At 63.7% G+C, this 57153-nt stretch carries 51 protein-coding genes (1 of these 51 only partly in view); 42 read left to right on the top strand and 9 right to left on the bottom strand.

All coding sequences use genetic code 11. The features are described from left to right. A protein-coding gene (locus AC1DYJ_RS16850; protein ID WP_477286789.1) for a nucleotidyltransferase family protein crosses the window boundary here: on the top strand, positions 1–529 show its end. Its footprint begins 647 nt before the window's first position; only the last 529 of its 1176 coding nucleotides appear in the window; the start codon falls outside the window, past its left edge; the stop codon is at positions 527–529. A gap of 5 nt (positions 530–534) precedes the next feature. Continuing rightward, complete coding sequence (locus AC1DYJ_RS16845; protein WP_477286787.1) at positions 535–1419, top strand: hypothetical protein; 885 nt, start codon at positions 535–537, stop codon at positions 1417–1419. Between the two features lie 366 nt (positions 1420–1785). On the opposite strand, the gene AC1DYJ_RS16840 is transcribed toward AC1DYJ_RS16845, so the two are convergent. Next, on the bottom strand, positions 1786–2367 hold the full coding sequence (locus AC1DYJ_RS16840) for a TetR/AcrR family transcriptional regulator (RefSeq protein ID WP_477286785.1): 582 nt from the start codon (positions 2365–2367) through the stop codon (positions 1786–1788). Positions 2368–2609: 242 nt separating this feature from the next. On the opposite strand from AC1DYJ_RS16840, the gene AC1DYJ_RS16835 reads away from it, so the two are divergent. From AC1DYJ_RS16835 to AC1DYJ_RS16825, 3 genes are read left to right on the top strand one after another with little or no spacing between them, the layout of a single operon-like run. Then, the gene (locus AC1DYJ_RS16835) at positions 2610–2870 is read left to right on the top strand and encodes a hypothetical protein (RefSeq protein WP_477286783.1); all 261 of its coding nucleotides are present in this window, start codon (positions 2610–2612) and stop codon (positions 2868–2870) included. Further along, entirely contained in the window at positions 2864–6064 is a 3201-nt protein-coding gene (locus AC1DYJ_RS16830) for an efflux RND transporter permease subunit (protein WP_477426161.1), read from the top strand. The genes AC1DYJ_RS16835 and AC1DYJ_RS16830 overlap by 7 nt, the downstream gene beginning before the upstream one ends. Before the next feature lie 14 nt (positions 6065–6078). Continuing rightward, on the top strand, positions 6079–7233 hold the full coding sequence (locus AC1DYJ_RS16825) for an efflux RND transporter periplasmic adaptor subunit (protein WP_477286778.1): 1155 nt from the start codon (positions 6079–6081) through the stop codon (positions 7231–7233). A 61-nt stretch (positions 7234–7294) separates the two neighbouring features. Here the strand turns inward: AC1DYJ_RS16825 and AC1DYJ_RS16820 are convergent, their stop codons facing one another. Continuing rightward, a complete protein-coding gene (locus AC1DYJ_RS16820; protein WP_477286776.1) occupies positions 7295–8191 on the bottom strand; it encodes a LysR substrate-binding domain-containing protein in 897 nt (298 codons plus the stop codon). A gap of 101 nt (positions 8192–8292) precedes the next feature. Here AC1DYJ_RS16820 and AC1DYJ_RS16815 point away from each other — a divergent pair, with 101 nt between their 5' ends. From AC1DYJ_RS16815 to AC1DYJ_RS16780, 8 genes are all read left to right on the top strand, one after another. Next, positions 8293–9081, top strand: a complete 789-nt coding sequence (locus tag AC1DYJ_RS16815) for a HalD/BesD family halogenase (RefSeq protein ID WP_477426159.1) — start codon at positions 8293–8295, stop codon at positions 9079–9081. Between the two features lie 107 nt (positions 9082–9188). Then, the gene (locus tag AC1DYJ_RS16810; RefSeq protein WP_477237159.1) at positions 9189–9878 is read left to right on the top strand and encodes a GntR family transcriptional regulator; all 690 of its coding nucleotides are present in this window, start codon (positions 9189–9191) and stop codon (positions 9876–9878) included. Between the two features lie 36 nt (positions 9879–9914). After that, the gene (locus tag AC1DYJ_RS16805) at positions 9915–11018 is read left to right on the top strand and encodes a mandelate racemase/muconate lactonizing enzyme family protein (protein WP_477286773.1); all 1104 of its coding nucleotides are present in this window, start codon (positions 9915–9917) and stop codon (positions 11016–11018) included. Between the two features lies 1 nt (position 11019). Next, positions 11020–12204, top strand: a complete 1185-nt coding sequence (locus AC1DYJ_RS16800) for a mandelate racemase/muconate lactonizing enzyme family protein (RefSeq protein WP_477286771.1) — start codon at positions 11020–11022, stop codon at positions 12202–12204. Positions 12205–12514: 310 nt separating this feature from the next. Continuing rightward, positions 12515–14179: an ABC transporter substrate-binding protein gene (locus AC1DYJ_RS16795; RefSeq protein ID WP_477286769.1), complete on the top strand. Its 1665-nt coding sequence runs from the start codon at positions 12515–12517 to the stop codon at positions 14177–14179. A 71-nt stretch (positions 14180–14250) separates the two neighbouring features. Continuing rightward, positions 14251–15204 carry an ABC transporter permease gene (locus tag AC1DYJ_RS16790; protein ID WP_477286952.1) on the top strand — a complete coding sequence of 318 codons (954 nt, stop codon included), beginning with the start codon at positions 14251–14253 and terminating at the stop codon, positions 15202–15204. Next, positions 15201–16076, top strand: a complete 876-nt coding sequence (locus AC1DYJ_RS16785; protein ID WP_477286767.1) for an ABC transporter permease — start codon at positions 15201–15203, stop codon at positions 16074–16076. The genes AC1DYJ_RS16790 and AC1DYJ_RS16785 overlap by 4 nt, the downstream gene beginning before the upstream one ends. Next, positions 16069–18105 (top strand): dipeptide ABC transporter ATP-binding protein, encoded by a 2037-nt coding sequence (locus tag AC1DYJ_RS16780; RefSeq protein ID WP_477286765.1) that lies wholly within the window; start codon positions 16069–16071, stop codon positions 18103–18105. The genes AC1DYJ_RS16785 and AC1DYJ_RS16780 overlap by 8 nt, the downstream gene beginning before the upstream one ends. Here AC1DYJ_RS16780 and AC1DYJ_RS16775 read toward each other — a convergent pair. Next, the gene (locus AC1DYJ_RS16775; RefSeq protein WP_477286763.1) at positions 18102–19010 is read right to left on the bottom strand and encodes a LysR family transcriptional regulator; all 909 of its coding nucleotides are present in this window, start codon (positions 19008–19010) and stop codon (positions 18102–18104) included. The two genes, AC1DYJ_RS16780 and AC1DYJ_RS16775, sit on opposite strands and share 4 nt — an antisense overlap. A gap of 114 nt (positions 19011–19124) precedes the next feature. Here AC1DYJ_RS16775 and AC1DYJ_RS16770 point away from each other — a divergent pair, with 114 nt between their 5' ends. The 5 genes from AC1DYJ_RS16770 (at position 19125) to AC1DYJ_RS16750 (ending at position 25575) form a co-directional block, all read left to right on the top strand. Further along, a complete protein-coding gene (locus AC1DYJ_RS16770) occupies positions 19125–20780 on the top strand; it encodes an ABC transporter substrate-binding protein (RefSeq protein ID WP_477286761.1) in 1656 nt (551 codons plus the stop codon). 101 nt (positions 20781–20881) lie between these two features. Next, positions 20882–21766, top strand: a complete 885-nt coding sequence (locus AC1DYJ_RS16765) for a DUF427 domain-containing protein (protein WP_477286759.1) — start codon at positions 20882–20884, stop codon at positions 21764–21766. 309 nt (positions 21767–22075) lie between these two features. Continuing rightward, positions 22076–23398 carry an NAD(P)H-dependent oxidoreductase gene (locus AC1DYJ_RS16760; RefSeq protein ID WP_477286757.1) on the top strand — a complete coding sequence of 441 codons (1323 nt, stop codon included), beginning with the start codon at positions 22076–22078 and terminating at the stop codon, positions 23396–23398. A 16-nt stretch (positions 23399–23414) separates the two neighbouring features. Continuing rightward, complete coding sequence (locus tag AC1DYJ_RS16755) at positions 23415–24902, top strand: xylulokinase (protein ID WP_477286755.1); 1488 nt, start codon at positions 23415–23417, stop codon at positions 24900–24902. A gap of 139 nt (positions 24903–25041) precedes the next feature. After that, positions 25042–25575: a hypothetical protein gene (locus AC1DYJ_RS16750; RefSeq protein ID WP_477286753.1), complete on the top strand. Its 534-nt coding sequence runs from the start codon at positions 25042–25044 to the stop codon at positions 25573–25575. Positions 25576–25590: 15 nt separating this feature from the next. Here the strand turns inward: AC1DYJ_RS16750 and AC1DYJ_RS16745 are convergent, their stop codons facing one another. Further along, the gene (locus AC1DYJ_RS16745) at positions 25591–26553 is read right to left on the bottom strand and encodes a sugar-binding transcriptional regulator (RefSeq protein ID WP_477286751.1); all 963 of its coding nucleotides are present in this window, start codon (positions 26551–26553) and stop codon (positions 25591–25593) included. A gap of 238 nt (positions 26554–26791) precedes the next feature. Here AC1DYJ_RS16745 and AC1DYJ_RS16740 point away from each other — a divergent pair, with 238 nt between their 5' ends. From AC1DYJ_RS16740 to AC1DYJ_RS16700, 9 genes are all read left to right on the top strand, one after another. Beyond that, positions 26792–27775 carry an ABC transporter permease gene (locus AC1DYJ_RS16740; protein WP_477286950.1) on the top strand — a complete coding sequence of 328 codons (984 nt, stop codon included), beginning with the start codon at positions 26792–26794 and terminating at the stop codon, positions 27773–27775. 127 nt (positions 27776–27902) lie between these two features. After that, positions 27903–28841 carry a substrate-binding domain-containing protein gene (locus tag AC1DYJ_RS16735; protein WP_477286749.1) on the top strand — a complete coding sequence of 313 codons (939 nt, stop codon included), beginning with the start codon at positions 27903–27905 and terminating at the stop codon, positions 28839–28841. Positions 28842–28882: 41 nt separating this feature from the next. Continuing rightward, positions 28883–30391, top strand: a complete 1509-nt coding sequence (locus AC1DYJ_RS16730) for a sugar ABC transporter ATP-binding protein (protein WP_477286747.1) — start codon at positions 28883–28885, stop codon at positions 30389–30391. A 131-nt stretch (positions 30392–30522) separates the two neighbouring features. Next, a complete protein-coding gene (locus AC1DYJ_RS16725; protein ID WP_477286745.1) occupies positions 30523–31287 on the top strand; it encodes an SDR family oxidoreductase in 765 nt (254 codons plus the stop codon). 8 nt (positions 31288–31295) lie between these two features. Beyond that, on the top strand, positions 31296–32081 hold the full coding sequence (locus AC1DYJ_RS16720) for an SDR family oxidoreductase (RefSeq protein ID WP_477286743.1): 786 nt from the start codon (positions 31296–31298) through the stop codon (positions 32079–32081). A gap of 419 nt (positions 32082–32500) precedes the next feature. Further along, positions 32501–33475 (top strand): ABC transporter substrate-binding protein, encoded by a 975-nt coding sequence (locus AC1DYJ_RS16715; RefSeq protein WP_477286741.1) that lies wholly within the window; start codon positions 32501–32503, stop codon positions 33473–33475. Positions 33476–33547: 72 nt separating this feature from the next. Further along, positions 33548–34627, top strand: coding sequence for a quaternary amine ABC transporter ATP-binding protein (locus AC1DYJ_RS16710; protein ID WP_477286739.1), 1080 nt, complete (start codon positions 33548–33550; stop codon positions 34625–34627). After that, entirely contained in the window at positions 34624–36603 is a 1980-nt protein-coding gene (locus AC1DYJ_RS16705) for an ABC transporter permease (protein WP_477286737.1), read from the top strand. The genes AC1DYJ_RS16710 and AC1DYJ_RS16705 overlap by 4 nt, the downstream gene beginning before the upstream one ends. Before the next feature lie 7 nt (positions 36604–36610). Next, positions 36611–37411, top strand: a complete 801-nt coding sequence (locus AC1DYJ_RS16700) for a hypothetical protein (RefSeq protein ID WP_477286735.1) — start codon at positions 36611–36613, stop codon at positions 37409–37411. A 6-nt stretch (positions 37412–37417) separates the two neighbouring features. Here AC1DYJ_RS16700 and AC1DYJ_RS16695 read toward each other — a convergent pair whose 3' ends face one another. Then, positions 37418–38776: an NAD(P)-binding domain-containing protein gene (locus tag AC1DYJ_RS16695; RefSeq protein WP_477286733.1), complete on the bottom strand. Its 1359-nt coding sequence runs from the start codon at positions 38774–38776 to the stop codon at positions 37418–37420. A 308-nt stretch (positions 38777–39084) separates the two neighbouring features. On the opposite strand from AC1DYJ_RS16695, the gene AC1DYJ_RS16690 reads away from it, so the two are divergent. Next, positions 39085–39798 carry a helix-turn-helix domain-containing protein gene (locus AC1DYJ_RS16690; protein ID WP_477286731.1) on the top strand — a complete coding sequence of 238 codons (714 nt, stop codon included), beginning with the start codon at positions 39085–39087 and terminating at the stop codon, positions 39796–39798. A 195-nt stretch (positions 39799–39993) separates the two neighbouring features. Here AC1DYJ_RS16690 and AC1DYJ_RS16685 read toward each other — a convergent pair whose 3' ends face one another. From AC1DYJ_RS16685 to AC1DYJ_RS16670, 4 genes are read right to left on the bottom strand one after another with little or no spacing between them, the layout of a single operon-like run. Next, entirely contained in the window at positions 39994–41034 is a 1041-nt protein-coding gene (locus AC1DYJ_RS16685) for a heme-dependent oxidative N-demethylase family protein (RefSeq protein WP_477286729.1), read from the bottom strand. A gap of 9 nt (positions 41035–41043) precedes the next feature. Further along, positions 41044–42009 (bottom strand): PDR/VanB family oxidoreductase, encoded by a 966-nt coding sequence (locus AC1DYJ_RS16680; protein WP_477286727.1) that lies wholly within the window; start codon positions 42007–42009, stop codon positions 41044–41046. Then, entirely contained in the window at positions 42006–42602 is a 597-nt protein-coding gene (locus tag AC1DYJ_RS16675; RefSeq protein ID WP_477286724.1) for a dimethylamine monooxygenase subunit DmmA family protein, read from the bottom strand. The genes AC1DYJ_RS16680 and AC1DYJ_RS16675 overlap by 4 nt, the downstream gene beginning before the upstream one ends. Before the next feature lie 42 nt (positions 42603–42644). Beyond that, positions 42645–43778 carry an aminomethyl transferase family protein gene (locus tag AC1DYJ_RS16670; protein ID WP_027041338.1) on the bottom strand — a complete coding sequence of 378 codons (1134 nt, stop codon included), beginning with the start codon at positions 43776–43778 and terminating at the stop codon, positions 42645–42647. Between the two features lie 286 nt (positions 43779–44064). Here AC1DYJ_RS16670 and AC1DYJ_RS16665 point away from each other — a divergent pair, with 286 nt between their 5' ends. The 14 genes from AC1DYJ_RS16665 to AC1DYJ_RS16600 all read left to right on the top strand — a co-directional run bounded on the left by AC1DYJ_RS16665 (position 44065) and on the right by AC1DYJ_RS16600 (position 56977). Beyond that, positions 44065–44352 (top strand): hypothetical protein, encoded by a 288-nt coding sequence (locus AC1DYJ_RS16665; protein WP_477286722.1) that lies wholly within the window; start codon positions 44065–44067, stop codon positions 44350–44352. A 28-nt stretch (positions 44353–44380) separates the two neighbouring features. Next, the gene (locus AC1DYJ_RS16660) at positions 44381–44758 is read left to right on the top strand and encodes a hypothetical protein (protein WP_477286720.1); all 378 of its coding nucleotides are present in this window, start codon (positions 44381–44383) and stop codon (positions 44756–44758) included. 30 nt (positions 44759–44788) lie between these two features. Continuing rightward, entirely contained in the window at positions 44789–44944 is a 156-nt protein-coding gene (locus tag AC1DYJ_RS16655) for a hypothetical protein (protein ID WP_162712379.1), read from the top strand. Positions 44945–44953: 9 nt separating this feature from the next. Continuing rightward, positions 44954–46357, top strand: coding sequence for an APC family permease (locus tag AC1DYJ_RS16650; protein WP_477286718.1), 1404 nt, complete (start codon positions 44954–44956; stop codon positions 46355–46357). Between the two features lie 42 nt (positions 46358–46399). Then, positions 46400–47086 carry a hypothetical protein gene (locus AC1DYJ_RS16645; RefSeq protein WP_477286716.1) on the top strand — a complete coding sequence of 229 codons (687 nt, stop codon included), beginning with the start codon at positions 46400–46402 and terminating at the stop codon, positions 47084–47086. Further along, complete coding sequence (locus AC1DYJ_RS16640) at positions 47083–47400, top strand: hypothetical protein (RefSeq protein ID WP_477286714.1); 318 nt, start codon at positions 47083–47085, stop codon at positions 47398–47400. The genes AC1DYJ_RS16645 and AC1DYJ_RS16640 overlap by 4 nt, the downstream gene beginning before the upstream one ends. Positions 47401–47485: 85 nt before the next feature. Further along, positions 47486–48382, top strand: a complete 897-nt coding sequence (locus tag AC1DYJ_RS16635; protein WP_477286712.1) for a class II glutamine amidotransferase — start codon at positions 47486–47488, stop codon at positions 48380–48382. A gap of 4 nt (positions 48383–48386) precedes the next feature. After that, complete coding sequence (locus AC1DYJ_RS16630) at positions 48387–49115, top strand: GltB/FmdC/FwdC-like GXGXG domain-containing protein (RefSeq protein ID WP_477286710.1); 729 nt, start codon at positions 48387–48389, stop codon at positions 49113–49115. 6 nt (positions 49116–49121) lie between these two features. Continuing rightward, entirely contained in the window at positions 49122–50450 is a 1329-nt protein-coding gene (locus tag AC1DYJ_RS16625) for an FMN-binding glutamate synthase family protein (RefSeq protein ID WP_477286708.1), read from the top strand. 36 nt (positions 50451–50486) lie between these two features. Next, entirely contained in the window at positions 50487–51794 is a 1308-nt protein-coding gene (gene glnT, locus AC1DYJ_RS16620; RefSeq protein ID WP_477286706.1) for a type III glutamate--ammonia ligase, read from the top strand. 37 nt (positions 51795–51831) lie between these two features. After that, on the top strand, positions 51832–53085 hold the full coding sequence (locus tag AC1DYJ_RS16615; protein ID WP_477286704.1) for a sarcosine oxidase subunit beta family protein: 1254 nt from the start codon (positions 51832–51834) through the stop codon (positions 53083–53085). 16 nt (positions 53086–53101) lie between these two features. Then, positions 53102–53377 carry a sarcosine oxidase subunit delta gene (locus tag AC1DYJ_RS16610; RefSeq protein WP_477286702.1) on the top strand — a complete coding sequence of 92 codons (276 nt, stop codon included), beginning with the start codon at positions 53102–53104 and terminating at the stop codon, positions 53375–53377. Next, complete coding sequence (locus tag AC1DYJ_RS16605) at positions 53377–56358, top strand: sarcosine oxidase subunit alpha (protein WP_477286700.1); 2982 nt, start codon at positions 53377–53379, stop codon at positions 56356–56358. Before AC1DYJ_RS16610 ends, AC1DYJ_RS16605 begins: the two co-directional genes overlap by 1 nt. After that, positions 56351–56977, top strand: a complete 627-nt coding sequence (locus tag AC1DYJ_RS16600) for a sarcosine oxidase subunit gamma (protein WP_477286698.1) — start codon at positions 56351–56353, stop codon at positions 56975–56977. The genes AC1DYJ_RS16605 and AC1DYJ_RS16600 overlap by 8 nt, the downstream gene beginning before the upstream one ends. Positions 56978–57153: the final 176 nt, after the last annotated feature.

Here is a 57153-nt window from a genome sequence, read left to right as displayed (position 1 = left end):
GGAGGATCATTTGCGCCTGGCCATCCTGCATTTTCTGCGGCATGGCGGCTGGCGGCCGCTGTGGCTCACCGACATAGCGGCGATGCTGGAGAGCGCGGCCGGCGATTTCGACTGGGATCTGTGCCTGGGCGAGGAGCCGCATGTGAGGCGGTGGATCGCCTGCATCCTGCAGCTTGCAAGCGATCTGCTTGGCGCCCGTATCGAGCATGTCCCGGCCTCATGCCGCGTTGATGATATGCCGCGCTGGATCGCGAAGACCGTACTCAACGAGTGGCGGGCGCCATTCGCCGCGCGACAGGCGGTGCGGCCGCTCGGCGAAGCGATTGCCGATCCGAGGCTTTTTCCTGGCGAGCTTGTTCAGCGCTGGCCGAACGCGATCCGGGCGACCGCCGACCGCGACGGCCCGTTCGACGCGTCGACGCGCCTGCCCTATCAACTGGCAAGTTTCACAGCGTCGGCCTGGGGGCGCGTTGCGCGAACCTTTGCCGGCGGCACCGCAGCCAGACTGGTGGAAGATGACAAGGTGTAACGTTCATGTCTGATGTCTCGACCTTGCCGCGGCTCGCCAGCCAGGCGCTGACGCCATGCTGGGACAATCTCAACAAATTGACCTGGGTCGACGGCTTCGCCTTCACCAGCTACGGCGTCACGCTCGGCGTGCGCGTCAGCGATCCGGCGTTGATACCCGCGTTGCGCGGCCGCCTGCCACGCGACGCCGAGCCATCCGATGCCGAGGTCGTCGAGCGCTATTTCTCGGTGATCCTGGGAGGAAAAACACCGGGATCGCGTACCCGCGCCTTCAACATGCTCTATCTCGACCATTCGCAGGCCGCCCGCTCGCATGAGCTTGGCGATGTGCTCGATGCTTTCGAATCGTGGAGCCGGCTGTCGGTCGCCGAGTTCGCGCCGAAGCGCATCTTCGTGCATGCCGGCGTCGTTGGTTGGAAAGGCCGCGCGATCCTCATCCCCGGCAAGACCCAAAGCGGCAAATCGAGCCTGGTCGCCGCGCTGGTCAAGGCTGGCGCCAGCTACTATTCCGACGAGTTCGCTGTCCTGGACGAGGCCGGACGCGTCCATCCGTTCGACAAGCCGCTGTCGATGCGCGCCAGCCCGACGGCTCGCCAGCACGACGTCGCGGTCGAGGATATCGGCGGACGCGCCGGCGTGGAGCCGCTGCCCGTCGGCCTTGTCGTGATGAGCCAGCACAAGGCCGGCGCCAGATGGAGGCCGCAGACATTGTCGCCGGGCCTTGGAGTGCTGGAGCTGCTGGCCAACACCATATCGGCCCGGCGCGCCGCGGAGCGTGCACTGGTGACGCTGGAAGGGGTCGTCTCACATGCGCCCGTCATCAAGTCCGAGCGGGGTGAGGCAAAGATTGCAGCCGCACGGATTTTGCAGAGGATGGAAGCTGGAACCTAAGGGCCAGGAAAGCCTTGGCGTAGAGCTCGTTTCATCTCGGTGTTTGAGCATGAGCTACCCCGATTTGTAGGACAAGTCGGGGTAGCTGCCGCAAATCTGCACAGCAGCTATGCATCTTTTATGGTTGCCGACTCATTAAGCAACTCGTACGTATTGGTGGTCGGCCATCTACTCCTCCCAGATGCGATGCCGGCCTTGAGTGCGGTACACCTCCTCCCGTGCCGTATTCGAAATCAAGCCCGCTGCCACCTCCTCCCGGCAGCGGGCTTTTTCTTTTCCAGGCGAATTTGAAGCTGATAGGCAGGGCTTGGCAAACAGCCGCAGCCCCCGCCGGGTGACGAGGGATTCCAGCTCGGAAGCGATCGCTCAGCGCGCCCTGAAAGAGCTGATCAGGCCTTCGGCCATGCGCACAAACTGGGTGCTGGGGCCTTGGCAGCCCATGGTCTGCACGCTGACGCGCGCACCTTCGAACAGCAGCGACAGCGTATCGGCGAGAAGCTCGGCTTGACCTATGCCGGCATCGCGGCACAGCGTAACGAGGCGATCGCGCTGGGCGCTCTTGAGCTCCTTGATCACGCTCCTCGCCGGATGGTTCGGCTCGGTCAGTTCGACGGCGGCGTTGGCCATGTCACAGCCGCGACCGTCGGCGGCGAGCATGTCGGCGACCTTGCGGACCCAGGCATGCAATTGCGCCAGCTTGTCGCCGGGGTGCTCCGCCTCGAACTCATCCCATATTGCGGCGCCCTTGGCCGCCGAAGCGCGCAGGCACTGGATGATGAGTTCGTCCTTGGACTCGAAATGACGGTATAGCGTCATCTTGTTGGTGCCGGCGGCTTCCGTGATGGCGTCGACGCCGACGCCCTTGATGCCATGCTTGTGAAACATGTCCTGCGCCGTCTCCAGGATGCGATCCCGGGGACGCACGCGATCCGTAATGCCGTCTGCCATCGCAGTCTCCTTGTCTCCCTAAATTTTCGGTCCACCTCTTGACTAGGGTGTTACCGGTCTGTAACTATCCGAATGTTACTTACTGGTAACACCTATGTAGCCTTCCGTCAATAACAAGGCCGTGAACTGGTCCTGCCAGATCACAAAGGACGAAAATTGCGGTTCATGCGGCTCCGGCCGGTGAAGAGATGAAAACCGGTTCGCGATCATCCGATGCGATCCGCAGGAATGGAGACGCTTCAATGTCGCAGCGCAAGGATTTGACCATCGATGAAGCCATCCGGGATCCGATGATCCGGCTGGTGATGAAGGCGGATCGCGTCAACCCGCGCGCCTTCGAAGCGATGCTGAGGACCGTGGCCGATGAGCAAGGCCTCAGCGGCGTGGCGCCGTCTTCCTATTTTTTGCAGGACCCGGGTTCGGCGCGCAGCAGGCGGCTGTCCCGGTCTGCCCATTCTTTTAAAGAGGCCCATTCGTTTAAAGAGGCATGCGTGTCGTGGTAAATTTTTTCATCCATCGTCCGATCTTCGCCTCGGCGATCGCCATCATCATGGTGCTCGCCGGGACGATTTGTTATTTCCTTTTGCCGGTCTCGCAGTTTCCCGACATCACGCCGCCCCAGGTGGTGGTCAGCGCGCACTATCCGGGCGCCAGCGCGCAGGTGGTCGCCGATACGGTGACGACGCCGCTGGAGCAGCAGATCAACGGCGTCGAAGGCATGACCTACATGTCGTCGTCGAGCTCCAATGACGGCTCCTCGACCATCACCATCACCTTCGATGTCGGTTATCCTCTCAGCACCGCCGCCGTCGACGTCCAGAACCGCGTCAGCCAAGCCGCCTCGTCGCTGCCGGCGATCGTCAACCAGGGCGGCGTGACGATCAAGAAGCAGAACCCGAATTTCGTTCTCATCGTCAACCTGACCTCGCCCGACAGTTCGGTCGACCCGGTGGCGCTGTCGAACCTTGCCTATCTGCAGATCGTCGATCCGTTGAAGCGCCTGCAAGGCGTCGGCGACGTGCAGATCTTCKGCGAACGGCGCTATTCGATGCGCGTCTGGCTCGACCCGGACAAGCTCGCCAATCTCGGCATCACCGCCGTCGACGTCCAGAACGCAATCTCGGAACAGAACGTCCAGGTGGCGGCCGGCAAGATCGGCCAGTCGCCGGCGCCCGCCGGCACCGCCTTCGAAATGCAAGTCAACGCCGTCGGCCGCTTGAGCGACCCGAAGGAGTTCGGCGATATCGTCGTGCGCGCCAACACCGACACCGGCTCGCTGGTGCGGCTGCGTGACGTCGCCCGCATCGAACTCGGCGCGCTGCAATATTCGTCGTCGGCCTTCTTCGGCAAGGACCCGACCGTGGTGCTCGCCGTCTACCAGATGCCGGGTTCCAACGCGCTCGATCTGCAGCAGCGCGTCAAGGACAAGATGCAGGAGCTGTCGGCGCGTTTCCCCAAGGGCGTCTCCTATGCCATGCACTACGACACGACGCGCTTCGTGTCGGCGTCGATGCATGACGTGCTGATCACGCTCGGCGAAGCGCTGGTGCTGGTCGTGGCCGTGGTGTTCATCTTCCTGCAGAGCTGGCGCACCACGATCATCCCGACCATCGCCATTCCGGTTTCGCTGGTGGCGACAATGGTGGTCATGGAGATGATGGGCTTCTCGCTCAACATGCTCTCGCTGCTCGGCATGGTGCTGGCCATCGGCCTCGTCGTCGACGACGCCATCGTGGTGGTGGAAAATGTCGAGCGACAATTGGAGGCCGGGCTGAAACCGCTGGCGGCGACCAAGGCCGCCATGGCTGAAGTCACCGGGCCGATCATCGCCACGACGGCGGTGCTGATGGCCGTGTTCGTGCCAGTCGCCTTCATTCCCGGCGTCTCCGGCAAACTCTACAACCAGTTCGCGCTGACGGTGGCGATTTCGGTCGGCATCTCGGCCTTCAACTCGCTGACGCTCAGCCCGGCGCTGAGTGCCGCGTTCCTCCGCCATCGCGGCGAGACGCAGTTCGCGCCGTTCCGCTGGTTCAACACCGGCTTCGACAGGCTGTCGCATGCCTATGCCCATGGCGTGCGCATCCTGATTAGGCTGCGCTGGATCATGCTCGGCCTGTTTGCGGCCGGACTGGTGGCCACCTACTTCGTCTGGCAGAAGCTGCCCTCGACCTTCCTTCCCGTCGAGGACCAGGGCTACTTCTTCGTCGTCATCCAGCTGCCTGACGGCGCTTCGCTGGAGCGCACCGACGCGGTGGCGCAAAAGGCGCGCGACATCTTGCAGGCGACGCCCGGCGTCGACATCGTCGGCTCGATCAGCGGCCTGAACTTCCTGACCAGTGCGGCGCAGTCGAACTCGGCGGTCGAGTTCGCCATCCTCAAGCCTTGGGAGGAACGCGGTCCCGACCAGAGCGCCTCCAAACTCGTCAACGATGTGCGCGGCAAGCTGATGCAGATTCCGGAAGCCTTCGCGCTGTCCTTCGATCCGCCTTCGATCCCGGGTATCGGCACCACGGGCGGCTTTGAATTCGTCGTCGAGGATCTCACCGGGCGCGGCAGCGTGGCTCTCAACGATGCGACGCAAGCCGTCATCGCCGAGGCGCGCAAGCAGCCGGAAATCAATCCGCAGCAGTTGTTCTCGCCGTTCTCGACCTCGACGCCGCAGTTCAACTACGACCTCGACCGCAGCAAGGCCAAACTGCTCGGCCTCAACCTGCCCGATGTCTTCAACACGCTGCAGATCTATCTCGGCTCGCTCTACGTCAACGACTTCAACCTGTTCGGCCGCACCTTCCGGGTGACCATCCAGGCTGACAAGGATGCACGTGCGGGTGCCGCCGACATTTCGCGGCTCTATGTACGCAATGCGTCCGGCGGCATGGTGCCGCTGTCTACGCTGGGCAAGCTGGTGCCGTTCGTCGGCCCCGAAACCGTGCCGCACTACAACAACAACGCCTCGGCCACGATCAATGGCGGCGCTGCCCCCGGCTTCTCGTCGGGCCAGGCGGTCGCCGCGATGGAGCGGGCCGCTGCCACCGCTCTGCCCAGGGATTTCGGTTTCGAATGGACCGGCATCACCTTCCAGGAGCTCAAGGCAGGATCGATCGCGTCGGTCGTCTTCGGCCTCGCCATCGTCTTCGTCTTCCTGATCCTGGCGATGCAGTATGAGAGCTGGGCGATGCCGTTCATGGTGCTGCTGGCGGTGCCACTGGCCCTGTTCGGCGCCTTCGCAGCCCTCTTCCTGCGCGGCATGCAGATCGACGTCTACTCGCAGATCGGCTTCGTCATGTTGATTGGCCTCGCCGCCAAGAACGCGATCCTGATCGTCGAGTTCGCAAGGCGGCGGCGCGAGGAAGGCCTGAGCATCGTCGACGCGGCGATGGAAGCCGCACGGCTCAGGCTGCGGCCGATCCTGATGACGGCCTTCGCCTTTATCCTCGGCGTGCTGCCGCTGATGTTTGCGACGGGTGCAGGTGCGGCAAGCCGGCAGTCGATCGGCACCACCGTCTTCGGCGGCATGGTCGCCGCGACCATCCTGTCGCTGGTGTTCGTGCCGGTCTTTTACGCGGTGATCGAACAGCTGCGCGAAGGCCGCGAGCGCAGCGAACCCGCCGCCCATGACCAGGACCACAGTGACCAGGACAACAATGAACCGACTGCCGACCCAGCGCTCGTGCGACTGGCCGAAGCAGCCGAATAGAATTGGAGACCAAAATGCGTAAATGGAAAATTGCTTTAGGAACGGCCGTCGCCCTTGGGGCGATCTCGGTGGCAAGCGTTCACTTCCTCGACATGGGCAATCTCAGCCTCAATGCCGGCACGGCGGCAGCGACGCCGGCGCCAGCGGCATTCGTGATGCCGGTGCCGGTGGCGAGCGTGGTCAAGAAGACGATCCCGATCTATCTCGACTATGCCGCCCGCATCGAGGCGATCCGCAGCGTCACCCTGCAGGCTCGCGTGCCGGGTTATCTCGAGCAGCAGACGGCTGAGGACGGCGCAGATGTGCGCCAGGGCGACCTGCTCTACAAGATCTCGCCTGACGACTTCCAGGCGGCTCTCGACCAGGCCAAGGCCGAGGTACAGCGCGACCAGGCGAGCCTGGACTATGCGCGCTCCAATCTCGGCCGCGGCGCCGACCTCGCCAAGAGCGGGTATCTGGCCAAGGACGGGTTCGACCAGCGCACCAGCACCTTGCGCCAGGCCGAGGCGTCGCTGGCCGTCAACCAGGCGGCGGTTCGCACGGCCGAGCTCAATCTGGGCTATGCCGAAATCCACGCTCCGTTCGCCGGCCGTGTTGGCCGCAACCAGGCTTCGGTCGGCACGCTGGTCAGCGTCGCCGGCACGGTGCTGAACACGCTGGTGCAGCTCGACCCGATCTACGTCACCTTCAATCCGAGCGAGACGGACCTTGCCGAAATCGAGCAAGCCCGCGCGGCCGGCCCGATCGAGGTCGAGGTGCTGCTGCCCGGCGAGACCGAAGCCAGCCAGAAGGGCGAACTCACCTTCATCGACAACACGGTCGACCACTCGACCGGCACCATCACGGCGCGCGCCACCATCGGCAATGCGAAGTTCTCGCTGCTGCCGGGCCAGTATGTCCGCGTGCGGCTGCACATCAAGCAGCTGCCCGACGCGCTGATGGTGCCGCAGGTGGCGCTGGGTTCGAGCCAGCTCGGCAAATATGTCTATGTCGTGGGCAAGGGCAACACGGTCGACCAGCGCATCGTCACGCTTGGCGCCAACAGCGGCGATCTGGTGGCCGTGCTGAGCGGCGTTGCCGAAGGCGACCAGGTGATAACGGGCAATCTGCAGAAGATCGGACCTGGAATGCCGATCTCGCCCTTGCCCCAGGAAAAACCGGCCAGCTGATAACCCCCATCAGCCCCGGTTTCTGTGGCGCCCTCGGCACCCACGCCGAGGGCGCCGTTTTTTATGGGCCGGGACGCATAGCGAGCAGTGCGACAAGCCCGGCAATATCGGCGCGCTCAGCCTTTGCCGGCAGCATGAAGGCGCAATAGGGCTGACCGAGCCGTACCGAGATCTGGGAGAGCGCGGTCAGGCGGCCAGCTTCGAGATCGGCATTGGCCATCGTCCTTTGGCCAAGCGCGACCCCCAATCCCAGCCTTGCCGCCGATATCGCCAGGCTGGACAGGCCGACGCGGCGGCCGTGCGAAGGATCCGGCGCGCGATTGCCGCCGGCGGCCGCGAACCAGTCCGCCCAGCTCGGATGCGAGGCATAGTTCGGCCCCCAGTTGGTGTGGATGAACTGGCTCTCATGCATTTCCGCCAGGATGTTGCCGTGGCGCTTCAGGAAATCGGGCGATGCAACCGGCAGCACCTCATCATGCACCAGCCGCACCATGCGCAGCGCCGGATAATGATAGTCGCCATAGGAGATACGCAGGTCGATGCTTTGGCGCACGACGTCGACCGGATCGTCCTCGACCCGGATGTCGATCGCCATTTGCGGGAAGCCGTCGAGCAGTTCCGCCAGCCGTGGCGCCAGCCACAATTCGGCCAGCGAGAACGGCACGCTGACGACAAGACGCGGCCGCACGCCGCCCTCCAGCATGCGCCGGCCAACCGCCGCTATGTCGCCGAGGGCGCGGGCCGTCTGCGGGTAGATGGCATGGCCGGCATCGGTCAGTGTGATGCGGTTGCCGTTGCGCACGAAAAGCTGCTTGCCGAACCAGCTTTCGAGATTGCGTATCTGCTGGCTGACCGCGGCGGAGGAGACGCCAAGTTCGGTGGCGGCGAGCGTGAATGAGCCGGCGCGAGCGGCGACCTCGAAAGCCCGCACGGCGTTTAAGGGCGGCAGCTTCTCCATATCGCTTCCCCAATATTTTCTTGGGCAACCCTAATTATTTTCCGCGTTGAGAGAAAGATTTTTTTGTCGTCTTCTGCTTTCGAAACCCGGAGCAATTGACCATGAAAAACATTCTCGATCTCGACCGCTATCCGCTCGACCGCGAAGGCAGCCCTGAATGGCAGCGTCTGGTGGACGCCTCCATTGCTGCGCTCGAAGCCGACGGCATGTTCAATCTCGAAGGGTTTTTGCGCCCTGGCGTCGCCGAGAAGGCGGTCGGCGAGATACAGCCGGTGATGGCGGCGCGCTCGCATGTGCACAAGCGCATGCACAACATCTACTTCAAGCCGGACCTTCCCGAACTCGCTCCGGATCATCCTGCGCTGCGCAAGGTCGAGACCATCAGCCATACGGTCTGCGCCGACCAGATTCCCGGCAGCACCGTGCTTGCCATCTACGAATACGAGCCGCTGCTGCGCTTCCTGGCGACGGCGATGGGCAAGAGCCGGCTGCATGTCATGCAGGATCCTCTGGCGCGCACCAATGTCATGGCCTACCGCGCCGGCGAAGCGCTGAACTGGCATTTCGACCGTTCGGAATTCACCACCACGCTTCTGCTGCAGGCGCCTGAACGCGGCGGCGATTTCGAATACCGCACCGATCTGCGGTCCGACGACAATCCCAACTATGATGGCGTCGCAAAGCTGCTCGAAGGGCGCGATCCCGAGGCCAAGATCCTGCGCCTAAAGCCCGGCACGCTGAACGTCTTCCGCGGCAAGAACACCGCGCATCGCGTTACCACGGTGCAGGGCGAGCGCGAGCGGATGATCGCGGTGTTTTCCTACTATGAGAGGCCGGGCGTGATGTTCAGCCCGGAGGAGCGCGTCGGCTTCTACGGACGGGCGGCATGAGGCCGAAAGGCTGACACGCCACCCGGCCACAAGAATCCGGAAATGGCCTCTTGTAGGATTGTCGACAATCTGCTTGTCTTGTTTCCGGCTCTCACTGGAGTGGCGACATGGCCAAGCTGGATTTCAGTCCGATCGCGGATACGACACGGCGGGCCGAGATCGTCGCGCTGCTCAGGCGCGCGATCCTGACCGGCCAGCTGGAACCCGGGCAAAAACTCAACGAGCTGAGGATCGCCGAGCAGATGCGGGTCAGCCGCGCGCCGCTACGCGAGGCGATGCGCGAGCTGGTGCAGGAAGGCATCCTGACCAGCATTCCTTATGCCGGCACGTTCGTCATCGATGTCACCGCCAAGGACATCGACGACGCCTATTCGCTGAACAAGGTGCTCGATGAATTTGCCATCGAGCGGACCTGGAAGTTGCGCGACCAGCGCTTCTTCGACGAACTCGACAGCCGCCACGAGGCGGTGAAGCAGGCGACGCGCGCGCTCGACACCACCCGCCAGATCGAAACCGCGCTGCAACTGCACGGGCTGATTTATGAGTGGGCCGACAATTCGGTGTTGCTCGAAACCTGGCAGCGGCTGACCAGCCGGCTGCAAATGTATTTTGCCCTGCATCAGCGGGCGCGCAACGAGCCGGTGCCGGCGGAAGACGTCCACGAGACCTATGTGCGGCTCCTAAAGGGCGCCGACATGCGCGCTGCCCAGCGTCATGCGCGCGAGCATATCGACCTCGATTTCGAAGAGCTGCTTGCCTATGCGCGTGGCCTCGAACAGCGAACGTCGAAGGGCTGATCCTCCTCAACACCAAGCGACAACGGACGTACACAAGTGCAGATCAAAACCATCAAGGCCTATCGTGTCGTGCAGCCCTTCGTGGACGGGCCCTACCGCATGTCGAAAGGGCGGGAGGCCGACTGCTTCGACGCGGTGATCGTCGCCATCACCTCCGACAGCGGCGTGACCGGCTGGGGCGAGATGGCGCCGCTCGGCAATTTCTACTCGGCCGCTTTTCCGGCGGGAACGCGCGCGGGCGTGGTCGAAATAGCGCCGCATCTGATCGGCCAGGACCCGCGCGGGCTGGCCGGCATCGGCCGGCTGATGGACACGGTGTTCAAGGGCCATCCCTACATCAAGTCGGCGCTCGACATGGCCTGCTGGGACCTGGCGGCGCGCGCCGCCGACGTGCCGCTGGTGACCATGCTCGGCGGCCGCGAAAGCGACATGGCGGAGACCTACCGCGTCGTCACCCATGGCACGCTCGACCAGATGGCGGCGCTGGCCAAGAGGATCATCGCCGAGGGATGTCGGCGCCTGCAGGTCAAGGTCGGCGGCAATGTGCATGACGACATCGAGCGCGTCACGACCGTCGCCTCGGCCGTGCCGAAAGGCACTGTCATTTTCTGTGACGCCAATGCCGGCTGGACGCCCTACCAGGCGCGCCAGTTCGCCGACGCCACGCGCGGCATCGACTACACGTTCGAGCAGCCCTGCACCTCGATCGAGGAAAACATGTCGGTGCGCCGCATGCTCGACAAGCCGATGGTGCTCGACGAGAGCGTCATCTCGCTCGAGGCAATGCTGGAAATCCACCGCCTCGGCGCAGCCGACGGGCTGACGCTGAAAATCTCGCGGCTGGGCGGCGTAACCAAGACGCGGCAGATCCGCGACGTCGCCGTCGATCTCGGCTTCATGATCACGGTAGAGGACACGGGCGGCGCCGAGATCGACACTGCAGCGATGGCGCATCTGTCGCTGTCGACGCCGGCGGAGCGCCGGCTGCACGCCATCGCCTTCCACGAATGGGTGACAGTGCGCACGGCAAAAAACGCCCCGCCGGTCACCGGCAGCCATATGGGCATTCCCGACGGACCCGGCCTCGGCATCGATGTCGACCCGAGTCTGCTCGGCGAACCCTTCTTCGAGATCGGCTGAAATGAAGATCCGTCGCATCAAGGCAACACCGATCAATTACCGGCTTGAAGCCCCTTACGTCTGGGTGTTCGGCGAGCTCGACGGCTTCTCGCCGACCATCGTCGAGGTCGAAACCGAGGATGGGCTGGTTGGGATCGGCGAAGCGCCGACGCCGGCCGCCGCAGCCGTCATCAACGACGTGCTGGCGCCACGGCTTGTCGGCCGTGACGTCTTCGACATTGCCGGCGCCGAGGAGGTCTGCCTGCCGTTCTGGAGCGGCGTGCAGTCGATCAACGACCGCACCCGCATCATGGCCTTCGGCGCCATCGAGGTGGCGCTGTGGGACCTGCGCGGCAAGGCATGGAAGCAGCCGCTCTACCAATTGCTTGGCGGCGCCGTGCGCAAGGATATCCCGTTCACCGACTATTTTTCGCTGCGCGGCGATGGGGCCGAGGTGAAGGGCGAGAAAACGCCGGAGGAAGTCGCCGACTATTGCGTCGAACTCAACGAGCGCTTCGGCACCACCTTCTTCGAAGGCAAATTCTCGACGCATGATCCGAAAGTTTCGCTCAAAATGGTCGAGCTGATCCGCAAGAAACTCGGCGACGAGGTGATGATCCGCATCGATTCCAACCAGGCCTATTCGCTGGCCACCGCCAGGCAACTGGCGCGGCCGCTGGAGGAGCTTGGCGTGCGCAACTGGGAGGACCCGGTGGCGAGCATCGAAGAGATGCGCGAGTTGCGCCGTCACACCTCGATCCCGTTCTCGACCCACAATATCGACATTGCCCGCGCCATGGTGCTGAAGGTGCCGGACGCCTTTGTCGGCAATCCGACCGCGCATGGCGGCATCAGCCGTATGCAGCGCTTCGTCGGCGCCTGCGAGCACGCCGGCATCGACTACTGGTGCTACAGCGGCGATACCGGCGTCGGCAGCGCGGTCTACCTGCATCTGTGCGCGGCACTGGGTTGGATCCGGGAGCCAAACCAGTCGCTGTTTCGCATGCAGCCGATGGACATCATCGAGGAAGGGCCGTTTTCGCCGAGGAATAATGTCGTGGCGGTGCCGGAAGGCCACGGCCTCGGCGTCACGCTGTCGCAGGACAGGCTTGCCGCCTGCAATCGCGACTTTATCGAGAACGGGCCGTGCAACAAATACCACGATCCGGAAAAGCCCGGCACCTATCGCCGGCTGCCGTTGAACTAGGCGGTTTTTCGGCCGGCAATTGCATCAAAACAACGAGGAGTGATCACACAAGCCGACAAGAGACGGATACAACAAGAGAAGCCTGCGGCTGTGGCAACGATCACAAGCGCGCGGGACGAACGGGTAAAAAGCAGATGCCTCGCAAAATCCGGTCCCTCCTCATTGTGGACCAGATGGACCGCGGAAAATCGCATGCTACAGTCCCGGTCGAAAGACTTCGTTGACGGCCGGGATAAGGAGAACTCCACGGAATTTCGTCAGCCATAAACACACCAGCCAACGACAAGAACACAGGGGAAAGGGTAGACCCATGATCAAGAATTACCGCCTTCTCGACCTCATCCGGCGCCAGCGCACGCCGCTCGAAAACCACCTGATCGACGGGCTCGTCGACGGCCGCGTCAGCCGCCGTGAGTTCATTCGTCATGGCAGCCTGCTCGGCCTGTCGCTGCCGCTTCTCGGCGGCATCACCACCGCGGCCGGCCTCAGTGGCATGCCTTCGCTCGCCCGCGCTCAAGGGGCGCCAGGCGCCACCATTCGCGTCGCCAGCAGCGTGCCGGCCGCGGCCATCGACCCGGTGACCATTGCCGACGCCGGCGGTCTTCTGGTGATGCAGCAGGTGGCCGAATTCCTCTGCATCGATGGCCCCGACCTGGTGCTGCAGCCCGCACTTGCCGAAAGCTGGAAGCCGAACGCCGACGGCACGGTGTGGACGTTCACGCTGCGCAAGGGGGTGAAATTCCATTCGGGCGGCGAGATGAAGGCCGACGACGTGGTGGCCAGTATCGACCGCCTCGCCGATCCGGCGAATTCCTCCAACGCGCTATCGGTCTTCAACGGCATCCTGAAGAAGGGCGCCTCGAAGAAGGTCGACGACTATACGGTCGAGTTCCATCTCGACGCACCGAACGGCAACTTCCCCTACATGCTGTCGTCGGACAACTACAACGCCGTCATCGTGCCGGCGAGCTACAAGGGCGATTACGAGAAGAGCTTCGACGGCACAGGACCGTTCAAGATCGAAAAGTACACGCCGAAGGTCGGTGCGTCCTTCGTCCGCAACGAGAACTATTGGGGACCGAAGGCGCTGCCGGAACGCACCGAGTTCACCTTCTTTGCCGACATGCAGCCGATGATCCTGGCCTTGCAAGGCGGACAGGTCGACATCATCAACCAGATGCCGGTGCTGTCGGGCGTGGCGCTGCTCAACGATCCGAGCGTCGACATCATCAGCCTGAAGTCGTCCGCGCATCAGCAATTGCACATGCACTGCGATGAAGGCCCGACGAAGGACGCTCGCGTGCGCCGCGCCATCGCGCTCTGCCTCGATCGCGAGAAGCTCGCCGCCGGTCTGATGAAGGGACGCTCGGCGCTCGGCAATGACAGCCCGTTCGCCGCAGTCTACCCCTCGACCGATACGACCGTGCCGCAGCGCAAGCAGGATATCGCGCAGGCCAAGCAGCTGATGGAAGCCGCCGGCGTCGGCTCAGGCTTCAAGATGACGCTCACCACCGAGCGCTATCTGGAGATTCCGGAATACGCCCAGCTCGTCCAGAACTGGGTCAAGGAAATCGGCATCGAGCTGGAGCTCAACATTCTCGACCAGGGCGCCTATTATGGAGATGCGGTATTCGGCAAATCGAACTGGCTGGATTCGGCGATGGGCATCACCGATTACGGCCACCGCGGCGTGCCGAATGTCTATCTGGCGGCGCCGCTGAAGAGCGAAGGCACCTGGAACGCGGCGCACTTCAAGAACAAGGACTACGATGCGCTGGCGACCAGCTACATCGCGGCCCTCGACCTCGAAGCGCAGAAGGCCGATGCCGGCAAGATCCAGAAGCTGCTGCTCGAGGAAACGCCTGTCATCTTCGGCTATTTCTACGACTACCTGACGGCGACGGCGAAGGGCGTGACCGGCGTGCAGCCGACCGCCATGTCGCAGCTGTTCCTCGACAAGGCGTCGAAGGCCTGAACGGAAAGAGAAAGCCAATCCTCTAACGGTCAGCTCCCGCACGGGAGCTGACTCAGCAAGGAGTTTAAGCCATTCTCTCCTTCCTCGTCCGGCGTGTCTCGCTGTCGCTCGTCACGCTGTTCCTGCTCTCGATCATGGTGTTTCTGGGCGGCCAGGTGCTGCCCGGGAATGTCGGGCGCGCCATATTGGGGCCGTTCGCCGACCAGCGTGCCGTCGATGCGCTCAACCACACGCTCGGCGTCGACCGTCCGCTGCTGACCCAATATGGCAGATGGATCTGGAATTTCATCCAGGGCGACATGGGCACGTCCTATATCTTCCGCTCGCCGGTGGCGCCGTTCGTGCTCGATGCGCTCGTCAATTCGATGAAGCTCGCGGCCGTCGCCTTCGTGCTGGTGGTGCCGATCGGCATTCTCGGCGGCGTGATTGCCGCGCTCAACCTCAACCGGCCGCTCGACCGTATCATCAGCCTTGGCGGCCTGTCGGTGACGGTGCTGCCGGAGTTCGTCACCGGCATCATTCTGATCCTGATCTTCGGCGTGTGGCTGCGATGGCTGCCGATCTCGGCGGCATGGCCGAAGGACGCCGGCTTCTTCACCCAGCTCTATTACCTGATCCTGCCGTCGCTGCCGCTGTTCCTGGTGCTGTTCGGCTACATCGCCCGCATGGCGCGCTCCGGCATGATCGAGGCGCTCGATTCCGACTACACGCGCACCGCTGTGCTCAAGGGCCTGCCATGGCGAACGGTGATCTGGCGCCATGTGTTGCGCAACGCGCTGCTGCCGACCATCACCGTCATCGCCACGCAGACCGGTTATCTCATCGGCGGCCTCGTCGTCATCGAGACGCTGTTCCGCTACCAGGGCATCGGCTCGCTGATCTTCACCGCGGCGCGCGGAAAGGATTTCCCGATCCTCGAAGCCGGCATCCTGACCATCGGCATCGTCTATGCGGTGGCGACCCTTGCCGCCGACTTTCTCTATTCCGTGCTCAATCCACGCATTCGGCTGGGGACAGATCAATGAGCGCCACCGACACCACCCCGGCGCCCGACACTGCCGCCCCGCGCGGCCCCTGGGCCGAAGTGTTCTTCTCGCTGCTGCGGTCGCCGACCTTTCTGGTAGGCCTCGGCATCGTGCTGTTCTGGGTCGCCTGCGCTTTGTTCGGTGAGCATTTCGCGCCCTATGACCCGCTTGCCGACGACATCATCAACGCGCTGGCGCCGCCTTCGGGCGAGCACTGGTTCGGCACCGACCAGATCGGCCGCGACGTCTTCTCGCGCGTCATCGTCGGCTCGCGCGACATCCTGACGGTGGCGCCGCTGGCGACGTTGCTGGCGACCGTGGCGGGCACCGCGCTCGGCCTCTTCACCGGCTATTTCCGCGGCATTGTCGACGACATCGTCAGCCGCATCCTCGAAGCCTTCATGGCGATCCCGGTGGTCATCGTCGCCCTGCTGGCAATCGTCGCGCTCGGAACTTCCAAGGCGACGGTCATCGTCGTCATCGGCCTGAGCTTCGCGCCGATCATTGCGCGGACGGTGCGCTCGGCGGTGCTTGCCGAACGCGAACTCGACTATGTCGCCGCTGCGCAGCTGAGGCATGAAAGTGCTGTGCACACGATGTTCGTCGAGATCCTGCCCAATGTCATTCCACCGATCCTGGTCGAGACCACGGTGCGGCTCGGCTATGCGATCTTTGCCGTCGCCACGCTCTCCTTCATGGGTTTCGGCATCCAGCCGCCCTCGCCCGACTGGGGCCTGTCGATCTCGTCCAATTACGGCATGATCGGCGGCGGCTTCTGGTGGACGGTGCTGTTCGACGCGCTCGCCATCGCCTCGCTGGTGATCGGCGTCAACCTAGCGGCCGACGGCGTTCAGGGGGCGCTCAATGACTGAGACCAACGCGCTCGACCTCCACGACCTCTCCGTCGCCTATCGCGTCAACGGCCGCAACCGCGCGGTGCTGCGCAATCTCAGCCTCACCATCGGCCGCGGCGAGGCCTACGGGCTGGTCGGTGAATCCGGCTGCGGCAAATCCACCGTGGCGCTGACCGTGGTGCGTTATCTCCCGCGCAACGGCTCGATCACCGGTGGGGCGATTTCGCTCGACGGCCAGGATGTCATGAAGCTCGACGCCGAGGCGCTCAGGCGCGCCCGCGCCGACAGTGTGTCGATGGTCTATCAGGACCCGGGCAAGGCGCTGAACCCGTCGCTGCGCATCGGCCGCCAGCTGACCGAGATTTTCGAGCTTGGCGGCGTCTCGGGACAAGCGGCCGAAGAGCGCGCCGTCGCCATGCTGAACCGGGTGCGCATTTCCGATCCGAAGAGCGTCATGCAGCGCTATCCGCACCAGCTTTCCGGCGGCATGCAGCAGCGCGTGGCGATTGCCATGGCGCTGGCCAACGATCCGACGATGCTGATCCTCGACGAGCCGACGACCGGCCTCGACGCGACGGTGGAAGCCGAGGTGCTCGACCTTATCGCGCAGCTGCGGCAAGAGCTTTCGGCCTCGATCCTGTTCATCAGCCACAACCTCGCCGTCGTCTCCAACATGTGCGACCGGGTCGGCGTTCTCTATGCCGGCATGCTGGTCGAGGAAGGACCGACGGATCGCGTGTTCAGCGATCCGCGCCATCCCTATACGGTGGCGCTGCTGCGCTGCCTGCCACGTGGCGGCCAGCGCAAGGACCATGGCCGGCTCGACACCATTCCGGGCTTCCTGCCCGGCATCGGCGCCACCATCAAAGGCTGCGCCTTCGCCGATCGCTGTGCGCTGGCCGATGACCGCTGCCGCACCGAATTGCCGCCGCTCTATGAGCTTGACGATGGCCATGGCGGCGTCCGGCTGTCGCGCTGCCACTATCACGAGAAGGCGCAGGCGCTGCCGCGCGCGACACCGAGCGACGTCACGGTGCCTGCCCGCAAGGAGGCGCCGGCGGTGCTGCGCGTCGAAGGGCTGAACAAGACCTATTCCAGCCACGGCCATGCGCTGCGGGCGGTAAAAGATGTCTCGGTCAGCCTGTGGCCGGGCGAGACGCTCGGCCTGGTCGGCGAATCCGGCAGCGGCAAGACGACCTTTGCCCGGCTGCTGCTTGGCCTCGTGCCGCCGGATGAAGGCGGCACGATCGAGCTCGAAGGCAAGACGCTGGCGCCGCGGCTGGAAAGCCGCAGCGACGACCAGATCAAGGCGATGCAGATCGTCTTCCAGAACCCGGATTCAGCACTCAACCGCTCGCATTCGATCCGCCATCTGATCAGCCGCGCGCTGAAGCGGCTGGCGGGCCTGAAGGGCGCTGCATTGCAGGCACGGCTCGAAGAGTTGGTGCGCTCGGTACGGCTCACCGACCGGCATCTGGCCGTCAAGCCGCGCCAGCTCTCAGGCGGGCTGAAGCAGCGCGTCGCCATTGCGCGCGCCTTCGCCGGCGAGCCGCGCATCGTTGTCTGCGACGAGCCGACCTCGGCGCTCGACGTTTCGGTGCAGGCGGCGATCCTCAATCTGCTCGCCGACCTGCAGTCGAAGGAAGACGTCAGCTACATCTTCATCTCGCACGATCTTGGCGTGGTGCGTTACCTCTCCGACAAGATCGCCGTGCTCTATCTCGGCCGCATCATGGAGCTCGGACCGTCCGAAAACGTCTTTGCCGGGCCGCATCACCCCTATACCGAAGCGCTGCTGTCGGCGGTGCCCAAGCTCGACCAGACCGAGACGGCGCGCATTCGCCTCGACGGCGAAATCCCCAGCGCCACCAATCCGCCGTCCGGCTGCGTCTTCCACACGCGCTGTCCGCGCAAGATCGGCGCGATCTGCGAGACGCAGGAACCGCCGCTCAGCGAAGCCCAGCCCGGCCATTCGATCCGCTGCCACATTCCCTATGCGGAGCTGGCCAGGCTGCAGGCGCCGAAGCAGGCCGTTCCAGTGGGTTAGAGCCGATAGGTATCGGCCATGCTGAAGACGCGGTCGCCTTCGGCAAAACCCTCGGCTGGCGTCCAGTCGCTGGCCAGCGCGCGCAACCCGTCGAGCGCGACATTGAGCGTGTCCGACGAGATCGGGTTTGCTGGGTAGGCGAGATAGATCGGCCGCTGGAACACCGGCGCATCCTCGATGCGCCGCATCTCGCCGCGCTCGATATGACCGCCGACGGCGCTGAGCGGCAGGTAGGCCGCCGCCTGCTGCGACAGCACGTGCTGCAGCCCGATGAACACCAGCCCGGCCGAGATGGCCGGCTTCACCATGCCGGCAAAGGCGCGGTCGTGCTCGATGCGGAACTCCAGCCCCCAATCCATGAAAATGTAGTTCTCGGTCCACGGCCTGGTCTGCGCGGCATGCTGGACAAGCACGACCTGGTCGACGGCCAGCGTCTCATAGACGACGCCGGGATGCGGCCGCGGCAGATAGAGGATGCAGATGTCGAGCAGGCCTTCCGCCAATTGGTCGATCGCCTGGTCGGGGAAACTGCCTTCGAGCCGGAGCGCCACGTTCGGCCGCCTTTCGCGCATCCAGGCAATCCAGGACGAGGTGATGCGATCCCACAGATAGGCGGGTGCGGTGAGCCGCAGCAGCGTCTCATAGCCATCGGGAACCGCGATGTCCTGCCGCGACTGCTCCCAGGTGCGGGTGATCGTGGAGGCGTGCGGCAGGAACTGGCGGCCGGCCGGCGTCAGCGTGACGCCGTCGCGGTCGCGGACGAAAAGCCGGCGCCCCAATTGCTCTTCCAGCCCTCTGATCCGCGCGCTGACCGTGGACTGGGCGAGGTTCAGCCGGCTGGCGGCGACGGTAAAGCTGCCATGGGTGGCAACCTCGAGAAAACTGCGCAGATTCTCAGTGTCCATGGTTTGGCTCCGTCATCGAAAATTTCGATGGCCGCCATCAAAAAATATCGCTTTCCGGCCGCGGTCAACAGTGAACTATTTGGCGCAGCCCCCACGAAAACAGGAATGCCGCCCATGCCGAAGCATTTCCAAACCACCGATGCCGCCCGCAAGACTTTAAGCGCCATCGAAAATTCCGCTGTCGACGAGTTGCTGGCCGGCCGCATCGGCCGGCGCGATTTCCTGCGGCATGGCAGCATGCTCGGCCTGTCGCTGCCGTTCCTGGGCAGCCTTGTCGCCGCCGCTGGTTTTGGCACAGAGCCGGCCCGCGCCGAGGGCAAGCCCGGCGGCACGGTGCGTGCCGGCATCGCGACGCCGGGCGGCGCCATCGATCCCGTCACCTACTATGACAGCGGCAGCTACCAGTTGGTGTTCCAGACCGCCGAGTTTCTCTGCGTCACCCAGCCGGACCTGACCCTGAAGCCGGTGCTGGCCGAGAGCTGGGCGCCAAATGAGGACGGCAGCGTCTGGACCTTCAAGCTGCGCAAGGGCGTGAAATTCCACAATGGCGAAGAGTTTAGGGCGGACGACGTCGTCGCCACCTTCGACCGGCTTGCCGATCCGGCCGGCGCTTCCAATGCGCTCTCCGTGTTCAAGGGCCTGCTGTCGAAAGGCGGCACGCAAAAGGTCGACGACCACACCGTCGCCTTCCATCTCGATGCGCCCAACGGCAGCTTTCCCTATTCGGTGTCGATCGACAATTACAACGCCGTCATCCTGCCGGCGAGCTACAAGGGCGACTACGAAAAGACCTTCGAAGGCACCGGCCCGTTCCGGCTGGAGAGCTATACGCCCAAGGTCGGCGCCACCTTCATCCGCAACCCCGACTATTGGGGCGAGAAGGCCCTGCCCGACCGGCTCGAATTCAAGTTCTACGGCGACGTACAGCCGCGCATCCTGGCGCTGCAGGCCGGCGAGGTCGACCTGCTCGACGCCGTGCCGCTCGATGTCAGCCAGGTGGTGCTGAACAGTCCCGACATCACCGTGCTGCGCGTCGCCTCGACCGCGCATCGCCAGTTGCACATGCGCTGCGACATGGCGCCGTTCACCGACAAGCGCGTGCGCCAGGCGCTGGCGCTCTGCATCGACCGCTCGAAACTGGTCGACGGTCTCTGCCGCGGCATGGCGGCGACCGGTAATGACAGCCCCTTCGCGCCGGCCTTCCCGGCCACCGACAAATCGATCCCGCAGCGTGCGCAGGACATCGCCAAGGCCAAGCAGCTGATGGAAGCGGCGGGGTTGGCTGGCGGCTTCGACATCACGCTGACGACGCTGCGCTATTCCGACATTCCGGGCTACGCGCAATTGTTCCAGAATTTTGCCAAGGAGATCGGCGCCCGCATCGCGCTCAACATCGAGGACCAGGACAAATATTACGGCAAGGCGGTGTTCGGACAGTCGGACTGGCTGGACAGCCCACTCGGCATCACCGACTACGCCCACCGCAGCGTGCCGAACGTTTTCCTGAAGAGCCCGCTGGTCGGCGACGGGCCGTGGAACGCGGCGCATTTCAAGAGCCCGGCCTATGACGGCATGGTCACGTCCTATCTGAAGGCGCTCGATATCGGCGCGCAGCGGACTGCGGCCTCCGACATCCAGAAGCTGCTGCTCGACGAGACGCCAGTCATCTTCAGCTATTTCCCCGACTTGTTGGTGCCGGTGCGCAAGAATGTCAGCGGCCTGCCGCCGATTGCCGCCGGACTGCTGCTCGATCGCGTATCCTTGGGGTAGAGGATCCCGGACCGAGAGCCCCGCGCGACAAAGCGAGCAGCTCTTGCCGCGTCGACCTTCGGTTCGGGCTTTGTCGCCCTTAACAAGAAACCGGCTTCACCATGCACCAGCGTTCGGCCACGAAAGACAAGAAACGGGAGACCACCATTCGCAAGCCCCATCTGCGCGGTCGTGGACCGCATTTCCCTGTGCTCGACCAGATCGTCCAGTACGAGTTCGAGCCCGGCTATGTCGCCTTCACCATGCCTTCGCTGAAAAGGATAAGGGTGCAGGTGGGCTCAATGACCGTCGCTGACACCACAAAGGCGCTGATGTTCTACGAATCCGATCATCTGCCGGTCTATTATTTCCCGATCGAGGATGTGCGTGAGGAGTTCCTGCTGCCCTCGAAGACGACGACCGAGGACCCCTACAAAGGCACTGCCACCTTCTACTCGCTCAACACCGGCATCACTTTGGTCGAGGATGGGGCGTGGCGTTACCTCGATCCGGCCAAGGGCTGCCCGCCGATCGCCGGCTACATGTCGTTCGTGTGGAGCAAGATGGGCCACTGGTTCGAGGAGGATGAGGAGATCTTCGTCCATGCCCGTGATCCGTTCCGCCGAGTCGACTGCCTGCCCTCGTCGCGGCGGGTGCAGGTCATTCTCGATGGCGAACAGGTGGCGGATTCGCGCCGCGGCGTGTTCCTGTTCGAGACCGGCCACCCGGTGCGCCATTATCTGCCGATCGCCGACACCAGGCTCGATATGTTCGCGCCCAGCCGCTACATCTCGCGCTGTCCCTACAAGGGCATCTCCAACTACTACCACGTGACGACCGCCACCAAACGGCACGAGAACATGGTCTGGTACTATCCCGAACCGGTGCACGAGGCCGAGCGCATCAAGGGCCTGGTGTGTTTTCATCACGAGCTTGTCGACAAGATCCTGGTCGATGGGGTGGAGATTCCGAAGGAGGCGACTGCCGCTTCCAGCGGGTATTTTTGATCGGTCTAGTCCACGGCCAGCGCAACCAGCAAGATTGGCTGAAACAGCCCAGTGCTTCGTCATCCCAGGGCGAAGCAGGAGCGAAGCTCCGTCGCGTAGACCCTGGGATCCATTCCGTGCCATCCGTCGAAGAATGCAGGGTGCAGATCTATCTTGCGCCGTGGCGTTCGTCGGCTGATGTCGCGGCATGGATCCTCGGGTCAAGCCCGAGGATGACGATCGGAGGGGTTGAAATATTTTTCAAATAGAAATAGGAATGTTCAAAATGATGATTTGACGCAGCAGTGCGTCATGACTGGAGGAAGCGATATGGCCCATCCGCAATTTGCAGCGGAACTTCTGCAGCGCGCTGAAGCCCAGGGGCCTATCACCATCGGCCTGGCCGGCGCCGGGCAGATGGGCACCGACATCGTCGTCCAGGTGGCGCTGATGCCGGGCATGCGGATCGGTGCCATTTCCGAGGTGCGGCCACAAGCGGCGATCGATGCGGCGCTGCTCGCCGGCCATGACCGTTCCGACATCGTCCAGGCGGCCAACGCCTCGGCCATCGACCGCGCCATCGAGGCCGGCAAGATCGCGGTGACCGAGGACCTGCATGCGCTGGCCGCGGCCGGCCGCATCGACGTCATCATCGACGCCACCGGCAATCCCAACATCGGCACGCTGTTTGCGCTCGAAGTGATGAAGAACGGCAAGCATATCGTCATGCTCAATGTCGAGGCCGACATCACCATCGGCCGCTTCCTCAAGGAAGAAGCCCGCAAGGCCGGCGTCGTCTACACCGGTGCTGCCGGCGACGAGCCCGCCTGCACGCTGGAGATCATCGGCTTTGCCCGCAGCCTCGGCTTCAACATCATCGCCGCCGGCAAGGGCAAGAACAATCCGCTGAAGATCGACGCCATGCCGGCCGACTACGAGAAGGAAGCGGCCGAGCGCAACATGAATGCGCGCATGCTGGTCGAGTTCGTCGACGGCTCGAAGACGGCGATCGAGATGGTGGCGATCGCCAACGCCACCGGCCTGGTGCCTGATGTGCCCGGCATGCACGGCCCGACGGCGACGCTCGAGGAGCTGGCCAGCGTGCTGTGCCCGCGCGAGGATGGCGGCGTGCTGCACCGCAAGGGCGTGGTCGACTACTCCATTGGCAAGGGCGTGGCGCCGGGCGTGTTCTGCGTCATCGAAACCAGGCATCCGCGCGTCATGGAGCGGATGATCGACCTCAAGGTCGGCAAAGGCCCCTATTTCACGATCTTCCGCCCCTATCACCTGACCAGCCTGGAAGTGCCGCTGTCGGCGGCGCGCGCCGTTGTCTACAAGCGCGCCGACATGGAGCCGCTCGACCATCCAGTGGCCGAGGCGGTGGCAGTGGCCAAAAGCGATCTCGGCGCCGGCCAGTCGCTCGGGATGATCGGCGAGACCGACTATCGCGGTTTCGCCATGACATGGGAGGACGCGCGGGCCAAGGGTGCACTGCCGCTCGGGCTGGCCGAACGCGCCAGGGTGGTCAAGCCGATCAAGACCGGCGACTTCCTGACCTATGAAAATTGTGTACCCGACGATTCGATGGTGATAACGCAGATCCGCCGCCGTCTCGACCAGTCGGACGGACGGTTCGTGACCAACGCCGCCTGAACCTTCGGGGCCTCTGATGGACGACGTCGTTATCGGGATCGACGCCTCGACGACGGCCGTGAAGGCGATTGCTTTCACCCGCGACGGCGCGGAGCTGTTCCAGGCGCGCGAAACCTATCCGCTTTCAAACCCGAAGCCCGGCCATTTCGAGCAGGACGCCGAACATTGGTGGGCAGCCCTGGTCAGCGCGCTGAAGCAGGTCACCGACAAGGCCGGCGCCACGCGCGTGGCGGCCATTTCCATCGCGCATCAGCGCGAGAGCTTCACGCTGATCGATGACGAGGGCAAGCCGCTCATCCCCGCGATCCTGTGGCTTGACGAGCGTGCGCGGCCGCAGGTCGCCAGGCTGTCGGCCGAACTCGGCCGCGAAGCGATCCGCGACTGGAGCGGCAAGCCGCCGGACCCGACGCCGGCGCTTTACGCCATCGCCTGGCTGGCCGAGCACCAGCCGCAAGTTCTGACCAAGGCGGCGGCGCTGGTCGATGTTCACGGCTTCTTCGTCCACCGGCTGACCGGACGCCTCGTCACCAGCACGGCAAGCGCTGATCCGCTTGGGCTGCTCGATATCGCGACAGGGCGATGGCATGCCGACCTCATCGCGGCCGCAGGCCTTCAGCCACGGCAATTGCCGGCGCTGATCGGCCCAGGCCAAATCTGCGGCGGACTTGCCGAAAGCATTGCGCAGCTAACCGGGCTGAAAACCGGCACGCCGGTCGTTGCCGGCGCCGGCGACGGCCAGGCGATGGGTCTGGGCATGGGCGTCTACGGTGCCGGCAGGAGCTACCTCTCGCTTGGCTCGGGTGTCGTCAGCGGCTGCTATTCAGGCACGGTCACCACGTCGGACGCATTTCGCACGCTGGTCTCGCCGACCGGCTCCGGCTTCATGCTGGAGACGGTATTGCGCTCGGGCATGCAACTGGTCGACTGGATCCTGCGCACCACAGGTGCGGCTTCCGCGGCAGAACTGGAGAAACTTGCCGTCGATGTGCCTGCCGGCAGCGACGGGCTGCTGATTATGCCCTACTGGGCTGGCGTCATGAGCCCCTATTGGGATGGCGCGGCACGAGGCGCCGTCGTCGGCCTGTCGCTCAACCACGAACCCAGGCATCTCTTCCGCGCGACGCTGGAAGGTATCGCTTTGGAGCAGGCCATCGCCAGCGAAGCCATGGAAGCCGAGAGCGGCGGCAGGCCGGCGGAGATGATCGCCGCCGGCGGCGGCACCAATTCTGCGCTGCTGATGCGGATCATGGCCAGCGTGCTCGAGCGGCCGCTTTTCGTCTCGCCGGTCAACGAGGCGGCGGCCCTTGGCGCTGCCATGCTAGCGGCTTCGGCCATCGGCTGGTTCGCCTCGCCGGAAGAAGCCGCCAAGGCAATGGCGGCGGCGCCGGCCAGGCGTGTCGAACCTGATATGGCGCTGGTGCCGGCCTATCGGGCACGCAAGGCGATCTACCGCGACCTCTATCACGCGACACGCGATATCCATGCGCGGCTGGGCGAGGTCTGAGGTCGCGCGCCGTTACAATTCCTATCCTCCGACCGTTTGTTTTGTGTCTTGTCCGGCGGATGCTAGACTCATCGGCATCATGAAGGCTGCACTTCACCTTGCTGCCCTGCCCTGGATTGCCGCTCTTGTGGCAGCTCCAATGGCAGCGCGTGCGCAGGACGAACCGCCTTTCGAAATCTCACTCGACATGAACAATGACGGCCGGATCGATCGGGCCGTGATCACCACGAACCCCGACGATGGGTCGGCGGATCTCTCGCTTTATCTGGCTGCCGGCGAGGGAAAGCTCGATCCTTCGCGCAAGCCTGACTTCATCAAAAAAGCACTGACGGAGGATCATGTCCTGGCGCTCGACGAGAAGAGCAATGGGTCGCTTGTCGTCACCTCGTGCTTCGGCTGCGGCGCCAATAAATCCTGGGAAGCGACGCTGACGATTGTCTATAGCGGCGGCAAATTCCTGGTCGCCGGCTACAGCCGCGACTGGGACTGGAACGTGCAGAAAGCTGACGGCACGGTCGAGACGACGCTCGGAGGCTGCGACATCAATTTCCTCACCGGCAAAGGCGTCGCCTCAAAGGATATGGACGACGGCAAGCCGGTCGCGGGAAAATTCAGGCCAATCGCGCTTGCCGACTGGTCGGACGACAACCGTCCCGAGCCCTGCAAATTCTGAAAAGGCCCACGAGCTTCAGCGGCCGAGCAAGCCCTTGGCCGCATCCTCGTCGGTGATCAGCACGGAAACCTTGGTGCCCGCCAGCGCCGCGCGCATCACCGCGACCTTCTCCTGACCGCCCGAAACCAGGATGATGTTCGGGATGTCCGACAACTCCTGCAGCGGATAGGCGCAGACGCGGCGGTTGACCTCGTGATCGACCGGGCGGCCCTCGGCGTCGATGAAGTGGCAGAGGATGTCACCCACGGCACCTGCCGCCTGCAATTCCTCGAGCTCGCTCGGCTTGATGAAGCCGTAGTTGGCGATCGGGCTGTCGTTGGAAAACGAGCCGACGCTGAGCACGGCGATGTTGGCGCGGCGCGCGCGGAAGACGACGTCCTGGACGCTGCGCTGGCTCATGAAGGCATCGCGCTGCTCGGGCCTATCGGCATAGACCGGCACTGGCAGCAGAAAACATTCGGCGCCGATCTTTTCGGCGAACTCCCAGGCGCTTTCGGTCGGGTTGAGCGGCTGCGCATGGGTGAGGCCGCCGAGCATCGAAACGACAGTGGTTCTGGCGATCGGCCGCCGCGGCAATTCGTTGATGGCGAATTTCAGCGTGCGGCCCCAGCCCAGCGCAATGACATCGCCGGCGTTGACGTTGTCGGCGAGGTAGGCGGCAGCGGCATGGCCTATCATCAGCGGCGCGTTGTTGCGGTCGGCGGCTGACGGAACCACGACGGCCTGGCTTAACCCGAAGCGTTGTTTCAGGCTTTCCTCAAGCTGCACGCATTCGACGACGCTGTCGCGGATGCGGAACTGGACGATGCCTTCCTCGCGCGCGGCGGAGAGGATGCGATGCACCTTGATGCGGCCGATGCCGAGGATCTCGGAGATACGCTCCTGCGTCAGCCCCTCGACATAGTAGTGCCAGGCGGCGCGGGCCTTCAGCTCGGCATCCGGAAAGCGCGACGCCTTCTCGTTCTCAATCACCGCCATCTTTCTTGCCCTCCCGCAGCAAGCCTTCCCGTAAGGCAAACCGCCTTGCCACGCAAACCGCCTCCGAATGGCGCGACAGCACTTGACAATTTTCTGATGAACAGTTTAGCTGAACAAAATTGCATATCAAAGATAAATTGTTCACAAGGAGGAGCCTGGTGAACAAGAGCGGACGGGCAAGCCATCGCCATTCGCTGACGGAGGAGACGAAGTGACCGTGAGCAACGATGCAAGCGATCTGAAAGCCGCGACCGGCGCTCAAGGCGCGACGGGTGCGAAGCTTTCAGCGCTGTTCGCCGGAACCATGGGACCGCTGATCGGCCTGGCGCTCTTGTGCCTGGCGCTGACGCTGACCACCGACACGTTCCTGACGGTGCGCAACATCCTCAACGTGCTCGACCAGATCACCGTGCTCGGCATCATGGCGATCGGCATGACGCTGGTCATCCTGATCGGCGGCATCGACCTCTCCGTCGGCTCGGTGCTGGCGCTGGCCTCGATGGTGATGGGCTTCGTCGCCCATCCCGACTACCTCAATCTCGGCATTCCTGCCGGTATCGTCGCGGCGCTCGTCGTCGCCGGCCTGTGCGGGCTGACCTCCGGCCTGCTGGTGACGCTCACCAAGCTGCCGCCCTTCATTGCCACGCTGGCGATGATGTCGGTGGCGCGCGGGCTTGCCAACATGATCACCGACGGCTCGCAGATCGTCGGTTTCCCCGACTGGTTCACCAACCTGTCTATCATCCGCCATTTCGGCTTCCTGTCGGTCACCGTCGGGTTGATGATCGTGCTGGCGATCGTCTTCGCCATCTTCCTCAACTACCGCGCCACCGGCCGCAGCCTCTACGCCATCGGCGGCAGCGCCGAGGTCGCCCGGCTCTCCGGCATTCCGGTGAAGTCGCTGACCAACTGGGTCTACGCCATTTGCGGCGTGCTTGCCGGGCTCGCCGGCATCGTGCTGGCGGCACGGCTGGATTCGGTGCAGCCAAGCTCCGGCCTCGGCTACGAGCTCGACACCATCGCTGCCGTGGTCATCGGCGGCGCCAGCCTGTCGGGTGGCGTCGGCTCGATCGGTGGCACCGCCGTCGGCGTGCTCATCATCGGCGTGCTTCGCAACGGGCTCAATCTGCTCGGCGTTTCGCCCTTCATCCAGCAGGTGGTGATCGGCGTGGTGATCGCGCTGGCGGTTGCCACCGACACCTGGCGCCGGCGGACACACTGAGAAGGGGGCGCAATGAGGAATTCGCCCGGAGCGTCCGGGCGATAGACGGATCGGTCGATCCGAAACTGGGATGTTCCAAGGGGCGCGATGCGCTGGCGGGACAGTTTGACTATCAACGGAGGAAAACATGCTGACCAAACGTTCACTGCTGCTTGCCGCGGCCGCAATCATTCCGCTGCTCGGCCTCACCGACATCGCCTCGGCCAAGGAGGCCAAGAAGCTCGGCCTGGCCGTCGCCAACCTGCAGGCCGACTTCTTCAACCAGATCAAGCAATCGGTCGAAGCCTACGGCAAGGAGAAGGGCATCGAGATCGTCACCGTCGACGCCAAGGGCGATTCGGCGACGCAGGTCAGCCAGGTGCAGGATCTGATCACGCAGAACATCGACGCGCTGATCTACATCCCGGCCGGCGCCACCGCCGCCACCGTGCCGACCAAGACCGCCAAGGCCGCCGGCATCCCGGTGATCAATGTCGACCGCAACGCCGACGGCGCGCCCGGCGACACGTTCATCGCCACCAACAGCGTTGCCTCGGCGCAGGCCGTTTGCGACTACATCGCCAAGCAGGCCGGCGGCAAGGGCGAGCTGATCATCATCCACGGCCAGAAGGGTACGACGCCGGAAGTCGACCGTTCCAAGGGCTGCGGCGAAGCGCTGAAGTCCTATCCTGATATCAAGGTGGTCGGCGAGCTGTGGAGCGAAGGCTGGCACCAGGACGAAGGTTTCAAGCTAACGCAGGACCTGCTGCAGTCGCATCCGGACGTCTCCATCGTCATCGGACAGGCCGATGCGCTGGCGCTGGGCGCCGCACAGGCGGTCAAGGTTGCCAATCCCGGCCACAAGGTCTGGGTCGCCGGCTTCGACGGCGACGTGGCGGCGCTGAAGGCTCTGAAGGACGGCGTGTTCGACGTCACCGCGACCCAGCAGACGCAAGGCATGGGCCGGCTCGCCGTCGATGCGGCGATCAAGCTGGTGGCCGGCGAAAAAGTCCCCGCCGAAGATCTGCAGGACGCGACGCTGACCACCAAGGACAATGTCGAGCAGTTCATCGCCAAGCACCCGTAAGAGCTGGCATCCCTGAGACTTGAGAGTTGACGAGCGCAACGATGTCTCCTGATCCACGCCTCAGCGAAAGCCCGCACAACGGGCTCTTCGTCCACGGCCTCTGCAAGAGCTACGGACCGGTGCAGGTTCTGGCCGATGCGAGTTTCGAGGTGCGACCGGGCGAGGTCGTGGCACTGCTCGGCGAGAATGGCGCCGGCAAGTCGACTGTCTCGAACATCATCGCCGGCGCGACGAAATCCGATGCCGGCTCAATCACCTGGCGGGGGAAACCTTATTCCCCCGCCAACCCCGCCGCGGCAATCGATGCCGGCGTCGGTATGATCCATCAGGAACTGAAGCTGCTGCCGGACCTGTCGGTGGCGGAAAACGTCTATGTCGGGCGCCTGCCGATGCGCGGCGGCCGCATCGACCGCGCCGGGATGAACGCCAGGGCCTCGGCGCAATTGAAGCGGCTCGGCCTCGACGTCTCGCCCGAGCGCAAGGTGCGCACGCTGCGCATTGCCGCCCAGCAGCAGGTGGAGATCGCCAAGGCGCTGACGCTGAACGCTGAATTGCTGATCTTCGACGAGCCGACGGCAGCGCTCGGCGGCGAGGAAACGGAGCTTTTGTTCCAGCAGATCCGCAAGCTCAAGGCGGAAGGCATGTCCTTCATCTACATCAGCCACCGTCTCGACGAGATCGCTGAGATCGCCGACCGCGTGGTGGTGATGCGCGATGGGCGCATCGTCGCCCGCCACGAACGCGCCGACGTGCCTGTGCGCACGGTCGTCGAGCAGATGGTGGGCCGCTCGGTCGAGCGCATGTTTCCGCATTTGACGCCGCCCCGCGAGGAAACGCTGCTCGAGGTCGAGAACCTGTCCTCGCCGGAAAAGAGTTTCAACAACGTCGCCTTCTCGGTCAAAGCAGGCGAGATCCTCGGCATTGCAGGCTTGATCGGCGCCGGTCGCACCGAGCTGGTGCGGGCGATCGCCGGCGCCGATCCGATCTCGTCGGGCTCGGTGCGGGTGGCCGGCAAACCGGTGCATCTCAGCGGACCGGCGGCGGCGATCAAGGCCGGCGTCGTGCTGGTGCCGGAAGACCGCAAGGCGCAAGGCGTGGTGCTGGACCAGACGATCGGCGAGAACCTGGCATTCGGCAATTTCGACCATGTGGCGCCGAACGGCTGGGTGTTTCCAAAGGCGGTGCAGAAATTCGCCGAGGCCGGCATCGCCAGGCTCGGCGTCAAAGGCAAGCCGAACCAGGCGGTGTCAAAACTGTCCGGTGGCAACCAGCAGAAGGTGATCATCGCCAAATGGGTGTCGCGTCCGCCCAAGGTGTTCATCCTGGATGAGCCGACGCGCGGCATCGATGTCGGTGCGCGGGCAGCGATCTACGATGTCATCGCCGACCTCGCCCGCTCCGGCATGGCGGTGGTGGTGGTGAGCTCCGACCTCGAGGAAGTGCTCGGCCTGTCGCATCGCGTGCTGGTGCTGAGCCGTGGCCGCCAGCGTGGCATTCTCGACCGCAGCGAGGCCAGCAACGTCGCCGTCATGGAACTTGCGACAAGTTAGGGTAACGCAAAGTATCGGAACACAGCGCAGCAGGTGATATCCTCCCAAGGACCGGACCGCGCGGGGCGCCAGCAAAAAGACTGGCGCCCCTTCATTTCGAGTGGCCGGCAGTTGGAGCAGAGGGACCGACAATGAAACTATTCGATCTACATGGAGACGTAGCGCTGGTGACCGGCGCCGGCAGCGGCATCGGGCAAGCGATTGCCATTGGCCTGGCCGAAGCCGGCGCCGATGTCGTCTGTTTCGGCCACATCTCCAAGGGCGGGCTGGACGAGACCGCACACAAGATTTCGGCGTTTGGCCGCAAGGCGCTGGTGCTGACCGGCACGGTGACCTCGGAGGCCGACCTCGCAGCCGCGATCGAGCGTACCGAGAAAGAACTCGGCGCGCTGACCATCGCCGTCAACAATGCCGGCATTGCCGGAGCCGAACCGGCCGAGACGATGTCGCTGGAGACGTGGCAGAAAATCTACGACGTCAATGTCAGCGGCGTGTTCCTGTCGTGCCAGGCCGAGGCGCGCAGGATGCTGACACGGCGCAAGGGCTCGATCATCAACATCGCCTCGATGTCGGGTTCGATCGTCAATCGCGACCTGACCCAGGCGCATTACAATTCGTCGAAGGCTGCGGTCATCCACATGTCGAAGAGCCTCGCCATGGAATGGGCCGATCGTGGCCTGCGGGTCAATGTGGTCAGCCCCGGCTACACGCTGACGCCGATGAACAAGCGCCCGGAAGTCGCCGAACAGGTGAAGATCTTCGAGCGCGACACGCCGATGGGCCGCATGGCAACGGCGGAAGAGATGGTCGGCCCGACCGTGTTCCTGGCCAGTCGCGCCGCGAGTTTCGTCACCGGCGTCGACCTCATCGTCGATGGCGGCTTTGTCTGTTGGTAGGAGGAAAAATGCAGAAGCGTTTCGAGGGAAAGACGGCCGTCATCACCGGCGCCAGCGGCGGCATCGGGGCGGCGATGGCGAAACGCTTCGCGGCCGAGGGTGCTGCTGTCGTCGTCAGCGCCATCGACCCGCGTGTCGACGAGGTCGCCGCCAGCCTGAAGGCGGCCGGCGCCAAGGTGGTCTCGATGCGAATGGACGTGACCAAAAAGGATGAGGTCGCCGCCCTCTACGATCTGGCCGAACGAGAATTCGGTCGCGTCGACATCTCGGTGCAGAATGCCGGCGTCATCACCATCGCCAGGATCGAGGCGATGACCGAGGCCGAGTGGGACAAGGTGATGGCGGTCAACACCAAGGGCGTGTTCCTCTGCTGCCAGGAGGCCATCGCGCGCATCCGCAAGCATGGCGACGGCGGCCGGCTGATCAACACCGCGTCGGGCCAGGCACGGCAGGGTTTCATCTACACGCCGCACTATGCGGCGTCGAAGTTCGGCGTCGTCGGCATCACCCAGAGCCTGGCCAAGGAAGTGGCCAAGGAGAATATCACCGTCAACGCCATCTGCCCCGGCATCATCGACACCGACATGTGGGCCTATAATGACGCCGCCTGGGGCAAGCTGATGGGCGATTACAAGCCCGGCGAGTTGATGGCCGAATGGGTGAAGAACATCCCGATGGGCCGTGCCGGCAGCGGCGAGGATGTCTCCGGCCTGGTCAGCTTCCTCGCCAGCAACGACGCCACTTACATCACCGGCCAGACCATCAATGTCGATGGCGGCCTGATCATGTCGTGAGGTCAGCTCTGGCGGTCGGCAATCGACCAGTCTGAAATTCCGCAGGGCGCAGGGCATCAGCCGTTGCGCCGCATGAACGTTGGTATATATAATTTCATCCCATGAAACGGCCTTGGCGGGGATGGGGCTCGCCGGCCGAGATCATGGGACCTTGATGGCTCGCACGTCTCAGAGCGCCGCCGGAGCGGCGATCGATCCATTGACGATTGCTCGCGCAGCAATCCATGCGATGCCATGATGCGGGCTCATCCAGCATCATACCACCACCAGATTGAGCACCATCTCGCCTGCGCCGATCGCGGCTGCAAGGCAATGGTGCAAACGAGCTTGCGCAACGACCCGCCTTTCCAACACAATCAAGAAAAGACGCAAGAAGGGAACGACTAAGAATTTCCACATGGTTTGACAGGAGAACAAGCATGTCATTTCGCAGTGTGATTTCGAACCTATCAATGGGAGCCTTCGCACTTGCCTCGGCAAGTGTACTGACATCGGCGGCGCAAGCGGCCGCACCTGAATCCAACGACCCGATCAAGATCGCGCTGTTCGACTGGACCAGCGTCAACCTCAACGCCAAGATCCTTGGCGGCATTTTGGAAAAACTCGGCTACACCGTCGAATATCCGACCGCCGACTACCTCTCCAGCCTGACCACCGGCCTGACCAATGGCGACCTCGATGTCGGCCTGGAATTCTGGGACACGACCGCCGGCGAAGCCATGAAGGCGTCCGACGCCACCGGCCAGACCGAGCGGCTCGGCAAGCTTGGTCCGAAGGCCAAGGAAGAGTGGTGGTTTCCTGAGTACATGAAGGAGAAATGCCCCGGCCTGCCGAACTGGGAAGCGCTGAAGGACCCGAAATGCGCCGAGGCGTTCTCGACGGCGGAAACCGCGCCCAAGGGCCGCTATCTCGGCGGCCCGGTGACCTGGGAAGGCTTTGACGACGAGCGCGTCGAGGCGCTGAAGCTGCCCTTCACCGTCATCCATGCCGGCACCGACGCAGCGATGTTCGCCGAACTGGACTCGGCCTATCAGCGCAAGGCGCCGATCATGCTGTGGATCTATTCGCCGCACTGGGCGCCGGCCAAGTACAAGGGCGAGTGGGTGCAATTCCCGGAATACACGCCCGAGTGCTACACCGATCCGAAATGGGGCATCAATCCCGACGCCAAATATGACTGCGGCAAGCCGCATGGCGAGATCTGGAAATACTCCTGGTCCGGCATGAAGGACAAATGGCCGGTCGCCTACAAGGTGGCCAAGGCCTACACGATCGACACCGATGAGCTCAACAAGATGAGCGGCGACATCGACCTCGGCGGCAAGACGCCGGAAGAGGTCGCCGCCGCCTGGATTGCCGCCCACGAGGCCGACTGGAAAGCCTGGGCGCAGTAACCGCTCCGACTGGAAGCCAGACCCGGCCGTAACGGCCGGGTCTATATCCCTATTTTCCAGAAGGACCATTGGATGACGGAAGCGACTGAACCGCAGGCAGCTGGCGCGCCAAAGGATGCGCGGCCGATAAAGCTTGCCTGCCGCAATGTCTGGAAGCTGTTCGGATCGGGCGCGGCCAGCTTCATCCGCGAGCGCGACGGCAAGGCCAGCACAGATGATATCACTGCTGCCGGGCTGGTCGGCGCGGTGCGCGCCGTCGATCTCGAAATACGCCAGGGCGAGATCTTCATCATCATGGGCCTGTCCGGCTCCGGCAAATCGACGCTGGTGCGCTGCATGTCCAGGCTGGTCGAGCCGACCCACGGCAAGGTCGAGTTCGAAGGCAACGACCTGCTCAAGATTTCCGATGCGGCGCTGATCGAGCTCAGGCGCCATCGCATGGGCATGGTGTTCCAGAATTTCGCGCTGCTGCCGCATCTTAATGTACTGGAGAACATCGCTTTCCCCCTCAGCATTCAGGGCCAGGATCGGCCGACGCGCGAAGCGCGGGCGCGTGAAGTGATCGAGCTCGTCGGCCTGCGTGGCCGCGAGCATTTTTATCCGCGCGAGCTTTCCGGCGGCCAGCAGCAGCGCGTCGGCATTGCCCGCAGCCTGGCGACCAAGCCGGAGATCTGGTTCCTCGACGAACCGTTCTCGGCGCTCGATCCGCTGATCCGCCGCGAGATGCAGGACGAGTTGATGCGGCTGCAGACCATGCTGCACAAAACCATCGTCTTCATCACCCATGATTTCGACGAGGCGATCAGGCTGGCCGACCGCATCGCCATCATGAAGGATGGCGAGGTCATCCAGATCGGCACGCCTGAGCAACTGGTGGTTAATCCGGCGACCGACTATGTCGCCGAATTCACCCGCGACGTCGACCGTGCCAAGGTGATTTCGGCCCGCAGCCTGATGCGCGCCTACGATGGTACCGAGCATGGCGGCACGGTTTCGCCCGATGCCAAGATCGCCAGCTTCTCGGCCAGCATCGTCGCCTCGGGAAAACCATTCGCGGTGGTCAACGGCACCGGCAAGCCGATCGGCGAAGTGACGCCGCAAGCGGTGATCGGGCTACTGGCCGGCCTGGACAAGCCAAGAGCCGGCGCATGACGGTGACGGCAAGCGCCAGCGATGCGCGGCCGCCGGTTCAGCGCTGGCTGGTGATCTGGGTGCTTGCCCTTGCCGCCGTGCTGGTGGTGTTCCTGCTGCAGGACCGGCTGCCCTGGGCCGTGAACTATCCGGCCGATGCGGTCGTGCCTGTCGCCGATTGGGTCAGCGCGCTGATGCGCTGGATAAAGTCGAACTTTTCGTGGCTGACCCGCTCGATCACCGCAGTGCTCGGCGTGCCACTCGATTTCGCGCTCAATCTTCTCGCCAAGAATTTCAAGATCGGTCATGGCGCCGATGCCTTCAGTTTGCCGCGCCTGTCTTGGGTCGGCGTGTGCGCTGCCGCTTTCATCGCCGGGCATGCGGCGGGCGGCCGCAAACTCGGCCTGCTGGTCGGCGGCTGTTTCCTCTACATCGCACTGTTCGGCCAATGGACCAGCGCGATGCTGACGCTGGCGCTGATTTCCATCGCGGTGCCGTTCTGCATCGTCACCGGCCTGTTCGCCGGCATCTGGGCATGGCGCAAGCCGTGGGCGGAACGGCTCATCATCTCCCCTGCCCTTGACTTGATGCAGACTATCCCGACCTTCGCCTACCTCATCCCGATGCTGCTTCTGTTCGGTAACAGCCCGGTCTCGGCAATGATCGCCACCGCCATTTTCGCCACCCCGCCTATGGTGCGGGCGACGATGCTTGGCCTTTCGCGCGTGCCCTCCGAGATCGACGATTTCTCAGAGATGGCCGGCTGCACGGCGCGCCAGAAACTGTGGCGAGTGCTGCTGCCCTCGGCGCGGCCGACGCTGATGGTCGGCGTCAACCAGGTCATCATGCTGGCGCTCAACATGGTCATCATCGCCTCGATGATCGGCGCCGGCGGGCTCGGCTACGACGTGCTCTTGGCGCTGCGCGCGCTGAAGGTCGGCGAAGCCATGGAAGCCGGCCTTGCCATTGTCGCGCTGGCCATCGCACTCGACCGGCTGAGCCAGGCCATCGCGCACAAGCAGGCGAAGGGCCAGGCACATCAAGCGGTGAGCCCGGCCTTGTGGCGCCGCTATCCCAATCTGACGTTAGCCGTCACCATCCTGATCGTCACCACGCTGCTCAGCCTCTATGTGCCCGCCTTCGCGGCGGTGCCGAAGGCGATTACCTTCACCACCGCGCCTTTGTGGAAAGCGGCGGTCAACTGGATAACGATCAACTTCTTCGACGTGATCGAAGCCTTTCGCGTGGCGCTGATCCTCAATGTGCTGAACCCGCTGCGCGCCTTTTGCGAAGGCTTTCCGTGGCTGGGCGCCGTGGCCCTGCTCGGCCTTGCCGGCTATCAGCTCGGTGGCTTGCGCCTGGCGGCACTGGTCGCGGCGCTGACCGCCTTCTGCGCCATCACGGGCCTGTGGGAAAAGACCATGGCGACGGTCTATCTCTGCGGCATCTCGGCCTTCATCGCGTGCCTGATCGGCATTCCGATTGGCCTGATGGCCGCGCGCAGCGACCGCTTCGAAAAGATCGTCACGCCCATCATCGACACACTGCAGGTGCTGCCGTCCTTCTGCTTCATCATTCCGGTGGTGATGCTGTTCCGGGTCGGCGACGTCACCGCCATGATCGCAACGATCGCCTTCGCCGTGGTGCCGGCGATCCGCTACACCAATCACGGCATCAGGCAGGTGCCGCCGGCATTGATCGAGGCGGCGAAGGTTTCCGGCTGCACGCCGCGCCAGACCTTCTTTCGTGTGCAATTGCCGCTGGCGCTTCCCGAAATCATGCTCGGCGTCAACCAGACCATCCTGATGGCGCTGGCGATGATCATCATCTGCGCCATGGTCGGCACGCGCGATCTCGGCCAGGAAGTGTTCATCGCGCTGTCGAAAGCCGATTCCGGCCGCGGGATCGTCGCCGGCCTGGCCATCGCCTTCATCGGCATCGTCGCCGACCGGCTGTTCAACGCCTGGACAGCGAAGGCGCGGGCGAGGCTGGGATAGCTGTCGCATGGCCGAGCCGGGCGCTCCACCTTTTACCGTTCTCGTCTTCGACATGGCCAGGACCGGCGAGCCGGATGGCGAGCATCTGGTTTCGGGATTCGAGACGCTGGACGCGGCGACGGCCTATGCCATTGCCCGGGTCCGCGCCTCGGTCGAGGAACTGCGCAAGCCGGGCATCACGGCCGCCGAACTTCGGCGGCTCTGGCACATCTATGGCGAGGATTGTTCGGTGCTGAATGCCAATGTGCGCGGCAGCGATCTGCTCGACGATTTCATCGCCGCGCCGGCAAGCCCGGCCGATTGCAACTGGGCGGTGCTGGCGCCAAGGCTGCGGCGCTTCCGCGCCACGCTGCTGATGTCCAACGACAAGGACCAATCAGTCTGGGGCGGTGGCTTCTTCCGCTCGACCTACAGACTGACGCGGGACGGCCTGCTCGAGCGTTTTCGCGACGACGCCGTCGCCGCCTTCAAGGCCAAGGGCATCGAGCCGACGGAGCCGACAAAGCTCTTGGTCGCCAATCACTTCGAGCTTCCCGACCCGCCCTACCCGCCGCCGGGTGCCGCGCTGCGATCCTGGAAGGTCGAGGTCGAATTCGTCTGCCACGATGTAAAATTCGGCGGCGACGCCGCCGGCGTCTTCGCATGGCCGCAAGAGCCGGCCGACTGGGCGCTCCGAACCATGCAGTTCCTGCTGATGGCCGACATGATGGCGATGCGCGGCGATGGCCCCGACTGGGCCAACGACTGCGATCTCATTTCGTCCAAAGTGACCGAGACGGATGCGGCGCCCGACTTTCCTCTGGATTGAAGCAGCCTACTCAGCCGCCACACCTTTCACTTCAAGATAGCTCTCCATGGAATCGTCCAGCGCCTGCAGCCAGGGCGTATGATGCAGCGGCGCCATGGTGCCGGTCATCAGCGAGCGGTAGGCGTGGTCGCGGAAGCTCATAATGTCTTCCGCCTTGTGGTGCTCCCACTCCATGAAGGTCTGGTTGACCGCCTCGACGTCGAAACCGGGATAGTCGGTCTGGTCCATCAGCTCCTTGGTGTAGTCGCCCTGGAACCAGATCATCTGTTCGGCGTCTTCGAGCGTCTCTTCGCGAGCGCGCCATTTGGCGCCGTGCTCGGTCATGGCCTGGGGCGACGGCAGCTTGATGCGACCCATGATGACGTCGCGGGCGAACCAGGCCTGCGCGTCGAACATGTTGAAGGTGTAGAACTGGTCCTGCATGCCGATATAGGACAGCTTCGGGTTCTTCTCCCAGACGACGCCCTCATAGAGGTCGAGCGGCCACATGCGGTTGGCGGTCTTGAGTTTCAGATCGTCGGTGAGGAAGGGGAAGGAATGGAGATAGCCGGTGCACAGGATGATGGCGTCGACATCCTTGGTCGTGCCATCCTTGAAGTGCGCAGTCTTGCCGACGACCTTCTGCAGCAGCGGCACTTCTTTCCAGTTCTCCGGCCATTTGAAGCCCATCGGCTTGGAGCGGTAGCTGGAGGTGATCGATTTGGCGCCGTATTTGTAGCATTGCGAGCCGATGTCCTCGGCCGAATAGGAGCGGCCGATGATCAATATGTCCTTGCCCTTGAACTCCATCGCGTCGCGGAAATCATGGCTGTGCAGGATGCGGCCGTTGAAGGTCGAGAAGCCTTCGAAATAGGGAACGTTGGGGACAGAGAAGTGCCCGGAGGCGACGACGACATTGTCGAACTCTTCGGAATAGGTGACATCGTTGGTGCGGTCATGCGCGGTGACGGTGAATTTCTTCGTCACATCCGAGAAGGTGACCATGCGCACCGGGCTGTTGAAGCGCACCCATTTGCGCAGGCCTGATTTCTCGACGCGGCCCTTGATGTAATCCCACAAAACGGCGCGGGGCGGATAAGAGCCGATCGGCCGGCCGAAATGCTCTTCGAATGTGTAATCGGCGAATTCCAGGCATTCCTTCGGCCCGTTCGACCAGAGGTAGCGGTACATCGAGCCGTGGACAGGATCGCCGTGCTCGTCGAGACCGGTGCGCCAGGTGTAGTTCCACAGGCCGCCCCAGTCGGACTGCTTTTCGAAGCAGACGATTTCGGGAATAGCGGCGCCCTTGTCTTCGGCGGATTTGAAGGCCCTGAGCTGGGCAAGGCCGGAGGGTCCGGCTCCAATGACGGCAACGCGAGTGTTCATGGCAGGCCTCCCGGTCTCATTTCAACTTTGATGCAATTCCTGTGGGAAAACCGTTTCACGCTTTTCCCGGGATTGCTCTTACGAAACAAATTTCACTCACAGTCACACTAATTGCCCCTTCGATGCTGTCAACAGGCCTTGTGGCGAAACCGCGTTTCCTCCCGGCGGATTTTCCGCAAAACCGATGACAGCGCAAATCCGGACCCGACACCATTCGACTTAAGGGGCTTGCTGTGGCGGTTGCGTTTCTGTATCGGCAGCGAATATGTTCACCTTGAGTGAAATAAATCTGCGATGGGAGCGGCGACATGGCGAAGACAGCATCCGATCTCAAGCCCGGCGCTCCGGCGAAGGCAAAGCCGCTGGCGAAGGCCGCTGACGGGCGCACCATTCGCACGCCGCTGACGCAGAACCCGCACGCCATTCGCGACACGCGCGAAAAGGTGCTGGAGGTTGCGATCGGCCGCGAGGTGCGCGCATTCCGCAAGAAGCTCGGCATCACCGTCGCCGATCTAGCTGTCGCCACCGACATTTCGCTGGGCATGCTGTCGAAGATCGAGAATGGCATCACCTCGCCGTCGCTGACCACGCTGCAGGCGTTGTCGCGGGCACTCGGCGTTCCCGTCACCGCCTTCTTCCGCCGCTTCGAGGAAGAACGCAGCGCGGTCTTCGTCAAAGCCGGCGAAGGTCTCGACGTCGAGCGCCGCGGCACGCGCGCCGGCCACCAGTACAATCTGCTCGGCCATATCGGTTCCAACACCAGCGGCGTCGTCGTCGAGCCCTATCTGATCACGCTGACCGAGGATTCGGATGTGTTCCCGACCTTCCAGCATGAGGGCATGGAGTTCCTCTATATGCTGGAGGGCGAGGTCGTTTACCGGCACGGCAGCAACCTCTACCCGATGAAGCCCGGCGACAGCCTGTTCTTCGATGCAGATGCGCCGCATGGGCCGGAGCAGCTGACGAAACTGCCGATGCGGTATTTGTCGATTATTTGTTACCCGCAGAACAGCGCGGGTTAGCTAATCTCCCCCCTTGTGGGGGAGATGTCCGGCAGGACAGAGGGGGGCGCTGTCCCGCCGACTTATCAACCGATCGTAGTGATCTCAGAGGATTGCTGGGCTTTCAGCAGAGGCTGGGAAGGCCGAGTTCCTTCGCGCCCCCCTCTGCCCTGCCGGGCATCTCCCCCACGAGGGGGGAGATTAGCCGCTTCACGCTCAATCCGGCCCAAACCCAGGGCTCGTCGCACTGCCATCATCCAGCTTCGACAACCACTCGACCAACGTCGGCCGATACCGCGTCAGGCCCTTGTAAGTAGCGAGCTCCTCCGGCAAATCACGGATCACCCGGTGCAGGCGCCTTGCCCATTTCGGCTGCGTCACCAGCTCGTCCATCTTGATGAGATAGCAGCGGATCGGGAAGACGATGCCGTTGGAACGCGGCAGGCGCCAGAAGCTTTGCAGCTCGACGCGCAGATGCACCTTGTCGCCGACATTTTCGGGCGTCACCGTGGCGCGGTCCGGTCCCCATTTGTGATAATTTTCGGGGCTGGTATCGAGGCGCGGGTTGATGGTCATCGTCCAGTTCAGGCGACGCGCCGGCTTGCCCTGCTGGATGTTGGTGAGGAATTTCAGCGCCCGCACGAAAATCCCCTTCTCATGCGCCAGCGGCACCGGCGCGTGCCATTCGAAGAAGTTCATGCCGATGTCGAAATCGAGCGACCAGTCGGCCTGGGTGGTGACCATGCCGGCATCCATCCACAGATTGCCGTCGCGCTGGTCGAGAATGCAGAAATCGCCCTGGCTCTGGCGGGTGATGTATTCCATCGGACCGTAAGGCAGCGTCGACGTGTCGCCGAAGGTGAAGGTGTCGTCGATGCCGAGCGGCCGGTTGATCCAGCGCCAGCGATCGCCGTTGCGCTCAAGCGTGAAATGCTCGGGATAGCCCAGCGCCTGCTGTTCCATCAGGAGCTCGAGCAGATCCCAGCCGGCCAGCGTCATGTGCGGCAGCGACTGGCAGCGCAGCGGATCCTCGGCCAGCACCAGCGCGCGGTCCTGCATCTCAGCGACATAGTGCTCGTCAACGTCGATCAGGTTTTCCAGCACGCTGCCCCTAGGCCCGACCACATGCGGCTCGATGTTGACCGCATACATGTAGCTGTCTTCGTGGAACGGGAACGGAAACCGCCTGATGTGCTCCGGGCTGTTCTTGAAGGTGAAATCGTCGCGGAACGTTTCCTTGCGAAAGGTGATGCCCAAGCTCGCCTCCTATCTTTCCAGGATCAGTGACTTGCCCTCGAAGCGCGACACGCACGGCATGATCTTGCAGCCGGAACGGTGGTCTTCCTCGCTCAGCCAGTGGTCGTTGTGGATGAACTTGCCGTCATAGGAAATGACGTTGGTTTCGCACTGGCCACAGACGCCGCCGCGGCAGAGATAGGGCGGATCGACGCCGGCTGCCTCGACGGCTTCGAGCAGGCTCTGCTGTTCGCCGACGCGGATGGTCTTGCCGCTGACGGCAAGCGTGACGTCGAAGGGCAGGCCGGGCTGGGGCGCCGCGAAATGTTCGTAGTGCACGGTCTCCGGCGGCCAGCCCAGTTCGGCCGCGCGGGATCGTACCCAGTTGATCATGCCGGCCGGGCCGCAGACATAGAGATGCGTGCCGAGCGGCTGCGACGACAGCAGCCGGTCGAGCTCGATGCGCTGGTCCAGATCGTCGTGATAGAGCCTGATCCGGTTGCCGTAGCGCTGCTGCAGGACATCGGCATAGGTGCCGAGCGAAGCGGTGCGGCAGGTGTAGTGCAGTTCGAAATTGCCGCCGGACCCGGCGAGCTGCGCGGTCTGCGCCATGAACGGCGTGATGCCGATGCCGCCAGCCAGCATCAGATGCTTCTTGGCCCTGAGATCGAGCGAGAACAGATTGACGGGGTAGCTGACCACCATCTCCAGGCCGGGCTTGACCGACCGGTGCATGAACAGCGAGCCGCCGCGGCCGACATCGTCGCGGCGCACCGAGATGGTGTATTCGCGCGTGTCGAGCGGCGAGCCCATCAGCGAATACGGATTGAGCCTTGTGAGGTCGCCGTCGCGCATCTCGACCACGACATGGGCGCCGCCGGAAAAGGTCGGCAGCAATTCTCCGTCGCGGCGGCGGAAATGGAAGCGGGTGACGAGGTCGTTGACCGGAACGACATCGCTGACCACCACATCGAGCTTGGTGGTGCCGGTGCTCATGGGAAAGCCTCCTCGACCGGAGGAATTTCACTGCGATCCTCGGCGTTGATGCACACACCCTGGAAGGCGGCGAGACGCCTTGAATAGTGATCACGCACCAGAAGCAGCAGGCCGCAATGCGAGCACGTCGCCGGCTGCGTCGTCACGTTTTCGGTGATGCCCTTGCAGTGTACGCACTGCATGCGCCGCGCCAGCGAGCCGCGGTGCTCGGTCTGCATCGAGGTATGGTCAATGCCGGCTTCGAGCGCCACCTGCATGGCCTGACCGACTAGCCCTTCGGTGCCGGCGAGATAGAGGCGCAGGCCCATATGGGCGTTGGTCAGCGTCTGCTTGAGCCGCGGCAAGAGGCTGGCAAAGGACGGCGCCACATGGAATTGCGCCGGCTTCAGTGCTTCGAGGGCGGCGACATGTTTGCCGTCGGGACCGGGAATGAAGACGATTTCCACCCCGTCGAAGAAGCCGGGCGGAGCCGTCTTTGCCATATCAACGATCGCCAGCGCGCCTTCCGCATCCGCCAGAAAAAGATGATGCTTGCCGGGCTGCGGAGACAGGGTTCCGTAAATGGGCCGGCTGATGATCGTCTTGGCTGCCATTCTCTACTTCGCGCCTCGAAACCCCTCGCTGTTTATGATGCCTCAACCCTTGGCAGTGCGCTTGGTTTTCTTCGGATCGTCGAAGGGCAGCGGCTGCGCCGTTGCCTTGATCGAACCGCTCTTGTTGCGGATCTCGAGCTTGGTGTCTTTGACCGCGCAGTCGACGTCGAGGCGGGCGATGCCCATCGATTTCTTGACCAGCGGCGAATACATGGCGCAGGTCACCACGCCGACCTTTTTGCCGTCGCGATAGACCGGCGCACCTTCGTCGGCCGGCTCCTTGCCGTCGAGCAGAACGCCATAGATCTTGAAGCGTTCCTTGCCCTTCAGCCGATAATGCTCCTCGGCGCCGCGGAAACCGGTTTTGCCCGGGCTGACGGTGAAATCGAGGCCGAGCTCCCACAGCGTGTCGCCGGGGCCCTCGTTCTCGAACGGGTATTTTTGCGAATTGTCATAGGGATAAAACAGCAGATAGCTTTCGACGCGCAGCATATCGAGCGTGGTGAAGCGGCAGGGAATGATGCCGGCGCTCTTGCCCTCGTCGAGAATCCTGTCCCAGATCGTGCCGGCATCCTGACCACGGCAGAAGATCTCGTAGCCGCGCTCGCCGGTGTAGCCGGTGCGCGAGATCATGACCGGAAAACCGAACAGCTGCGTCTGCATGTGGTGGAAGTAGTTGAGGTCGCGAATGCCCGGCACGTGCTTGGCGAGGTAATCGACCGCCGTCGGCCCCTGCAGCGACAAATCGTGCAGGTTGTCGTCGAAGCGCAGCGAGACATCACGGCCGACGGAAGCGCGCTGCAGTTCCTCATGCCCGGTGCCCGAGCCGTGCACGACCATCCAGGCGTTTGGGCCGGTGCGGTAGAGGATGCAGTCGTCGGTGAATTTCCCGGCCTCGTTCAGCATGCAGGCATAGGCCGACTTGCCGGGATAGATCTTTTCGACGTCGCGCGTCGTGGCGAGATCGATGAGGTGCGAGGCATGCGGCCCGGTGATGTGGACCTTCTTCAGGCCCGACACATCCATCAGGCCGGCCTTGGTGCGGATGGCGGTGTATTCCTCATCGGCATCCTTGTCATAGGTCCAGGCGGTGCCCATTCCGCTCCAGTCTTCGAGCTTCGAGCCGAGCGCGCGATGGCGATCCGCCAGGGTCGAAAATCTCCAGGATGCCGTCATCCGCTAATCCTCCGTTCGAAAATTCAATTGTGTTCCCTGCCCCTCGCGCTGCGGCGGGTGCTTTGAGCGAATATTGATCGCAAACGTTCGGGCGCTGCAATACCCGTAAGCAAATAATTTCATTGTCAGGCAAAATTTGCCACGCCAAATGACCGGTTAACCAAACGTAAATTCGTCTTGACAATTTCGCAAATCGGCCTGAATTTGTGAAAAAAATTTCACTCTCTTGAAAGAGGGCAACGATCGGCCAGTTCGGAAGCCGGCGTTGGAATAAAGGGGAAAACCGATGTCAGACCTGCAGCAGCGCATCGAAGCGCTGTATCGTTCCGACGTGCGCGGATCCGCGCTCCTGATCATCTGCCTGTGGGCGACGATCCTCTTCGTGCTCATCATGACATGGCCCTACATCCCGGACACCGGGATCAAGATCGTCGTCGCCATCGCGGCTGCCGCCGTGCTGATCTTCAACACGGCCGCCATCCTGGCGATGGTCAATCACTACAAGGAAGACAAGGACTTCATCTACGGTCTCGACATCAAGAACGCCGACGCGGCCCGCAACCGCAAGTCCTGAAAATAGAACGTCCTGAGGGGTAGAAGACATGTCGCGCTATACGCCGCCGGAACAAGGCAAGGCCGGGCAGATTTTTGACATTGTGGTTGTCGTGGTCGCCATTTTCGTGGCGCTGTGGCTGCCGCTGAAACTGGGCCTGGCGGGTGCGGCAAAATCCATCGACGCGCTCGACGCCAAGACCTGGGAGGCGCTCGGGCAGAACCCGACCATGGCCGCGATCTGGGAAAAGCTCGGCTATACGCCCGAGACCGCGCACGACATCATCCAGAACCGCTTCCACTACATCATCGACTGGCCGACGCTGATCATCATGGCGGCGGTGCTGATCGGCTATTTCGTCTTCCTGTTCCGCGCCTCCGACCGCGAATACCGCGAAGTCATCAACGAAAAGTTCGACGACAAATAACGCCAGAGATTTTGGGGAAGCACCATGTGGATGGCTCTGTCTTATGCATGCTGGGGTATCTCGGTCGTGCTTGCGCTGTGGATGCTCTACGACTGGTTCAAGATCGACACGACCTACTCCGAGGAGGTGCTGACCTCCTCGCGCGAAGGCGAGCTTGAAGCCGTTTCCGAAAAGCACCGGGTCTAGGGGAAAACAATGGCGGTCGCGGCTGAAACGACAAGCACGGCAATCAACGGTGACAGGGTCTCGCTGCTCAGGGTGCTCGGCCCCGCCCATGTCTGGGCGCTCGGCGTCGGCATCGTTCTGGTCGGCGAATTCACCGGCTGGAACTTTTCGGCCGACAAGGGCGGCGCACTCGCTGCCCTGATCGTCTGCTGGGTGGTCGGGCTGCTCTACACCTCGGTCGCCATGATCGATTCCGAGGTGACATCGACGGTGGCCGCCGCCGGTGGCCAGTATGCGCAGGCCAAGCACATTGTCGGACCACTGATGGCCTTCAACGTCGCGCTGTTCCTGGTCTTTGCCTACACGATGCTGGAGGTATCCGACGCCATCCTGCTCGGCGACACGATCGTCGCCAAAGCCGGGGTCGAAGGGCTCACCCACAATTCCTTCATCGCCGCCACCATTGTCGTGCTGGCGTGGCTGAACTATCGCGGCGTCTTGATGACGCTCAACGTCAACTTCGTCATCACCGCGATCGCCTATGTCTCGATCGTCATCCTGTTCTTCTCGGTCAGCCCGTGGACGCAAGGCGCGGTGCTGAAGCTCAACGAGCTGGTGACGCCCGGCAATGCGCTGCCCTATGGCTGGATCGGCGTCATCGCCGCCTTCCAGTTTGGCATCTGGTATTATCTCGGCATTGAAGGCACCACGCAGGCTGCCGAGGAAGTGCGCTCGCCGGCCCGTTCGCTGCCCTACGGCACCATGGCCGGCATGATCACGCTTTTGATCGCCGCCGCCATGACCTGGTATGTCTGCGCCTCGATGATGCCGTGGGAATATCTCGGCATCACCTATTATCCGCTGTGGGACGCCGGCAAGCTGACCGGCAGCGCGCTGCTCGAAAACCTGCTGTTCATCGCCACGCTGCTCGCCGCTCTCGCCTCGGCCAATGGCTGTATCAATGATGCGGCCCGCGCCTGGTTCTCGCTCGGACGCGACCGCTACCTGCCAAGCTGGTTCTCGGCCGTGCACCCGAAATACCGCACGCCCTACCGCTCGATCCTGTTCCTGCTGCCGATCGCGCTCGCCTTCGCCTTCATCGCCGACCTCAACCAGGCGATCACCTTCTCGATCCTGTCGGGCGTGCTGCAATACACCTTCATGAGCATCAACATCATGATGTTCCGCAAAAAGTGGCCTCTGGGTACCATCCGCCGTGGCTACACGCATCCCTTCCATCCGCTGCCGGCGATCGTTTTGTTTTGCCTCTGCGTGGTGACCTTCTTTGCGATCTTCCTCGGCTACGGCTCGCAGCTGATCGCCATGGTCGTGTTCTACTTCCTGATCTCGCTGTGGTTCCACTTCTACCGCTACCGCTATGTGCGCCGCGGCGACCAGTTCACCATGCCGTGGCCGAAGCCACAGGGCTATTGACAGGAGAGGGCCTGCCGGTTTGGGCAGGCAGTGCGTAACGAGGTGTCTGAGGTGACGACAGCATTGCTGGCCGGGGCGATCGCCTTGGCTCTCGTCTTGCACCTCGCCTGGCTTGCGCGCGCCAGCCGCAACAGGGCCATTGCTGCTCTTGCCGCCGAGGCGGCAAGCATCCGAACTGTCATCGCAGATGCCGCCGACATTTCAGATGGCACGGTTGGCGTCGTCACCTGGGTGGGTTCGTGGAACGAACGGCGCGTGCAAGTGCGCACCATTGTCGACACGCTGGCGACGCGAAAGCTGCCGGCGCGCTGGTTGAGCATCACGATCACCGAACCGGTCGCGGTGCCGGCGACGTTCGACATGATGATGCGGCCGGGATCGCCGACCACCTTCTCCAATTTCGACCACCTCCAGCACACGCTGCCGAAAGCTCCGGGTTTTCCGGCGGAAGCGGTGCTGCGAACAGACTTAAGGGGCGCGCGCTTTCCGCAGAACCTGATTGCCAGCCATCTCGACATCTTTGCCGAAGGCGGTGCCAAGGAACTTTTGATCACACCGAACGGCGTGCGCATCGTCTGGCTGCTGGCCGAGGCCGAACGCGCCCGCTACGGCGTGTTCCGGCAGGCTGCCTTCGGCACAGGGCTCGAACCTGCGCTGGTCGAGCGGCTGCTCGCCTCGGCCTCGGGGCTGCGCGACGCCATCAACAGACAGGAAAGGCAGGTGGCATGAGCGCCCCCGCACCGACAAACCCGTATCTGGTGCTGGGCGCCGCGATCGTCCTGCCGGCCAGCGGCCATGTCATCCTGGGTGTGCCGGTGCGCGGCCTGCAGTTCCTGTTCTTCATGGTGATCCTCGCCTGGGTGACGGCCAAGATCGCGCCGGCCGACGCCAGTTTCGTCGGCCGCCATGCCGGCGGCTTCCTGATCTATGCGCTGTCGATCCTCGATGCCTACAAACTCGCCCGCATCCGCACCGCCAAATGGGTTCACAGCACCCGCGTGGGCGCCGATACGGCGCAGGGCGGCATTGAGCCGCATACGTAACTACAGGAATATTTTTTTCATATGATTGAATTCGGGCAGCGCATTCGGTACATCATCTCTTAGTGGTAAACGCCGGGAGGCTGACATGTGTGGAATCGTCGGACTTTTTTTGAAGGACAAGTCGCTTGAGCCGCAGCTCGGCTCGATGCTGTCGCAGATGCTGATCTCGCTCAGCGATCGCGGCCCCGACAGCGCCGGTATCGCCATCTACGGCGCGCCTTCCAAGAACGAAGCCAAGATCACCATCCAGTCGGCGAAGCCCGATCGCGACTTCCGCGGTCTCGACGCTGAACTCGCCAAGGCCATCGGCGCGCCGGTAAGCATTGCGGTGAAGTCGACGCATGCCGTGCTCAGAACCGCGCCCGACAAGGTCGACGCCGCGCGCGAGGCGTTGCAATCGATCCGGCCCGACGTGCGCATCATGGGCGCCGGCGAAGCGGTTGAGATCTACAAGGAAGTCGGTCTGCCGGAGGCGGTGGTCGACCGCTTCGACGTGCGCTCGATGACCGGCACGCATGGCATCGGTCACACCCGCATGGCGACGGAATCGGCCGTCACGACGATGGGCGCGCATCCGTTCTCGACCGGCGCCGACCAGTGCCTGGTGCACAATGGTTCGCTCTCCAACCACAACAATGTGCGGCGCGAACTCAAGCGCGAAGGCATGACCTTCGAGACCGAGAACGACACCGAAGTGGCGGCCGCCTATCTCTCGTCGCAGATGGCGCATGGCAAGAATCTCGGCGAGGCGCTGGAAGGCACGCTTTCCGATCTCGACGGCTTCTTCACCTTCGTCGTCGGCACCAAGAACGGTTTCGGCGTGGTGCGCGACCCGATCGCCTGCAAGCCGGCCGTCATGGCCGAGACCGACCAGTATGTCGCCTTCGGCTCGGAATATCGCGCGCTGACCAAGCTGCCTGGCATAGACAATGCGAGGGTCTGGGAACCGGAACCCGCAACCGTCTATTTCTGGGAGCATTGAGCCCATGCCGGCAACCAAACTTTCCAAGGCGGCGCAAGACCACGCGTCCCGGGTTTTCGATCTCGACGTGTCGTCGCTGCGCGAGCTGAATCAGGCGCTGCACAATCTGACGCCCGGCTCCAACGAGACGGCGTGGGAAGTGCTGCACCCCAAGGGCAGCCATTCGGTCGCCGTCGGCGTTGACCAGCCCGTCAGCATCGATGTGCGCGGCAGCGTCGGCTATTACTGCGCCGGGATGAATGACGGCGCGGCGATCACCGTGCATGGCTCGGCCGGCCCCGGCGTCGGCGAAAACATGATGTCGGGTTCAATCGTCATCAAGGGCGACGCCAGCCAATATGCCGGCGCCACCGGCAAGGGCGGACTTCTGGTTATCGAGGGCAACGCATCCTCCCGCTGCGGTATCTCGATGAAAGGCATCGACATCGTCGTGCACGGCAATATCGGCCACATGTCGGCCTTCATGGCGCAGTCCGGCAATCTCGTGGTGCTGGGCGATGCCGGCGATGCGCTGGGCGATTCTATCTACGAGGCGCGGCTGTTCGTGCGCGGCAAGGTCGAGAGCCTTGGCGCCGACTGCATCGCCAAGGAGATGCGGCCCGAGCACATCGAACTGCTGCAGGGCCTGCTCGACCGCGCCGGTGTCACCGGCGTCAAGCCGTCGGAGTTCAAGCGCTACGGCTCGGCGCGCACGCTCTACAATTTCAATATCGACAACGCCGACGCGTATTGAGGCATCATGACCTACAAGAACCCGCCGACGACGCCGCGCAAATCCGCGACCTTCGACGACTACACGCTCTCCGAAATCCGCCGCGCCGCGGCGACCGGCATCTATGACATCAGGGGCGCCGGCGCCAAGCGCAAGCTGCCGCATTTCGACGACCTGTTGTTCCTTGGCGCCTCGATCTCGCGCTATCCGCTCGAAGGCTATCGCGAGCGCTGCGACACCTCGGTGGTGCTCGGCTCGCGCTATGCCAAGAAGCCGATCGAGCTGAAGATTCCGATCACCGTTGCCGGCATGAGCTTCGGCTCGCTGTCCGGCCCGGCGAAAGAAGCGCTCGGCCGTGGCGCGACTTTGTCTGGCACCTCGACCACCACCGGCGACGGCGGCATGACCGAGGAAGAGCGCGGCCATTCCAAGCAACTGGTCTATCAGTACCTGCCGTCGCGCTACGGCATGAACCCCAGGGATTTGCGCCGCGCCGATGCGATCGAAGTTGTCGTCGGCCAGGGCGCCAAGCCGGGCGGCGGCGGCATGCTGCTCGGTCAGAAGATTTCCGACCGCGTCGCCGAAATGCGCACGCTGCCGAAAGGCATCGACCAGCGGTCGGCCTCGCGCCATCCCGACTGGACGGGGCCGGACGATCTCGAGATCAAGATCCTCGAACTGCGCGAGATCACCGACTGGGAAAAGCCGATCTACGTCAAGGTCGGCGGCGCCCGCCCCTACTATGATACCGCGCTTGCGGTGAAGGCCGGCGCCGATGTCGTCGTCGTCGACGGCATGCAGGGCGGCACAGCCGCGACGCAGGAAGTGTTCATCGAAAATGTCGGCCAGCCGACGCTTGCCTGTATCCGCCCTGCGGTGCAGGCGCTGCAGGATCTCGGCATGCATCGCAAGGTGCAGCTGATCGTGTCGGGCGGCATCCGCAACGGCGCCGATGTCGCCAAGGCGCTGGCACTCGGCGTCGACGCGGTGTCGATCGGCACCGCCGCGCTTGTTGCGCTCGGCGACAATGATCCGCGCTGGGAGGCGGACTACAATGCGCTCGGCACCACCGCCGGTGCCTATGACGACTGGCATGAGGGCCGCGATCCCGCTGGCATCACCACGCAGGATCCGGAACTGATGAAGCGGGTCGACCCGATCGCCGCCGGGCGACGGCTGGCAAACTACCTCAAGGTGATGACGCTGGAAGCGCAGACCATTGCGCGTGCGTGCGGCAAGAACAGCCTGCACAATCTTGAGCCCGAGGATCTCGTCGCGCTCACCATCGAAGCCGCCGCCATGGCCGGCGTGCCGCTGGCCGGCACCAACTGGATACCGGGGAAGAACGGTTTCTGAAAAACACTACCCAGATCACATAAGCGAGGAACTATAATGGGGAACGATCTCGCCGCATTCGCCAAAGAGAACGGCGTCAAATATTTCATGATTTCCTACACCGACCTGTTCGGTGGCCAGCGCGCCAAGCTGGTGCCGGCACAGGCGATATCGGGCATGCAGAAGGACGGCGCCGGCTTTGCCGGTTTCGCCACCTGGCTCGACCTGACGCCAGCGCATCCCGATATGCTGGCGGTTCCGGATCCGGATTCGGTCATCCAGCTGCCGTGGAAGCCCGATGTCGCCTGGGTCGCCGCCAACTGCATCATGGACGACAAGGAAGTCGAGCAGGCGCCGCGCAACACGCTGCGGCGGCTGGTCGCGGAAGCCGCCAGCGATGGCATGCATGTCAAAACCGGCGTCGAACCCGAGTTCTTCCTGATCTCGCCGGATGGCAGCGTTATCTCCGACAAATACGATACGGCGTCGAAACCCTGCTACGACCAGCAGGCGGTGATGCGCCGCTATGATGTCATCGCCGAGATCTGCGACCACATGCTGGCGCTGGGCTGGGGCCCGTACCAGAACGACCATGAGGACGCCAACGGCCAGTTCGAGATGAACTGGGAGTTCGACGATGTGCTGGCCACCGCCGACAAGCACTCTTTCTTCAAGTTCATGGTCAAGTCGGTTGCCGAGAAGCATGGGCTGCGCGCCACCTTCATGCCAAAGCCCTTCCAGGGCCTGACCGGCAATGGCTGCCATGCCCATATCTCGGTGTGGGACAAGGCCGGCAAGACCAACGTCTTTGCCGACAATGCGATGGAACTCGGCCTGTCGGCCAAGGGCAAGAACTTCCTCGGCGGCATTATGAAACATGCCTCGGCTCTCGCCGCGATCACCAATCCGACGGTCAATTCGTACAAGCGCATCAACGCGCCGCGCACCATTTCGGGCGCCACCTGGGCGCCGAACACGGTGACCTGGACCGGCAACAACCGCACCCACATGGTGCGCGTGCCCGGACCCGGACGCTTCGAGCTGCGCCTGCCGGATGGCGCCGCCAACCCGTATCTGCTGCAGGCGGTGATCATCGCCGCCGGCCTCGACGGCATCCGCTCGAAGGCCGATCCCGGCAAGCGCTACGACATCGACATGTACCAGCATGGCCATACGGTGAAAGGCGCGCCGAAGCTGCCGCTCAACCTGCTCGATGCGCTGCGCGAATACGACAAGGACAAATCGTTGAAGGCGGCGCTGGGTGAGGAATTCTCGTCGGCTTACCTAAAGCTGAAGCACCAGGAATGGAATTCCTATGCTTCGCACTTCACGCAATGGGAGCGCGACCACACGCTGGACATCTAACCCGGCACAGCGGTGCGAGCGACCTCGGAATGAACGTATGAAATATTCGATCTTCTCGCTCGCCCGCGCCGCCCTTTCCGGCCACAGAAACTGGCAGCGCACCTGGCGCGATGCCAGCCCGAAAGACCACTACGATGTGGTGATCATCGGCGGCGGCGGCCATGGGCTCGCCACCGCCTGGTTCCTGGCCAGCGAGTTCGGCATCAAAAACGTCGCCGTGCTGGAAAAGGGCTGGATCGGCTCCGGCAATGCCGGCCGCAACACCACCATCATCCGCTCCAATTACGGCCTGCCCGGCAATACCGGCTTCTACGAATTGTCGATGAAGCTGTGGGAGCGGATGGAGCAGGACCTCAACTACAATTCGATGGTCAGCCAGCGCGGCGTTCTCAACCTCTACCATTCCGACGCGCAGCGCGACGCCTATGCGCGGCGCGGCAACACCATGCGCATCAACGGCATCGATGCCGAACTGCTCGATCAGGCGGCGCTGAAGAAGATGCTGCCGTTCCTGAATTTCGACCATGCGCGCTTTCCCGTGCAAGGCGGGCTGCTGCAGCGGCGCGGCGGCACCGCGCGCCACGACGCCGTGGTCTGGGGCTATGCCCATGCGGCGAGCGAACTCGGCGTCGACATCATCCAGAACTGCGAAGTCACCGGCTTCATCCGGGACGGCAATGGCAAGGTGACCGGCGTCGAGACGTCGCGCGGAAAAATCGGCGCCGGCAAGGTCGGCATGGCGGTCGCCGGCTCATCCTCGCGCGTCGCCGCTATGGCAGGGCTGCGGCTGCCGATCGAAAGCCATGTGCTGCAGGCCTTCGTCTCGGAAGCCATCAAGCCGCTCATTCCCGGTGTCATGACCTTCGGCGCCGGCCACTTCTATGTCAGCCAGTCGGACAAGGGCGGGCTGGTCTTCGGCGGCGACATCGATGGCTACAATTCCTACGCCCAGCGCGGGAACATGCCTGTCATGGAAGACGTCTGCGAAGGCGGCATGGCGCTGATCCCGATGATCGGGCGGGTACGGCTTCTGCGCCAGTGGGGCGGCATAATGGACATGTCGATGGACGGCTCGCCGATCATCGACAAGACGCCGGTCGACGGGCTCTATCTCAACGCCGGCTGGTGCTATGGCGGCTTCAAGGCGACGCCCGGTTCCGGCTTCGTCTTTGCCCATCTGCTGGCGCGCGACGAGTCCCACAAGGAGGCGGCGCTGTTCCGCCTCGACCGCTTCCAGCGCGGCGCCATGATCGACGAAAAGGGCCAGGGCGCCCAACCGAACCTGCACTGAGGGCCGCCGAGAACCGATGCGTATTACCTGTCCTTTCTGCGGCGAACGCGAACTCGGCGAGTTCACCTATCTCGGTGACGCCAAGCCACAGCGCCCCGTCGCGGATGCCGGCGAAGAGGCCGTCTACGACTATGTTTATCTGCGCGACAACATCGCCGGCGTGATGGCTGAGAACTGGTATCACGGCGGCGGCTGCCGGGCCTGGCTGAAGGTCACCCGCAACACGCTGACGCATGAGATTTCTTCCGTTGAGCCAGCGGCGGGCGCTGGTGCTGCGAAGGTTGGTGCGTAATGGCTACCAACCAGACAAACCGACTCTCATCCGGCGGTCTCATCGACCGGTCCACGCCGCTCAACTTCCGCTTCGACGGCAAGACGTTCTCCGGCTTCCAGGGTGACACGCTGGCGTCGGCGCTTGTCGCCAATGGCGTCAAGCTGGTCGGCCGCTCGTTCAAGTATCATCGTCCGCGTGGCATTCTCACCGCCGGCTCGGAAGAGCCCAACGCGCTGGTCGAGTTGCGCACCGGCGCACGGCGCGAGGCCAACACCAAGGCGACGACCGCCGAACTTTACGAAGGCCTCGAAGCCGCCAGCCAGAACCGCTGGCCGTCGCTGCGCTTCGACGTCATGTCGGTCAACCAGCTGTTCGCGCCGATCTTCGTCGCCGGCTTCTACTACAAGACGTTCATGTGGCCGGCGAAGTTCTGGGAGATGATCTACGAGCCGGCGATCCGCCGTGCCGCAGGTCTCGGCCGCGCGGCTCAGCTTCCCGATCCCGATCATTACGACAAGGCCTGGGCGCATTGCGATGTGGTGATCGCCGGGTCCGGTCCGGCAGGTCTGGCGGCAGCGCTTGCCGCCGGCCGCAGCGGCGCCCGTGTCATCCTGTGCGAAGAGGATTTTACGCCCGGCGGCAGGCTGCTTGCCGATGGCGGTACGATCGACGGGCTGCCGGCGGCGGAATGGCTGGCGGGCACACTGGCCGAGCTCGGCTCGATGCCCGACGTGCGCATCATGACCCGGACGACATTGTTCGGCGTCTATGACGGCGGCACCTATGGCGCGATCGAGCGGGTCAACGATCACCTGCCGACGCCGCCCGAGCATCAGGTGCGCCAGCGGCTGTGGCGGATCGTGGCCAAGCGCTGCGTCGTCGCAGCCGGCGCGATCGAGCGTCCGATCGTCTTTGCCGGCAACGATACGCCCGGCGTGATGATGGCCTCGGCGATGCGGACCTATGTCTCGCGCTATGCCGCCACGCCGGCAAAACGCGTCGCGCTGTTCACCAACAATGAGGATGGCTGGCGCACGGTCGAGACCGCGCTCGGCGCCGGTCTGCAGGTCGCTGCGGTGATCGACGCGCGCCCCGACGTCTCGCCGGCGCATCGGTCGCTGGCCTCCAAGAATGGTTTTGCCGTGCTGCATGGTTCCGTCAGCGGAGTCGACGGCGGCAAGGACGGCGTCAGGAAAATCGCAGTATCACTGACGGGTGGCGCCCGCGCCGAGGTCGAGGCCGACGGGCTCGCCGTTTCGGGCGGCTGGAACCCGGCGGTCGGGCTCACCTCCTACCATCGCGGCCGGCCGAAATGGCGCGACGATATCGCCGCCTTTGTACCCGACGGCGCGCCACCCGGTATGGTCGCCGCAGGTGCCGCCAACGGCGCCTTCGGGCTTGGCGCTTGCCTGCGTGAAGGTTTTGAGGCCGGTGCTGCGGCGGCACGTGATGCCGGCCGGACCGGCAATGCGGGATCGGCGCCGACTGCCGACAACGCGGCATTCTCGCTCACGCCGCTCTGGCATGTCGCCGGCAAGGGCAAGGCTTTCGTCGACCAGCAGCATGACGTCACTGCCTCCGATATCGAGCTGGCACAGCGCGAGGGCTTTGAATCGGTCGAGCACCTGAAGCGCTACACGACGCTCGGCATGGCGACCGACCAGGGCAAGACCTCGAATGTCGCCGGCCTCGCCATCATGGCGGCGGTGTCAGGCAAATCCATTCCCGAGACCGGCACGACGATCTACCGCCCGCCCTATGTGCCCGTCGCCATCGGCGCCTTTGCCGGCCATCATCGCGACGAGACCTTTCATGCGACGCGGCTGACGCCGTCGCATCACTGGGCCGCCGAACAAGGCGCAATCTTTGTCGACACGGGTTTATGGAAACGGGCGCAGTGGTACCCCCGCGCGGGCGAGAAGGACTGGCTGGAATCCGTCACCCGCGAGGTCAAGGCAGTGCGCTCCGGCGTCGGCTTCTGCGACGTCTCGACGCTGGGCAAGATCGATGTGCACGGCCCCGATGCCGGCGCCTTCCTCGACCGCGTCTACATCAACACGTTCTCCAGCCTCGCCGTCGGAAAGGCGCGCTACGGGTTGATGCTGCGCGAGGACGGTCTGGTCTACGATGACGGCACGACCTCGCGGCTGGCCGAGGATCACTATTTCCTCACCACCACCACGGCCAAGGCCGGGCTGGTGATGCAGCATCTCGAATTCTGCCGACAGGTGCTGTTTCCCGAACTCGACGTGCAGCTGACCTCGGTCTCCGACCAGTGGGCGCAATTCTCCATCGCCGGACCGAAGACACGCGATCTCTTGAAGGAAATCGTCGATCCGTCAGAAGATTTGTCCAACGAAGGTTTCCCGTTCATGGGCGCGCGCGAAGTCGCTTTGCGCGGCGGCATCAAGGCACGGCTGTTCCGCATCTCTTTCTCTGGCGAGATGGCGTTCGAGATCTCGGTGCCCGCCCGCTACGGCGAGGCGATGGCGCGCAATCTGATGCAGGCGGGAAAACCGTTCGGCGTGACGCCCTATGGCACCGAGGCGCTCGGCGTCATGCGCGTCGAAAAAGGCCATGTCGCCGGCCCGGAGCTGAGCGGCACCACGACGGCGGCCGATCTCGGCCTCGGCAAGATGATGTCGACCAAGAAGGATTTTATTGGCCGCGTCATGGCCAGCCGCGAGGCGCTAGTGGCACCGGACCGCCAGGTCGTCGTCGGCATCAAACCGGTCGACAAGGCGCGGCGGCTGCGCTCCGGCGCCCACATCATTCCGAAGGGACAGACGCCCGGACCCGACAACGACCAGGGCTATGTCACCTCGGTCTGCTTCTCGCCAACGCTCGACCAGTGGATCGGGCTCGGTCTGGTCGAGCGCGGACGCGAGCGCATCGGCGAGATCGTCCACGCGCACGACCCGCTGCGCGGCGAGGATTACGATGTCGAACTCTGCAATCCCGTCTTCTACGACCCGGATGGAGGGCGCCAGCGTGGCTGAGTTTTCCTGGGATATTCGCAGCCCGATCGACCGGGCGCTTGTCGCCGGGCCTCATGGCGCGCAGGGCGACGCCGGCGTCTCTCTGACCGAGATCCGCAATTTCGACCTGATCCAGGTGATGGCGCGGCGTGGCAAGGCGGCTGACATGGCCGAGGTCGCGAAGGTGCGCTTTGGCGTCGCGGCTCCGGAAACACCGAAGGCGGTCGACACGGCGGATGCGACGCTGATCTGGTCCGGGCCGGATCAGTTTTTTGCCCTGTCCAAGGGCCGCAAGCATGGGGCCGGAGAACTCGGCCAGGCTTTCGCGCAGTCGGCGTCGCTCTCCGACCAATCACATGCGCGGGTGCTAATCAGCATCTCCGGCGCCAAGGCACGACCGATGTTGGCGAAGCTGTCGTCGATCGATCTGCATCCCGATGCGTTCGCAGTTGGCGCGGCTGCCGCGACCTCAATGGATCATACCAGTGTCACGCTCTGGCGCGGGAAGGATCGGACGGATGGGCAGGCGGTGTTCAACGTTCTGGTGTTCGCGACCTTTGCCGAGAGCCTGTGGCACACGGTGCTGGATTCGGCTGCGGAGTATGGCGTGGCGATCGGGCATTCCGAGGAACTGGCGTAGCGCTGCGTTTTTCCCTTCTCCCCTTGTGGGAGAAGGTGGATCGGCGCGATAGCGCCGAGACGGATGAGGGGTGTTCCAGCGGAGTGAGACGTTGGCGTTCTCTGGAACACCCCTCATCCGTCGCCTTCGGCGACACCTTCTCCCACAGGGGGAGAAGGGGGAGCAGAAGGGGGAGC

This window comes from Mesorhizobium sp. P2_B11 (genome assembly GCF_056404855.1).
Note: the sequence above shows the minus strand (reverse complement) of the source record. Positions and strands in the feature narration are given on the sequence as shown.

What these genes read in the sequence shown, in the direction of transcription:
- AC1DYJ_RS16835 (WP_477286783.1), top strand. Translation starts at nt 2,610, where the DNA reads ATGTCGCAGCGCAAGGATTTGACCATCGATGAAGCCATCCGGGATCCG.
- AC1DYJ_RS16775 (WP_477286763.1), bottom strand. Translation starts at nt 19,010, where the DNA reads ATGGACACTGAGAATCTGCGCAGTTTTCTCGAGGTTGCCACCCATGGC.
- AC1DYJ_RS16705 (WP_477286737.1), top strand. Translation starts at nt 34,624, where the DNA reads ATGACGGTGACGGCAAGCGCCAGCGATGCGCGGCCGCCGGTTCAGCGC.
- AC1DYJ_RS16815 (WP_477426159.1), top strand. Translation starts at nt 8,293, where the DNA reads ATGAAAAACATTCTCGATCTCGACCGCTATCCGCTCGACCGCGAAGGC.
- AC1DYJ_RS16745 (WP_477286751.1), bottom strand. Translation starts at nt 26,553, where the DNA reads ATGGCGGTGATTGAGAACGAGAAGGCGTCGCGCTTTCCGGATGCCGAG.
- AC1DYJ_RS16650 (WP_477286718.1), top strand. Translation starts at nt 44,954, where the DNA reads ATGGCGGTCGCGGCTGAAACGACAAGCACGGCAATCAACGGTGACAGG.
- AC1DYJ_RS16795 (WP_477286769.1), top strand. Translation starts at nt 12,515, where the DNA reads ATGATCAAGAATTACCGCCTTCTCGACCTCATCCGGCGCCAGCGCACG.
- AC1DYJ_RS16625 (WP_477286708.1), top strand. Translation starts at nt 49,122, where the DNA reads ATGACCTACAAGAACCCGCCGACGACGCCGCGCAAATCCGCGACCTTC.
- AC1DYJ_RS16770 (WP_477286761.1), top strand. Translation starts at nt 19,125, where the DNA reads ATGCCGAAGCATTTCCAAACCACCGATGCCGCCCGCAAGACTTTAAGC.
- AC1DYJ_RS16720 (WP_477286743.1), top strand. Translation starts at nt 31,296, where the DNA reads ATGCAGAAGCGTTTCGAGGGAAAGACGGCCGTCATCACCGGCGCCAGC.
- AC1DYJ_RS16765 (WP_477286759.1), top strand. Translation starts at nt 20,882, where the DNA reads ATGCACCAGCGTTCGGCCACGAAAGACAAGAAACGGGAGACCACCATT.
- AC1DYJ_RS16845 (WP_477286787.1), top strand. Translation starts at nt 535, where the DNA reads ATGTCTGATGTCTCGACCTTGCCGCGGCTCGCCAGCCAGGCGCTGACG.
- AC1DYJ_RS16700 (WP_477286735.1), top strand. Translation starts at nt 36,611, where the DNA reads ATGGCCGAGCCGGGCGCTCCACCTTTTACCGTTCTCGTCTTCGACATG.
- AC1DYJ_RS16635 (WP_477286712.1), top strand. Translation starts at nt 47,486, where the DNA reads ATGTGTGGAATCGTCGGACTTTTTTTGAAGGACAAGTCGCTTGAGCCG.
- AC1DYJ_RS16725 (WP_477286745.1), top strand. Translation starts at nt 30,523, where the DNA reads ATGAAACTATTCGATCTACATGGAGACGTAGCGCTGGTGACCGGCGCC.
- AC1DYJ_RS16615 (WP_477286704.1), top strand. Translation starts at nt 51,832, where the DNA reads ATGAAATATTCGATCTTCTCGCTCGCCCGCGCCGCCCTTTCCGGCCAC.
- AC1DYJ_RS16735 (WP_477286749.1), top strand. Translation starts at nt 27,903, where the DNA reads ATGCTGACCAAACGTTCACTGCTGCTTGCCGCGGCCGCAATCATTCCG.
- AC1DYJ_RS16750 (WP_477286753.1), top strand. Translation starts at nt 25,042, where the DNA reads ATGGCAGCGCGTGCGCAGGACGAACCGCCTTTCGAAATCTCACTCGAC.
- AC1DYJ_RS16710 (WP_477286739.1), top strand. Translation starts at nt 33,548, where the DNA reads ATGACGGAAGCGACTGAACCGCAGGCAGCTGGCGCGCCAAAGGATGCG.
- glnT (WP_477286706.1), top strand. Translation starts at nt 50,487, where the DNA reads ATGGGGAACGATCTCGCCGCATTCGCCAAAGAGAACGGCGTCAAATAT.
- AC1DYJ_RS16715 (WP_477286741.1), top strand. Translation starts at nt 32,501, where the DNA reads ATGTCATTTCGCAGTGTGATTTCGAACCTATCAATGGGAGCCTTCGCA.
- AC1DYJ_RS16785 (WP_477286767.1), top strand. Translation starts at nt 15,201, where the DNA reads ATGAGCGCCACCGACACCACCCCGGCGCCCGACACTGCCGCCCCGCGC.
- AC1DYJ_RS16825 (WP_477286778.1), top strand. Translation starts at nt 6,079, where the DNA reads ATGCGTAAATGGAAAATTGCTTTAGGAACGGCCGTCGCCCTTGGGGCG.
- AC1DYJ_RS16610 (WP_477286702.1), top strand. Translation starts at nt 53,102, where the DNA reads ATGCGTATTACCTGTCCTTTCTGCGGCGAACGCGAACTCGGCGAGTTC.
- AC1DYJ_RS16655 (WP_162712379.1), top strand. Translation starts at nt 44,789, where the DNA reads ATGGCTCTGTCTTATGCATGCTGGGGTATCTCGGTCGTGCTTGCGCTG.
- AC1DYJ_RS16660 (WP_477286720.1), top strand. Translation starts at nt 44,381, where the DNA reads ATGTCGCGCTATACGCCGCCGGAACAAGGCAAGGCCGGGCAGATTTTT.
- AC1DYJ_RS16730 (WP_477286747.1), top strand. Translation starts at nt 28,883, where the DNA reads ATGTCTCCTGATCCACGCCTCAGCGAAAGCCCGCACAACGGGCTCTTC.
- AC1DYJ_RS16695 (WP_477286733.1), bottom strand. Translation starts at nt 38,776, where the DNA reads ATGAACACTCGCGTTGCCGTCATTGGAGCCGGACCCTCCGGCCTTGCC.
- AC1DYJ_RS16760 (WP_477286757.1), top strand. Translation starts at nt 22,076, where the DNA reads ATGGCCCATCCGCAATTTGCAGCGGAACTTCTGCAGCGCGCTGAAGCC.
- AC1DYJ_RS16820 (WP_477286776.1), bottom strand. Translation starts at nt 8,191, where the DNA reads ATGGAGAAGCTGCCGCCCTTAAACGCCGTGCGGGCTTTCGAGGTCGCC.
- AC1DYJ_RS16780 (WP_477286765.1), top strand. Translation starts at nt 16,069, where the DNA reads ATGACTGAGACCAACGCGCTCGACCTCCACGACCTCTCCGTCGCCTAT.
- AC1DYJ_RS16640 (WP_477286714.1), top strand. Translation starts at nt 47,083, where the DNA reads ATGAGCGCCCCCGCACCGACAAACCCGTATCTGGTGCTGGGCGCCGCG.
- AC1DYJ_RS16665 (WP_477286722.1), top strand. Translation starts at nt 44,065, where the DNA reads ATGTCAGACCTGCAGCAGCGCATCGAAGCGCTGTATCGTTCCGACGTG.
- AC1DYJ_RS16810 (WP_477237159.1), top strand. Translation starts at nt 9,189, where the DNA reads ATGGCCAAGCTGGATTTCAGTCCGATCGCGGATACGACACGGCGGGCC.
- AC1DYJ_RS16800 (WP_477286771.1), top strand. Translation starts at nt 11,020, where the DNA reads ATGAAGATCCGTCGCATCAAGGCAACACCGATCAATTACCGGCTTGAA.
- AC1DYJ_RS16690 (WP_477286731.1), top strand. Translation starts at nt 39,085, where the DNA reads ATGGCGAAGACAGCATCCGATCTCAAGCCCGGCGCTCCGGCGAAGGCA.
- AC1DYJ_RS16755 (WP_477286755.1), top strand. Translation starts at nt 23,415, where the DNA reads ATGGACGACGTCGTTATCGGGATCGACGCCTCGACGACGGCCGTGAAG.
- AC1DYJ_RS16605 (WP_477286700.1), top strand. Translation starts at nt 53,377, where the DNA reads ATGGCTACCAACCAGACAAACCGACTCTCATCCGGCGGTCTCATCGAC.
- AC1DYJ_RS16670 (WP_027041338.1), bottom strand. Translation starts at nt 43,778, where the DNA reads ATGACGGCATCCTGGAGATTTTCGACCCTGGCGGATCGCCATCGCGCG.
- AC1DYJ_RS16840 (WP_477286785.1), bottom strand. Translation starts at nt 2,367, where the DNA reads ATGGCAGACGGCATTACGGATCGCGTGCGTCCCCGGGATCGCATCCTG.
- AC1DYJ_RS16680 (WP_477286727.1), bottom strand. Translation starts at nt 42,009, where the DNA reads ATGAGCACCGGCACCACCAAGCTCGATGTGGTGGTCAGCGATGTCGTT.
- AC1DYJ_RS16630 (WP_477286710.1), top strand. Translation starts at nt 48,387, where the DNA reads ATGCCGGCAACCAAACTTTCCAAGGCGGCGCAAGACCACGCGTCCCGG.
- AC1DYJ_RS16675 (WP_477286724.1), bottom strand. Translation starts at nt 42,602, where the DNA reads ATGGCAGCCAAGACGATCATCAGCCGGCCCATTTACGGAACCCTGTCT.